At 38.7% G+C, this 57671-nt stretch carries 60 protein-coding genes and 2 pseudogenes (2 of these 62 cut by a window edge); 17 read left to right on the forward strand and 45 right to left on the reverse strand.

Annotation, left to right across the window (positions count from 1 at the left end):
* Positions 1–168, reverse strand: partial view of a GNAT family N-acetyltransferase gene (locus tag A3GQ_RS0110550; protein ID WP_051271590.1) — the beginning only. 342 nt of this gene lie to the left of the window's left edge; 168 of the gene's 510 nt are visible here — the first part of the coding sequence; the start codon lies at positions 166–168; its stop codon lies beyond the left edge, outside the window.
* 327 nt (positions 169–495) lie between these two features.
* Here A3GQ_RS0110550 and A3GQ_RS0110555 point away from each other — a divergent pair, with 327 nt between their 5' ends.
* Positions 496–1110, forward strand: a complete 615-nt coding sequence (locus A3GQ_RS0110555) for an SMODS-associated NUDIX domain-containing protein (protein ID WP_028777022.1) — start codon at positions 496–498, stop codon at positions 1108–1110.
* 774 nt (positions 1111–1884) lie between these two features.
* Here the strand turns inward: A3GQ_RS0110555 and A3GQ_RS0110565 are convergent.
* From A3GQ_RS0110565 to remA, 9 genes are all read right to left on the reverse strand, one after another.
* Positions 1885–2940 carry a DNA polymerase IV gene (locus tag A3GQ_RS0110565; protein ID WP_028777023.1) on the reverse strand — a complete coding sequence of 352 codons (1056 nt, stop codon included), beginning with the start codon at positions 2938–2940 and terminating at the stop codon, positions 1885–1887.
* A 109-nt stretch (positions 2941–3049) separates the two neighbouring features.
* Positions 3050–3571, reverse strand: coding sequence for a dihydrofolate reductase family protein (locus A3GQ_RS0110570; protein WP_028777024.1), 522 nt, complete (start codon positions 3569–3571; stop codon positions 3050–3052).
* Positions 3572–3609: 38 nt separating this feature from the next.
* Entirely contained in the window at positions 3610–4560 is a 951-nt protein-coding gene (gene fmt, locus A3GQ_RS0110575; protein ID WP_028777025.1) for a methionyl-tRNA formyltransferase, read from the reverse strand.
* The gene (gene def, locus A3GQ_RS0110580) at positions 4557–5030 is read right to left on the reverse strand and encodes a peptide deformylase (protein ID WP_028777026.1); all 474 of its coding nucleotides are present in this window, start codon (positions 5028–5030) and stop codon (positions 4557–4559) included. The genes fmt and def overlap by 4 nt, the downstream gene beginning before the upstream one ends.
* Positions 4987–7431 carry a primosomal protein N' gene (gene priA / locus A3GQ_RS24080; RefSeq protein ID WP_051271592.1) on the reverse strand — a complete coding sequence of 815 codons (2445 nt, stop codon included), beginning with the start codon at positions 7429–7431 and terminating at the stop codon, positions 4987–4989. Before priA ends, def begins: the two co-directional genes overlap by 44 nt.
* Positions 7428–8618, reverse strand: coding sequence for a bifunctional phosphopantothenoylcysteine decarboxylase/phosphopantothenate--cysteine ligase CoaBC (gene coaBC / locus A3GQ_RS0110590; RefSeq protein WP_028777027.1), 1191 nt, complete (start codon positions 8616–8618; stop codon positions 7428–7430). The genes priA and coaBC overlap by 4 nt, the downstream gene beginning before the upstream one ends.
* A gap of 105 nt (positions 8619–8723) precedes the next feature.
* Positions 8724–8939 (reverse strand): DNA-directed RNA polymerase subunit omega, encoded by a 216-nt coding sequence (gene rpoZ / locus A3GQ_RS0110595; protein ID WP_028777028.1) that lies wholly within the window; start codon positions 8937–8939, stop codon positions 8724–8726.
* Between the two features lie 25 nt (positions 8940–8964).
* A complete protein-coding gene (gene gmk / locus A3GQ_RS0110600) occupies positions 8965–9570 on the reverse strand; it encodes a guanylate kinase (RefSeq protein WP_028777029.1) in 606 nt (201 codons plus the stop codon).
* Between the two features lie 62 nt (positions 9571–9632).
* The gene (remA, locus tag A3GQ_RS0110605) at positions 9633–9905 is read right to left on the reverse strand and encodes an extracellular matrix/biofilm regulator RemA (RefSeq protein WP_028777030.1); all 273 of its coding nucleotides are present in this window, start codon (positions 9903–9905) and stop codon (positions 9633–9635) included.
* A gap of 319 nt (positions 9906–10224) precedes the next feature.
* On the opposite strand from remA, the gene A3GQ_RS0110610 reads away from it, so the two are divergent.
* From A3GQ_RS0110610 to A3GQ_RS0110620, 3 genes are all read left to right on the forward strand, one after another.
* On the forward strand, positions 10225–11841 hold the full coding sequence (locus A3GQ_RS0110610) for a putative polysaccharide biosynthesis protein (RefSeq protein ID WP_028777031.1): 1617 nt from the start codon (positions 10225–10227) through the stop codon (positions 11839–11841).
* Positions 11842–12035: 194 nt separating this feature from the next.
* Entirely contained in the window at positions 12036–13151 is a 1116-nt protein-coding gene (locus tag A3GQ_RS0110615; RefSeq protein ID WP_028777032.1) for a mandelate racemase/muconate lactonizing enzyme family protein, read from the forward strand.
* Positions 13152–13485: 334 nt separating this feature from the next.
* Complete coding sequence (locus tag A3GQ_RS0110620; protein ID WP_028777033.1) at positions 13486–13737, forward strand: hypothetical protein; 252 nt, start codon at positions 13486–13488, stop codon at positions 13735–13737.
* Between the two features lie 111 nt (positions 13738–13848).
* Here the strand turns inward: A3GQ_RS0110620 and A3GQ_RS0110625 are convergent, their stop codons facing one another.
* The 5 genes from A3GQ_RS0110625 to A3GQ_RS24085 form a co-directional block, all read right to left on the reverse strand.
* Positions 13849–14529 (reverse strand): hypothetical protein, encoded by a 681-nt coding sequence (locus A3GQ_RS0110625; RefSeq protein ID WP_028777034.1) that lies wholly within the window; start codon positions 14527–14529, stop codon positions 13849–13851.
* Positions 14530–14777: 248 nt separating this feature from the next.
* Positions 14778–15491, reverse strand: coding sequence for a B3/B4 domain-containing protein (locus A3GQ_RS0110630; RefSeq protein WP_028777035.1), 714 nt, complete (start codon positions 15489–15491; stop codon positions 14778–14780).
* Positions 15492–16038: 547 nt separating this feature from the next.
* The gene (locus A3GQ_RS27820) at positions 16039–16272 is read right to left on the reverse strand and encodes an NAD(P)-binding domain-containing protein (protein WP_028777037.1); all 234 of its coding nucleotides are present in this window, start codon (positions 16270–16272) and stop codon (positions 16039–16041) included.
* Complete coding sequence (locus A3GQ_RS27825) at positions 16265–16618, reverse strand: NAD(P)-binding domain-containing protein (protein ID WP_028777038.1); 354 nt, start codon at positions 16616–16618, stop codon at positions 16265–16267. The genes A3GQ_RS27820 and A3GQ_RS27825 overlap by 8 nt, the downstream gene beginning before the upstream one ends.
* 118 nt (positions 16619–16736) lie before the next feature.
* Positions 16737–17087: a TetR family transcriptional regulator C-terminal domain-containing protein gene (locus A3GQ_RS24085; protein WP_342664999.1), complete on the reverse strand. Its 351-nt coding sequence runs from the start codon at positions 17085–17087 to the stop codon at positions 16737–16739.
* A gap of 535 nt (positions 17088–17622) precedes the next feature.
* On the opposite strand from A3GQ_RS24085, the gene A3GQ_RS27830 reads away from it, so the two are divergent.
* Positions 17623–18012 (forward strand): hypothetical protein, encoded by a 390-nt coding sequence (locus A3GQ_RS27830; protein WP_083964188.1) that lies wholly within the window; start codon positions 17623–17625, stop codon positions 18010–18012.
* Between the two features lie 296 nt (positions 18013–18308).
* Here the strand turns inward: A3GQ_RS27830 and A3GQ_RS24090 are convergent.
* Positions 18309–18659, reverse strand: a pseudogene (locus A3GQ_RS24090) (manganese catalase family protein); the annotation flags it as partial.
* A gap of 101 nt (positions 18660–18760) precedes the next feature.
* Here A3GQ_RS24090 and A3GQ_RS0110675 point away from each other — a divergent pair.
* The 3 genes from A3GQ_RS0110675 to A3GQ_RS0110685 all read left to right on the forward strand — a co-directional run bounded on the left by A3GQ_RS0110675 (position 18761) and on the right by A3GQ_RS0110685 (position 20795).
* Positions 18761–19975, forward strand: coding sequence for an MFS transporter (locus A3GQ_RS0110675; protein WP_028777040.1), 1215 nt, complete (start codon positions 18761–18763; stop codon positions 19973–19975).
* A complete protein-coding gene (locus A3GQ_RS0110680; RefSeq protein WP_028777041.1) occupies positions 19972–20511 on the forward strand; it encodes a hypothetical protein in 540 nt (179 codons plus the stop codon). The genes A3GQ_RS0110675 and A3GQ_RS0110680 overlap by 4 nt, the downstream gene beginning before the upstream one ends.
* Positions 20512–20615: 104 nt before the next feature.
* The gene (locus A3GQ_RS0110685; protein WP_028777042.1) at positions 20616–20795 is read left to right on the forward strand and encodes a hypothetical protein; all 180 of its coding nucleotides are present in this window, start codon (positions 20616–20618) and stop codon (positions 20793–20795) included.
* A gap of 321 nt (positions 20796–21116) precedes the next feature.
* On the opposite strand, the gene A3GQ_RS25675 is transcribed toward A3GQ_RS0110685, so the two are convergent.
* The 6 genes from A3GQ_RS25675 to A3GQ_RS0110715 form a co-directional block, all read right to left on the reverse strand.
* A complete protein-coding gene (locus tag A3GQ_RS25675; RefSeq protein ID WP_051271594.1) occupies positions 21117–21479 on the reverse strand; it encodes a lasso peptide biosynthesis B2 protein in 363 nt (120 codons plus the stop codon).
* Complete coding sequence (locus A3GQ_RS0110695) at positions 21476–21733, reverse strand: PqqD family protein (RefSeq protein WP_028777043.1); 258 nt, start codon at positions 21731–21733, stop codon at positions 21476–21478. Before A3GQ_RS0110695 ends, A3GQ_RS25675 begins: the two co-directional genes overlap by 4 nt.
* Positions 21734–21736: 3 nt before the next feature.
* On the reverse strand, positions 21737–23368 hold the full coding sequence (locus tag A3GQ_RS0110700; RefSeq protein ID WP_028777044.1) for an asparagine synthase-related protein: 1632 nt from the start codon (positions 23366–23368) through the stop codon (positions 21737–21739).
* A 44-nt stretch (positions 23369–23412) separates the two neighbouring features.
* Positions 23413–23517: a lasso RiPP family leader peptide-containing protein gene (locus tag A3GQ_RS26950; RefSeq protein ID WP_211227722.1), complete on the reverse strand. Its 105-nt coding sequence runs from the start codon at positions 23515–23517 to the stop codon at positions 23413–23415.
* A 1-nt stretch (position 23518) separates the two neighbouring features.
* Positions 23519–24499: a protein-L-isoaspartate O-methyltransferase family protein gene (locus A3GQ_RS25680; RefSeq protein WP_051271597.1), complete on the reverse strand. Its 981-nt coding sequence runs from the start codon at positions 24497–24499 to the stop codon at positions 23519–23521.
* 131 nt (positions 24500–24630) lie between these two features.
* Positions 24631–25032 carry a hypothetical protein gene (locus tag A3GQ_RS0110715; protein WP_028777045.1) on the reverse strand — a complete coding sequence of 134 codons (402 nt, stop codon included), beginning with the start codon at positions 25030–25032 and terminating at the stop codon, positions 24631–24633.
* Between the two features lie 471 nt (positions 25033–25503).
* On the opposite strand from A3GQ_RS0110715, the gene A3GQ_RS0110725 reads away from it, so the two are divergent.
* Positions 25504–27048 carry a recombinase family protein gene (locus tag A3GQ_RS0110725; RefSeq protein ID WP_028777047.1) on the forward strand — a complete coding sequence of 515 codons (1545 nt, stop codon included), beginning with the start codon at positions 25504–25506 and terminating at the stop codon, positions 27046–27048.
* Positions 27049–27149: 101 nt separating this feature from the next.
* Here A3GQ_RS0110725 and cotJC read toward each other — a convergent pair.
* The 8 genes and pseudogenes from cotJC to A3GQ_RS0110765 all read right to left on the reverse strand — a co-directional run.
* A pseudogene (cotJC, locus tag A3GQ_RS24105) lies at positions 27150–27380 on the reverse strand (spore coat protein CotJC); the annotation flags it as partial.
* Positions 27381–27650: 270 nt separating this feature from the next.
* Complete coding sequence (locus A3GQ_RS0110735; RefSeq protein WP_028777048.1) at positions 27651–28235, reverse strand: DUF4309 domain-containing protein; 585 nt, start codon at positions 28233–28235, stop codon at positions 27651–27653.
* 175 nt (positions 28236–28410) lie between these two features.
* Positions 28411–28665, reverse strand: coding sequence for a spore coat protein CotJB (locus A3GQ_RS0110740; protein WP_028777049.1), 255 nt, complete (start codon positions 28663–28665; stop codon positions 28411–28413).
* On the reverse strand, positions 28655–28900 hold the full coding sequence (locus A3GQ_RS0110745; protein WP_028777050.1) for a spore coat associated protein CotJA: 246 nt from the start codon (positions 28898–28900) through the stop codon (positions 28655–28657). The genes A3GQ_RS0110740 and A3GQ_RS0110745 overlap by 11 nt, the downstream gene beginning before the upstream one ends.
* A 145-nt stretch (positions 28901–29045) precedes the next feature.
* Positions 29046–30248: an MFS transporter gene (locus A3GQ_RS24110; RefSeq protein WP_051271600.1), complete on the reverse strand. Its 1203-nt coding sequence runs from the start codon at positions 30246–30248 to the stop codon at positions 29046–29048.
* Positions 30249–30344: 96 nt separating this feature from the next.
* A complete protein-coding gene (locus A3GQ_RS0110755) occupies positions 30345–31553 on the reverse strand; it encodes an MFS transporter (protein WP_028777051.1) in 1209 nt (402 codons plus the stop codon).
* Positions 31554–31741: 188 nt separating this feature from the next.
* Positions 31742–32374 carry a nitroreductase family protein gene (locus A3GQ_RS0110760; protein ID WP_028777052.1) on the reverse strand — a complete coding sequence of 211 codons (633 nt, stop codon included), beginning with the start codon at positions 32372–32374 and terminating at the stop codon, positions 31742–31744.
* Between the two features lie 48 nt (positions 32375–32422).
* A complete protein-coding gene (locus A3GQ_RS0110765; RefSeq protein WP_028777053.1) occupies positions 32423–32893 on the reverse strand; it encodes a nucleoside deaminase in 471 nt (156 codons plus the stop codon).
* 44 nt (positions 32894–32937) lie between these two features.
* Between A3GQ_RS0110765 and A3GQ_RS0110770 the strand changes: the two genes are divergently transcribed.
* A complete protein-coding gene (locus A3GQ_RS0110770; protein WP_037464643.1) occupies positions 32938–34530 on the forward strand; it encodes a phospho-sugar mutase in 1593 nt (530 codons plus the stop codon).
* Between the two features lie 14 nt (positions 34531–34544).
* Here A3GQ_RS0110770 and A3GQ_RS0110775 read toward each other — a convergent pair whose 3' ends face one another.
* The 3 genes from A3GQ_RS0110775 to A3GQ_RS0110790 all read right to left on the reverse strand — a co-directional run bounded on the left by A3GQ_RS0110775 (position 34545) and on the right by A3GQ_RS0110790 (position 36724).
* Positions 34545–35276, reverse strand: coding sequence for a MerR family DNA-binding transcriptional regulator (locus tag A3GQ_RS0110775; protein WP_037464646.1), 732 nt, complete (start codon positions 35274–35276; stop codon positions 34545–34547).
* Between the two features lie 89 nt (positions 35277–35365).
* The gene (locus A3GQ_RS0110780; protein WP_028777056.1) at positions 35366–35851 is read right to left on the reverse strand and encodes a hypothetical protein; all 486 of its coding nucleotides are present in this window, start codon (positions 35849–35851) and stop codon (positions 35366–35368) included.
* Positions 35852–36070: 219 nt separating this feature from the next.
* Positions 36071–36724: a hypothetical protein gene (locus tag A3GQ_RS0110790; RefSeq protein ID WP_028777057.1), complete on the reverse strand. Its 654-nt coding sequence runs from the start codon at positions 36722–36724 to the stop codon at positions 36071–36073.
* 189 nt (positions 36725–36913) lie between these two features.
* On the opposite strand from A3GQ_RS0110790, the gene A3GQ_RS0110795 reads away from it, so the two are divergent.
* Entirely contained in the window at positions 36914–37729 is an 816-nt protein-coding gene (locus tag A3GQ_RS0110795; protein ID WP_028777058.1) for a hypothetical protein, read from the forward strand.
* A 9-nt stretch (positions 37730–37738) separates the two neighbouring features.
* Here the strand turns inward: A3GQ_RS0110795 and A3GQ_RS0110800 are convergent, their stop codons facing one another.
* Positions 37739–38509: a putative protein N(5)-glutamine methyltransferase gene (locus A3GQ_RS0110800; RefSeq protein ID WP_211227724.1), complete on the reverse strand. Its 771-nt coding sequence runs from the start codon at positions 38507–38509 to the stop codon at positions 37739–37741.
* 158 nt (positions 38510–38667) lie between these two features.
* On the opposite strand from A3GQ_RS0110800, the gene A3GQ_RS0110805 reads away from it, so the two are divergent.
* The gene (locus tag A3GQ_RS0110805) at positions 38668–39489 is read left to right on the forward strand and encodes a hypothetical protein (RefSeq protein ID WP_028777060.1); all 822 of its coding nucleotides are present in this window, start codon (positions 38668–38670) and stop codon (positions 39487–39489) included.
* Positions 39490–39676: 187 nt separating this feature from the next.
* Here A3GQ_RS0110805 and A3GQ_RS0110810 read toward each other — a convergent pair whose 3' ends face one another.
* Positions 39677–40330 (reverse strand): cation efflux transmembrane domain-containing protein, encoded by a 654-nt coding sequence (locus tag A3GQ_RS0110810; RefSeq protein WP_342664997.1) that lies wholly within the window; start codon positions 40328–40330, stop codon positions 39677–39679.
* A 1058-nt stretch (positions 40331–41388) separates the two neighbouring features.
* Here A3GQ_RS0110810 and A3GQ_RS24115 point away from each other — a divergent pair.
* Positions 41389–41790, forward strand: a complete 402-nt coding sequence (locus A3GQ_RS24115; RefSeq protein WP_051271604.1) for a Gmad2 immunoglobulin-like domain-containing protein — start codon at positions 41389–41391, stop codon at positions 41788–41790.
* A 126-nt stretch (positions 41791–41916) separates the two neighbouring features.
* On the opposite strand, the gene A3GQ_RS0110825 is transcribed toward A3GQ_RS24115, so the two are convergent.
* Positions 41917–42432, reverse strand: coding sequence for a hypothetical protein (locus A3GQ_RS0110825; protein WP_028777062.1), 516 nt, complete (start codon positions 42430–42432; stop codon positions 41917–41919).
* A gap of 408 nt (positions 42433–42840) precedes the next feature.
* On the opposite strand from A3GQ_RS0110825, the gene murA reads away from it, so the two are divergent.
* Positions 42841–44142, forward strand: a complete 1302-nt coding sequence (gene murA, locus A3GQ_RS0110830; protein WP_028777063.1) for a UDP-N-acetylglucosamine 1-carboxyvinyltransferase — start codon at positions 42841–42843, stop codon at positions 44140–44142.
* A gap of 67 nt (positions 44143–44209) precedes the next feature.
* Here the strand turns inward: murA and A3GQ_RS0110835 are convergent, their stop codons facing one another.
* Both A3GQ_RS0110835 and A3GQ_RS0110840 read right to left on the reverse strand, forming a co-directional pair.
* On the reverse strand, positions 44210–44563 hold the full coding sequence (locus tag A3GQ_RS0110835) for a hypothetical protein (RefSeq protein WP_156877662.1): 354 nt from the start codon (positions 44561–44563) through the stop codon (positions 44210–44212).
* Between the two features lie 10 nt (positions 44564–44573).
* Positions 44574–44858 (reverse strand): hypothetical protein, encoded by a 285-nt coding sequence (locus A3GQ_RS0110840; protein WP_156877663.1) that lies wholly within the window; start codon positions 44856–44858, stop codon positions 44574–44576.
* 173 nt (positions 44859–45031) lie between these two features.
* Here A3GQ_RS0110840 and A3GQ_RS0110845 point away from each other — a divergent pair, with 173 nt between their 5' ends.
* Positions 45032–46381, forward strand: a complete 1350-nt coding sequence (locus tag A3GQ_RS0110845) for a tetratricopeptide repeat protein (protein WP_028777066.1) — start codon at positions 45032–45034, stop codon at positions 46379–46381.
* Positions 46382–46510: 129 nt separating this feature from the next.
* Here A3GQ_RS0110845 and A3GQ_RS0110850 read toward each other — a convergent pair whose 3' ends face one another.
* From A3GQ_RS0110850 to A3GQ_RS0110860, 3 genes are all read right to left on the reverse strand, one after another.
* Positions 46511–46993 carry a DinB family protein gene (locus tag A3GQ_RS0110850; RefSeq protein ID WP_028777067.1) on the reverse strand — a complete coding sequence of 161 codons (483 nt, stop codon included), beginning with the start codon at positions 46991–46993 and terminating at the stop codon, positions 46511–46513.
* Positions 46994–47081: 88 nt separating this feature from the next.
* A complete protein-coding gene (locus A3GQ_RS0110855) occupies positions 47082–47657 on the reverse strand; it encodes a TetR/AcrR family transcriptional regulator (protein WP_028777068.1) in 576 nt (191 codons plus the stop codon).
* A 24-nt stretch (positions 47658–47681) separates the two neighbouring features.
* Positions 47682–48587: an SDR family NAD(P)-dependent oxidoreductase gene (locus A3GQ_RS0110860; protein WP_028777069.1), complete on the reverse strand. Its 906-nt coding sequence runs from the start codon at positions 48585–48587 to the stop codon at positions 47682–47684.
* 375 nt (positions 48588–48962) lie between these two features.
* Here A3GQ_RS0110860 and A3GQ_RS0110865 point away from each other — a divergent pair, with 375 nt between their 5' ends.
* Positions 48963–50402, forward strand: coding sequence for an MATE family efflux transporter (locus A3GQ_RS0110865; protein ID WP_028777070.1), 1440 nt, complete (start codon positions 48963–48965; stop codon positions 50400–50402).
* A 530-nt stretch (positions 50403–50932) separates the two neighbouring features.
* Here the strand turns inward: A3GQ_RS0110865 and dapF are convergent.
* Complete coding sequence (gene dapF / locus A3GQ_RS0110875) at positions 50933–51766, reverse strand: diaminopimelate epimerase (protein ID WP_028777071.1); 834 nt, start codon at positions 51764–51766, stop codon at positions 50933–50935.
* A 17-nt stretch (positions 51767–51783) separates the two neighbouring features.
* On the reverse strand, positions 51784–54456 hold the full coding sequence (locus A3GQ_RS0110880) for a calcium-translocating P-type ATPase, SERCA-type (RefSeq protein WP_037464649.1): 2673 nt from the start codon (positions 54454–54456) through the stop codon (positions 51784–51786).
* A gap of 124 nt (positions 54457–54580) precedes the next feature.
* Between A3GQ_RS0110880 and A3GQ_RS0110885 the strand changes: the two genes are divergently transcribed.
* Positions 54581–56296, forward strand: coding sequence for an Rqc2 family fibronectin-binding protein (locus A3GQ_RS0110885; protein WP_028777073.1), 1716 nt, complete (start codon positions 54581–54583; stop codon positions 56294–56296).
* Between the two features lie 57 nt (positions 56297–56353).
* Here the strand turns inward: A3GQ_RS0110885 and A3GQ_RS0110890 are convergent, their stop codons facing one another.
* The gene (locus A3GQ_RS0110890; RefSeq protein WP_028777074.1) at positions 56354–57568 is read right to left on the reverse strand and encodes an MFS transporter; all 1215 of its coding nucleotides are present in this window, start codon (positions 57566–57568) and stop codon (positions 56354–56356) included.
* A gap of 36 nt (positions 57569–57604) precedes the next feature.
* A protein-coding gene (locus tag A3GQ_RS0110895; RefSeq protein ID WP_028777075.1) for an ATP-grasp domain-containing protein crosses the window boundary here: on the reverse strand, positions 57605–57671 show its 3' portion. The gene runs 1172 nt beyond the window's last position; 67 of the gene's 1239 nt are visible here — the last part of the coding sequence; its start codon lies off the right edge, out of view; the stop codon is at positions 57605–57607.

Raw genomic sequence — 57671 nt, forward strand, 5'->3', positions numbered from 1 at the left:
TATGATCAAATGCTCCATATCTATACTTTCCATCGTGTGAATGTGTTGATCCCTTGTCCAAGAATCGATGAATGGAGTGTTTTCGTTTTCTACACGAAGAACAAACGCTAAGTCATTACGCTGGGTTTTCTTTAAAATTAATTGATCAGATTGAATAATCGGATTCATTTGCATTCACCTCTATATCGTTTCTATCAACCATCAAAATATCGCCTAAGTACAAGATAGGATCGCATGATTTGTTTTATCTTCAGATATATAAATTTATTGGTTTTTCTGGGTACATGAACACAAAAATATATACATGATACATACGACTATAGTCGTTCTAATCCTTTTCTGAACTCGTTGATTATAAAAAGGAATAGACATGATGGGACTCCTTTATAGGGAACTACCTTTCTTTAAATCTAAAATTACTATACTCATTTCTCTCAAAAGAGATGGTATAATCGAAATGTTTGTACCTATTCCATACTCCAGAAGAAGCGGATCATGAAATACATTCCTGTCAGCGTACGTCTTAGCTGTCCCGCTCTCGTCTCCCTCCAAGATGAGGAAGGTAAGTACGCTCTCTTGATCAACCGTGCATGTCTGCAAAAAGGGGAGCGAGTCTTTACACCGATCGGGGGTGGACTTCAAGTATTTCCTGAAGGTTTGCAATTCCTCGAGCGCTTGGGGGCTCATGGTTTCAGGAAGAAGCATCCATTTGATATGGTCTTCTACCTTCCTGAGCAAAACCTTCAGGATGTGATTGATTGGTTTAACCAACGAACACAGCGTGAATGCACTCCGATTGCGGAGATCTACCAAGAACTCACAATGGAAGAAGAAACGAAGCTTCTGCAACAAGAAGATCTCGAAAAATCGAAGGTGAAGTTCCTTGGGTCTAGCTTCCAAGTAGAGCTTCCAACCATTCGAATGGCGGAAATTCATCACGTTACTTTTCCACAAGCAACAATGGAAAAGCTGAGGCGGGCGAGTGAAGCTCCTGATCCAGTAATTCGCTTCTTCTCGGAAGCAGAGATTCTGGCTGGTGAGAGCAATGGGGAAACAATCGGTTCTGTTTCCAAGTTGATCCTCCCTCGCTTCATTCACGATTCTCTCTAACTCTAAGAAGGTAGGTACCGAGAAGCTCCCCCAGTAACTAGCACATGCTCGTTGCTGGGGGAGTGCTGCTTCTTACTTTTCTCATCCTTCACTGAAGCGAAAGTTGTTGGTACTTTTGATCACTTATTCCCCTTTTAAAATTAAAAAACCGAACAACTACTAACTGCATCCCGTCGCTATAATCAAACGAATCCAATAATTCTTCATGCTTTGAGATACATAAAACCTGTATTCATTTAAAAAAGCTCCTGATCAGGAGCTTTATAGTTATTTTTCCTCGTATAACGGGCGACGGATTTTCCGTTTCACTGGGAAGGAAAGCAAATCCGTCACTACGCTACCTGCTGAAGGTATCGCTAGTTGTCCGATGTATTTGTTGGCCTCTCACCCGGATCGAGTCCGAGATTCTCCATAAAATCCTCATACTGCTTATGCTGATCATCACTCCATTGTTTTGGATCCGCCCAGCTGGGATCGCCAGGAGGAGGGGCAGAAGTGTCTGCCATGGTGAGAACCTTTCTATTAGACAAGAACCCTTTTTTAGGGTTACTAAACTTTATTTTACTAAATTTTCTTTTATATTAAAAGCCCAAAATGGGTTGTAACTTTAGAACCAGCGAACATGGCAAACCCGCAAAGTAACTTTGGTGCCAACGTGAGGAATAATGTAGATTTTTTAGAACCATGAATTCTTTGATTGTTCTTCAAATCTTAGGGGGATTCTTCCTATTTTAAACTTCACAGTATAAAGCATTTTACTAGGAAAGTCCTATTTTAGCCATTTTTATCATCCCAATGAAGAGAGAGTTGTTGATAAATCTGATCAATAGATTTGGTACTGAAATTTGAAAATCGCACAGACACAAGTCGAACCCCGCCTGCATAATCAAAAGAGTCTAGCAGTTCATCTAGTACAGAATACCAATCAACGTTAGTGATCACTGTACGTTGTTTAGAATGAGTCGTAAAGTCTGCATAACGTATTTTTAATGTTAATGTTTGTGGGTGCAGCTTTTTACCTTCCACACTATGTATTACTTCTTCTAAAAGATCTTTCGCGATAGAAGCTATCTCTTCTCTGTCATGCAGATCAGAGGACATCGTAGTTTCCCTGCTGACAGACCTGACAGTTCGATTCATGACAATCTCTCTATCATCATTTCCCCTCGCTCGATCATAAAGATCATACCCAAACTTCCCAAACATCTCGATTACTTCGTCGCGAGATAGTTGCCAAAAATCCTTTATGGTATAAATCTCTTTTTGTGCTAACCGTTCTTTTGATCTTTTTCCGATACCATGGAGGGTTCCAACTGGGAGGTTTTCCAGTATCCCTAATGCTTCTTCTGGACGAATAATAACCAATGCATCTGGTTTCTTTAAATCACTAGCTATTTTGGCAAGTGATTTGTTATACGACAAACCAATACTACAAGTAAGCCCAGTTTCTGCTTTTATTCGCTGTTTCAGTTCTTTGGCAATTGGAACAGCATCATCATAATGAGACACATCCAGATAAGCCTCATCCAATCCGAGTGTTTCATATTGATCACTATATTGGGTATATATATGACGCACTTCTGCTGATTTCTCACGATAACGGTCATAACGAACAGGTACAAAGATTCCTTGCGGACACTTCCTTCTCGCCACAGACCCAGGCATAGCAGAATGAACACCAAATTCTCTTGCTTCATAGCTACAAGTAGAGACGACTCCTCTATTTTCCCTGCCACCTACGATTACTGGTTTTCCCCGCAGTGAAGGATTATCCAGTTGTTCTACACTTGCAAAGAAAGCATCCAAATCTAGATGTAGTATTTTCTTCACTGCGATCTCCCCTCTCATTCAAACATATATTCGTATAACTATTATAGAATAACTCTGTTTTGAAAACAAAACTACACCCCGTTTACACAAGGTGTAGTTTTCAAGAAAGTTATTTTTTTATATAGTGCAACTCTACAAATTGATTTATTTCCCTAACTTCTTGCAATTGATATCTTGTCTCGATGCTCTCTCCTTGAAATAACTTGATACCTTTGCCTAACGTTACTGGTGCAATCGTAAGAATCAATTCATCAATCAATTGGTGCTGTAAAAAATCTTCTATCAATCTTCCACCACCAACTAGCCAAATATCTTTTTTATCTGGCTCATCCAGACTCCTTAAAAAATCTATTACATTTTCATTTACATATTGTACATGCTCATTGGATCCTGTTTCTTGATTGGAAAAAACAAAGCATTCCTTATCGGCATATGGAAAAGGAACATCAAAATTTAAGATTTCCTTATACGTTTTGTTCCCCATCACAACAGTATCAATTCGTTTGATGAATTCGCTGTACCCGTTATCTTCTTCTCCTGCTGAAGTATGTAACCAATCTAAACTTCCTTCATCGTCGGCAATATGTCCATCGATCGACATGGCAATATAAAGGATTACTTTTCGTTTCATGGTCACTACGTCCTTTTCCCTAAGTTTATGAATGTTTGCTATAGATCAGATGCATTCTTACCTAGCATTTCCCCTACATTCATTTGGCGACCTCGAACAAAATCACCTGCTGCTAATCGTTTTTTTCCTGCTGGCTGAATATCCGCCAAGCGTAGAGAGCCAGAAGCTGTAGCGACAAAAATACCTCCGGGTGTAAGATCCCATATTTGTCCTGGTATCTTCCCTTCAGGAGTCTCTTCAACCAGCTCAGCCCACCAAACTTTAAATGCTTGTCCTTTCCAATAGGTAAAAGCGCCAGGCCACGGATGCATACCACGAATTTGATTACGAATCTCTATCGCTGAGCGATGCCAATTGATCTCTTCTTTTTCCCTCTTAATATTTGGAGCAAAAGTAGCCTGGTCTTCATTTTGAGGAACAGGAGTAATCTTTCCCTGAATTAATGCAGGTAATGTCTCTTTCACTAATTCTGCACCTACTAGGGACAGTTTCTCAAATAAACTTCCTACATGATCTTCTTCTGTGATCGGGATGCTCCTACTATTGATCATATCCCCAGCGTCCAATGCCTCTACCATATACATGATGGTGACACCTGTTTCTTTTTCTCCATCGATCAGAGCTTGATGAATAGGAGCTCCTCCTCGGTATTTAGGTAAAAGAGAGGCATGTACATTAATACAACCAAACTTAGGAATTTCAAGTATTTCTCTAGGTAATATTTGCCCGAATGCAGCTGTCACAATTAAGTCCGGTTTCATTTCCTTCACATAATCAATACCTTCAGGCAGTCTGATTTTTTCTGGTTGAAAAACAGGAATATGATGTTGGATTGCTACCTCCTTGACAGGTGGCGGAGTTAAGATTTTTTTCCTACCTACAGGTCGATCAGGCTGTGTAACGACAGATACAATCTCATATCCTTCTTCGATCAATGTTAACAAAGAAGGCACCGCAAAGGTTGGGGTGCCCATAAAAATTACTCTCATTGCTCTTCTTCCTCCTCTGGACGAAACACTTTCTGTGCAATATCAATGAACAATACACCGTTTAAATGATCAATTTCGTGCTGAAAAGCACGGGCTAAAAAACCTTCTGCTTCGATTTCAATTGGTTTTCCACTGCGATCCTGCCCTTTTACACGAATCACATTTGCTCGATTGACATAGCCTAGTAAACCAGGAATACTGAGGCATCCTTCTGGTGGTTCTAATTGTTCTCCCGATTTCTCCACAATCTCAGGATTTACCATCTCCATCAATTCGTCACCGATATCAACCACTAATACACGTTTTCCTATACCAACTTGAGGTGCTGCTAATCCTACTCCGTTTGCATCATACATGGTCTCAGCCATATCATCGAGTAATTTAGCCAATCGATCGTTAAATTTGGTTACTTCTTTTGCCCGTTCCCTAAGTATGGGATCGGGATACTTCACGATGTTGCGTATGGACATTTGTGATCACTCCTATCTCACCATCTCGATCTATTTGTATGCGTAATTCTTTATCTTTGGGCCATTTTTCAATGGTTTTCCATTTGGATTGAATATCTTTAATGATCTCTGTATCTTGTGGATACTTTACCATCACCTGAATACGGTGACGATCTTTTATTTTCGATACGGAAGGTGCTACTGGTCCTAAAACCTCATAAGCAGCATTTTCTTTTAAAAGATTAGCGATATCCACAGCATGTTTCATTGCCAAAACTCGGTCCACATGACTCACCGTTATGGTAAACAAACCGCAAAAGGGAGGATAATGATGCTGTTTTCGTAACAATAATTCTTTTCGATAAAACGACTCCGACTCATGATTTGCAACCATTTGAATGCTATAGTGGTCTTCTTGATACGTTTGGATGATTACTTTTCCTGGTTGTTCATGTCTACCAGCACGTCCACTTACTTGTGTAAGCAATTGGTATGTTCTTTCTACAGCCCGAAAGTCTGGCAGATTTAGCATGGTATCTGCAGCAATCACTCCGACCAATGTAACCTTGGGAAAATCCAGTCCTTTGGCAATCATCTGTGTTCCTAAAAGAACATCTGCCTCTCCTTCCCCAAATGAACGGAGCAATCGTTCATGGGAACCCTTTTTGCTTGTTGTATCCATATCCATTCGAATAACACGAATACCAGGAAAATGTTTACTTAACTCCTCTTCTACTTTTTGGGTACCCGTACCAAAATGACGAATATGTTCACTTTGGCATTTTGGACAAGTAGTGGGAACTCGGTCAGTATAACCACAATAATGGCAGCGGACTGTTCGATTCGTATGATGATAGGTCAATGCGATATCACAGTGATCACAATTTGCCACTTCTCCACACGAACGACATAACACAAACGTAGCATATCCGCGACGATTTAAAAACAATACAACCTGTTCCCCACGAGCAACAGTCTCTTGAATGGAGGTAGTAAGGGATTTACTAAACATGGTCCGGTTTCCCTGTTTTAGTTCTTCTCTCATATCTACCGTCTCTACTTTTGGAAACGGGCGACCTTTCACTCTCTCTTTTAATGTTACCCATTCGTATGCATTGGTGCGAGCATGAAAATAACTTTCTAGAGAAGGTGTAGCTGATCCTAAAATTACGGTTGCTTGATGAAATCGGGCACGCCATCTCGCAATTTCTCTTGCATGATAACGTGGGCTTTCTTCTTGTTTATAAGATGATTCGTGCTCTTCATCAATAATAATCAAACCTAACTCTGTAAATGGAGCAAAAATAGCAGATCGTGCCCCAATCGCTACTTGAACTTCTCCTCGGCGAATTTTCCGCCATTCGTCGTATCGTTCGCCTGCTGAAAGCCTACTATGAAGAACTGCCACTTTATCTCCAAATCTACCTTTAAATCGATCGACCATCTGAGGAGTCAGAGCTATTTCGGGAACCAACACGATTGCTTCTTTGTTTTGTTGCAGAACTTTTTCAATGGATTGTAAATATATTTCTGTCTTCCCGCTACCTGTCACTCCATGCAACAGAACTGTCTGATATTGCTCTTCTTGCATCGGTTTTGAAATAATATCTAGAGCTTGTTGTTGCTCTGCTGTCAACTCCAAAGGAACAGTCGGAACAAAAGAAGCATTTCGATAGGGATCACGATACTGCTCTCTGACTTCCAATTGAATCAAACCACGTTCTTCTAATGCTTTGGCAGTCTGTCTATTTGCACCAGTTTCTGCTAATAATGTCGCCAATGGAATGTCTTTCGGATCTTGGAGTAAATACTGCATTACTTCGATCTGCTTTTTTGCACGTTTTGGGATATCTTGCACATTGTTGTTTTGTAGTCGAACCCAAGTTATTTGTTCTTTTGTTACACGGTCACCCACATGCTCTTCCACTAAGACTACTTTGTTTTGAATAGCTTTACGTAACGCAGGTCTCCCCACCATCTCTTCTGCTTCTTCAAAAGTACATGATGTTTTTTTCTCTAAAAGTTGAACGAGTGGCTCCATTTCCAAATCGGCCAATGTATCCACAGAACCCAGATAAATTTTTTTCTGATACTTTCCTTTTAAAACAGCTGGAATCATCGACTGAAAAGCAGTTATCGTATGACAAAAATATTCTTCCGCCATCGCTTGACCAAGCTGCAAAAGTTCTTGCGTTAAAGGAGGCAAAATATCTTTTACATCTAAGATGTTTTTTAGCTTTTGAGAAGGTGGTGCTAGGATTAACCCAACTACATAACCGAGTATTTTCCGTGGTCCAAAAGGCACTTCTACCCGGCTACCTAACTTCACTTCTCCAATCAAATTTTCAGGTACCAAGTAATCAAAAGGTCGATCTGTTCCTTTACTTGGAACATCCACCACTACTTTTGCTAACTGAATCATAACTGTGCTCCGAGCCAAGTTATGAGCTGCTCTGACAAATCTCGTTTAGACATCACTGGATAGGTAGCAATTAACCCTTGTTTGCCATAAACACTTACAGCATTGGTATCAACAGAAAATCCTGCTCCCTCTTGGAGCACATTGTTAGCAATAATAAAATCCATATTTTTCTTCTCCAACTTCTCCTTTGCATACATTTCTACATTTTCTGTTTCAGCGGCAAAACCGATCAACAATTGATTTTCTCTTTTTCGTTTTCCCACTTCATATGCAATATCGGGATTTTTTATCAATTCAATCTCCCAGTTGTCTGTATGTTTTTTTCGTTTGTGTGTTAATACTTCTTTTGGACGATAATCTGATACTGCTGCTGCTTTGATCACCATATCCACATCATCCAAATGTGAGAGAACAGCATCATGCATTTCCTGTGCCCCTCTCACCGAAATTACTTTTGCACCTTGAGGTGGTGTTAAAGCTACTGGACCACTGACTAAAATAACATTTGCCCCAGCAAACAAAGCAGCTGTAGCCAATGCATAACCCATTTTACCAGAGGAATGGTTAGACAAATACCGGACTGGATCTATTGCTTCTATGGTGGGACCTGCTGTAATAAGAACCGTCTTCCCTTGTAATGAATGTTTCTTATCAAAAAAGGATTGCACCCACGCAACTATCTCTTCAGGCTCTGCAAGTCTACCTTTCCCAACATATCCACAAGCCAACTGTCCTTCTCCAGGTTCAATATACTTTACACCATGATCTGCTAATTTTTTCATATTGGCCTGTACAAATTTATTTTGATACATATGTACATTCATAGCAGGAGCGAGTACAATCGGCGCTTCTGTTGCTAATATTGTCGTCGATAACATATCATCTGCTAAACCGTTTGCCAATTTACCAATAATATTTGCTGTCGCAGGTGCTACTAATACAAGATCTGCATGATCAGCTAAATCAATATGCATGACACGAGATGGATCTCGCTCATCAAAGGTGTCTATCGCTACAGGGTTTCGTGTTAATGTTTGTAAGGTAAGAGGGGTGATGAATTCGGTAGCAGACTTTGTCATAATCGTACGGACATCCATCCCTAGCTGAGTCAGTTTACTCGCAATCGAAGCGGCTTTAAATGCTGCAATTCCTCCAGTAATCCCCAATACGATGCGTTTTTTCTCCATCTCTATCCCTCTTTTGTCCTGTTGATAGATATCATATCTTTCCTATCTTATTTACGAAAAAAATAACAACCTCACTATCAGGTTGTTTATTTTATCAAACTTTCCTTACTTTTCTTCTGTATTTCTTCTTGCTCGCATAGGTGTCACAACAATATTGGATGAGATTTCTTCTAAAGCTACCCCAACATGCTTGCTCGATTGCGCTTTGATATGAGCGTTTTGACCTTCCAATAGTCCTCTTGCCCGTTTTGCTGCAAGTACAACTAAGGAATATTTACTATCTACTTTTGCCATTAATTTATCTATAGATGGATATAACACAATCCATTCCTCCTATCCAACACGGTTAATCTTCCATAATCACTCTTGAAGTATGACAATGCTCCGCAAGCAAGATCGCTTCGATCTTTTCGCAAGCACGTTCCAATCGATCATTAATCACTGCATAATCATACATAGTCAGTTCTCTGCATTCACTTGAAGCCACATGGAGACGACGCTGTATCGTAGATACTGTTTCAGTTCCTCGTCCCATGATTCTACGTTTTAATTCATCCATTGATGGTGGTAGTAGAAAAATAAAAATCCCTTCAGGGAATTGTTCTTTGACTTGCTTGGCACCTTGAACTTCAATCTCCAAGATAACATCTTCACCTGCATTCAATTTATCTTCTACAAACTGGCGAGGAGTCCCATAGTAATTTCCAACATACTCTGCCCATTCAATTAATTTACCATTTTCCATCATGGTAAAAAACTCATCTCTTGTATGGAAGAAATAGTTCACTCCATGTTGCTCTCCTTGTCTTGGAGAACGGGTCGTAGCGGATACAGAGTAGATCAGATTGGGATTGCGTTTACGCAGCATCCCGCACACCGTTCCTTTACCTACACCAGAAGGCCCCGATACAACAATAAGAAGACCGCGGTCTTGATAACTGGGATTTGTCATGACTTATCGTATACCTTTCTACTCTAACATCTTTTAGTAGTTATTACCAATTTATTCTTCGACTAATCTACTAATTCCTCTGACTGTTCTTTCGTAACATTCGCTAAACGTTGTGCGACTGTTTCCGGTTGGACAGCAGATAAAATAACATGATCACTATCTGTTATGATGACCGCACGGGTTCGTCGTCCATATGTAGCATCAATGAGTACACCTCGATCACGCGCTTCCTGTATAATTCTTTTGATTGGTGCGGAATCAGGACTCACAATCGACACAATTCGATTTGCCGAAACGATGTTACCAAAACCTATATTAATTAATTTAATGCCCAAAATGTTGCTCCTCCTCACCCATGCTGGGAATATCGCTTATAAAACTCTCTATGCTATTGTAGTTGGTTTTACTGGAAGACGCAACAAACGAAGTTAAGAATTTATGATAATGCAGCGTTCAAATGAGCCAAAATACAAAAGATTAACTCTATTATTCAGCAATAAAAAGTTCTTGAAATAAACAGCCTCCATCATTCTACATAAAACGGGAATCCCACTATCAGTGTCATCATTTCATCACTGACCTATCTCGTTTTTTCCACCCATTCCTGTTAGAATAGAGACGATATTGTAAAAATGGTAAAAGGAAGCTTGATTCATGTCAAACAAAATCGTAAAAGGAACCTTGATACTCAGTGTTGCTACTCTTCTTACAAAAATACTGGGTAGTCTCTTTTGGGCTCCCTTACAAAACATCGCAGGCGATCATATCGTGGGGTTGTATCGGATTTCATTTCCTTTTTATTCTATCCTACTCATGATCGCATCTGCAGGAATACCTATCACTGTTTCCAAATTTGTAGCAGAAAGGCTTGCAAAAGAAGATTATGAAGGTGCACAAAGAGTAAAAAAAGCTGCTGCTATCATCCTCTCAGTAACAGGGATTTTCTTTGGAATTATTCTGTTTTTTGGTGCTCCTTTCATCGCAAATGTCATGCTAAAAAGCCCCCAAAATACGCTACCTATTCAAGTGCTTGCAGCTGCTATTATCATTGTTCCTGTTATGGGAGCATATCGAGGCTATTTCCAAGGACATCAACAAATGATGCCTACTGGAATATCGCAAGTAATAGAACAAGTAGTACGAGTCGTAACAGTCATAGGACTTGTCTACTGGTTAAAAGTATCTGGTTTTGGAGCTGAAATATTAGCGGCTGGCGCCACAGCTGGTGCAGTCTTTGGTGCTATTGCAGGTCTATTGGTTGTACTTTGGTACAACGCTAGAGAAAAAAAACCAGTTATCCAAGTAACCCATTCTTCTTCTAAAGAATCACTGTGGGGTTTATCCAAATCAATCATCGCATATGCTATTCCCATTTCCCTTGCTACGCTTGTACTTCCGTTAATTGGATTAGTAGATTCACTAACTATCCCAAGAATTTTAGTAAGCATGGGAAATACGGCCTCCATGACAGGTACACTCTTTGGGATTTATGCACGCGGAGAACCTTTTGTAAATATTATTTCGACCTTTTCGTCTTCATTGACGCTTGCTTTGATCCCTGCAATCGGAGCTTATGTGGCGAAGAATAATATGGAAGCTGTCAAAAATAAAATCTCCCAAGCATGGATGATGACTCTCGTCATCAGTCTTCCTGCAAGTGTGGGACTCAGTATTTTAGCTGAACCTTTTAATATCGCAATGTATACGGATGCAAAAGGTACTCCAACCTTAGCGATACTCTCCTTCTCTGCTATCTTTAGCACCTTGGCTGTTACTAGCTCTGGTATTTTACAGGGATTGGGATATAACAAACTACCTGTTCGTCATTTATTAATTGGTGCAGCGGTCAAATTCATTAGTAATTTTATCTTCGTTCCACTATATGGAATAGCCGGTTCTGCTATTGCTATGGTGATTGCTTATCTTGTCGTTTGTTTATTAAATTTATGGATGGTGTTTCGTAAGACCAATATCAAAATCTCGATTAAAAATGTATTTATAAAACCAGTCCTTGCTTCAGCGATTATGGGGGGTATTCTCTATCTCTCTTATCACGTCTTGCGTGGTTGGTTTGTAGTAGCGGGTTTCAATCGTTGGGAATATATGGGCATCAGTTTTGTTTATATCCTCTTTGCGATTATCCTTTACTTTATCCTACTTTTGGTGACCAAAACCGTCACACAAACGGAGCTTCGCATGTTACCAATGGGTAACCGATTGGTTCGTATTTTTCAAAAATTAAAGTTGATCAAGCAAGTAGAGAGTATGTAAAAGACCTTGACAAAGGTCTTTTTTTTATTCTATAAAATCAAAAGAATGCTTCCAATCGTACATCCCTTTTATCCCACCAAAACAAAGATAACGCTTAAATATATATATTGACTTTTGACACTACAAAAACATTATAATTATTTACAAATAGATTAATATTATATATTTTACTCTAAGCAAAGAAGGGGAATACATTGAAAATTGTAAAAGCAGATCTTTTTGGCATCCAATTACCACTCAAAGAACCCTTTATCATATCTTATTCCCGTTATGATTATATGCCATCTATCATTGTCCGTTTAGAAACAGACGAAGGATTAATTGGTTATGGAGAAGCAGTACCAGACGAACATGTCACTGGTGAAACTTTTTCTAGTGTGATTCAAGTGTTAAAGCAACATCTTCTACCAGTAGTACTGGGGATGAATCCTTTCTCCATCGAACAGATTCATCATTCGCTTAATCAAACGATTTATGCAAACCCTTCCGCAAAAGCTGCTATTGATATTGCTTGCTATGATCTAATGGGAAAATATGCAGGACAACCCATCTATAACTTGATTGGTGGAGAATTTCACAAAAACCTTACCTTCCCAGCGGTATTAAGTATTGATGAACCAACTGTTATGGCTGCAAATGCAAAGAAAGCGCTATCAGAAGGGTATTCGTATCTAAAATTAAAACTAGGACATGACCCATACGATGACATCCAACGTGTCAAAGCAATACGTCACGCAGTAGGACCAGAAGTTATTATCTGTGTAGATATCAATCAAGGTTGGCATAATTATTCGCAAGCGATTCGATCGATTCGCGAACTAGAATCATATGATATCGCTTGGGTGGAACAACCGATCATGATACACGACATAGATGGTTTAGCAGAACTAAAAAAACATACAACATTGCCTATCATGGCAGATGAAAGTATCCAAAACGGATATCATTTAATAGAAATAATCAAAAAACAGGCTGCTGATCGAATCAATATTAAATTGATGAAATGTGGGGGAATATTTCCAGCTATTCAATTAACAAAGATGGCGGAATACGCAGGTCTTTCTTGTCAAATTGGTTCAATGGTGGAGTCTTCCATCGCTTCTGCAGCTGGATATCATGTTGCCAAATCCCATAAAAATATTACCCATACAGAGTTAACAGGACCTTTGCTATTTAGTGAAGATATTGGAGACTTAGCTTATGACCTTCCCTTTGCAGCATTAACCAGTAAACCAGGATTGGGTATAGAAGTGAATATGGATAAGATTCAAAAATTAACAATCACGAAGGAAACTGTCAGACTACCATAACGCTGATTCCATAATGGAATCAAATAGAGCCCAATTCCTGTTAAGAATGCGGGCTCTTGATTTATATAATCATGCTCTATTATTTACTCCAAGTATTTCTTTCCTCAGTAATTGTATCTGCTACTCTTCTTTCAGACAGTGCAAGCACCATATAAGCCATGACTATTCAGACCCAGTTCCCTGCTAAATACAATCCGATTGTACTGGGAGTCGCCAATTCATGAAGGATTAGACTGTTTATTAATCAATATTATTATTTATGTTATTCTAAACAAAGAAATTTCTATAAAAGTAAATGCAGAATATACAACCAACAAATGAAGGAGCATTTTTATTGGAAGACTTTCTACACTCCAAACTTTTCTATATTTTACTCGCTGTATACCTTTTGATCATGGCTAGAATTCAACTTCGCAAAGTTTGGGTATTAGGATTCATAGCGGAGCAACTATTAAAATTCACCCTTTTCATAGGCGGGATATTAAGTTATGTAACAGGTGATTACATGATCGGATTGATGATGCATGGACTTTTTGTCATACAATGGGTTGTATTCAAAAATTTCAAGAACCCATTTCGAAAATAATTTAAATATAAAATTTTTAGTTTACGCCTACTTAGACCCCAGTTTAAAAATAAATAAAAACCAGCTTTTCATCAAAGCTGGTTTTTCAATTCAAATCCTATATGTTCCTTTTTATTTCACTTCAATTACAAATGGGTAGGCATGAACTTGTTCCCCAAATTTAAATTCTCCCCAAAGTTTATATATTCCAGGCTTCATAAAATGGGTCTCAAAAACCGTTTCATTTTCAGATTTTGGATGAACATGGATAAAGGTCTCCGCTGATTCATCCAAAATCACAACATGTCCCAATGCCCCTAGATAAGGATCAGGTTTTCCGTTTTTACTATCAAAACGGAATGTTGTATTCTGGTGCACACCAAGAGAATCAATGGTAAGTTCGACTGTTTTATTATCAATAGATTTTACAAACGTTGTATCTACTTCTAAAGGATGAATATGATGTACAGAATGGGATTGTCCCACTTCCAATTCAATTGCTTTATTATGATAGGCTATGTTTTTAGGTTGAATATCTACAAAAACTTTATATGCATTATCTTTCAATTTAAATGCTTGCTCAAAAATTCCATTTCCTTTATCGATTGGATGCAAATGATAATATTCCTTTAAATCCGCACTTACGACAATAAGATGCAAACGTTTCTCATGATTTATTTCTAGTTCAGGGGGATTATTTTCATTATCTTTTAGATCAATCGTGATAATCTCATTTTGATAATCAACCTTTACGTTTAAGGTGTTATTGGTATTGTTTGCTGTTGTATGATGATGATGATGATGGTTTTCCATTTTTGTTTGTCTCCTTTTGCTTTTCCTTGTTAGTTGTTTTATTCATTTCCTTCTTGATATAAATATACTATACCCCCCTATACTAAGTCAACAATTAAAAATAATTTATTATTAAAAGCTTCATCACCTCCCTATACCTAAAAGAGAAACATGTGCTTAAACAGATCTTGATCACTCACTTTCAAGATTTGTTTAAGCTTTTCCTAATTTGCTTCCTTCAGATGAACAAACTTTTTGTTCCTATCCCATTATATGTTTTTAAGCATAATTTCTTTTTTATTCCTGTCTAACACATGAATTTCAGCCTTACCTCCAAGATGATGCGATCCTAATTCAGCCAATTCTTTAAGTGCCATACGAAACTCATCGATTCTTGTCTCATCTACTAACTCCAAGCATAGGAAAGCATTTTTTGTGTTTTCTGTCAGCATTGTTCTCAAAGCTTCTCGCCAATTCCAACATCTACATATCGCACCTGCATCATCTTTGTAAATAATCTCTCCTTCATATGGAGGAATATTTTCATCACTCCCTAAAGGAATAAATGATTCATTTCCATTTGCCTTCGTTAATCGTATGTTACCCACAAAAGAATCTATATCTTCTCCCCCACATGGGAGTCCATAACGCAGTGAAATGGAATTATAAATATCAACAAGTGGATTTATTGGTCGAATCGAATTGCCATTCTTCACTCTTTTCAATAATGCTTCAATCGAAGACCTCGCTCCTTTCTTTGTTTTAAATTTCTGAAAAGCTTCCCTCCAAACAAAGATAGCTGAATTTTTACTAAAATCATCCATTTCGATATGTCTAAGAGCCTCTTTCCCTGCTTCTTCTAACATTTTTTCATAAACTTCAACATCTCTTATTGAGTTATTTATTCCTCTACTTAATACCACTCCAACCTTTGCATTGGGAAATAAGGACCAAAAATCATCTTCAATGATAAATTTTTGCACGAAATTCTCTCCATTCATTCTAATGATCTGTACCAGTTAACAGAGGAAATAATAGTGGAAATAACCCATAAAATTGATTCGCTATCATCTCTGATAATCTAAATATGATACTCCCATCACTTTGTAAACTGGAAAACACCAACGATGATAAGATTTTAACGTAAATTTTGGGATTATGTTATCGCCTTATCCTTCGTTTGGCTTAAATACTATTTTTAATTAAAAAAGGACTTATTGTAAATAAATTGCACAAGTCCTTTTTCCTATAAAGGAGAATTGTAGTATAATACAACGAATTACTACCACATTTTTTTCAAGAAATGGATGAACAAGCATATCCAAATGATTCCCAGCTCCAACGTATGAATAAAACTGGGTAGTCTTTTTTTGCCAATCATTTACGGATGATACTGCATCATCAGCTTTGATCATATGGATAATGCATTTATTCTACCTTCGTATGCTAGTAAGTGCCCTATAGGAAGTTTTTCTTCCTTAGAAATTACCTGAGTAGAAATAATCGATTGATTATTTTCTTGTAAACTCATTACTCTATTTCCCCTAAACCAGAAGCAGCCATATCTTTATCCCCATAACCAGCATGAAGTGCTCGCTCAAATCTCTTCAAACCTGCGACAGCAGTATCTACGAGAACACCCGACTTCTCTGCAGCCTCCACAACTAACTCCGCATCTTTCACTGCGTTTGCAATCGAAAAGCTAGCTGTATAATCATTTGCTAGAATAGATGCTGCTTTTAACTGGAAAAATCCACTATCCATTGTCAAACGAAGCTAGATCATCGATTGCTGTGACTCTAACTGTACTCATCTGGATCCAAATCGCTCCTTTTTGCAGACCTAGAACAGCAGATTTCATTGTTTCTAGTACATTCGGTCCATCCTTGAGCAGTGTAATGATAACATCTGCACCTTTAACGGCTTCCTGAGGTGAATCAGCCACATCAATACCATGGGAAGCAAGCGGCTCAGCCTTTGATCGTGTCCGATTCCAAACTCGTACATGGAACAAATTGTTCTGTAAATTGCGAGCAACAGGTGAACCAATGATACCTGTTCCTAAAACAGCAATAGTTTTTACTTGTTCTGCATTTTTCTTATTCGACATGTCGACTCCTCCTAGGGATATAGAAAATGATAGGTTTTAGTTTTAGAATGATCGTACCAAAACAGGATAAAAAAATCCCTGCGATGAATGCAGGTAGTTTGAGTTTAGTAAGGATGAATCAAATAGCTTCGATCGTTACATCAACCACGTCAATCAAAATCTGTCTTCGATTCTTACCAAGACATCCTTTACTTAGTACTCGTAGCCCTTGAACCGTGTTCAATACAAATCGTGCAAGTGCACGGGCATTTTTATGTGATGGAATTTCATCATTCTCTTGTGCACTACGAAATACCCCGTATAATGCCACCTCTAAATAATTTAAATTTTGGGATACAATCTCAGCCACTTTTTCATCCTGACTTGCATGCTCCAGTGCCGCGTTCGCGGTCATACATCCGCGTCCTTTTTCGTCATTAAGCTCTTCCTCTACAATATCCATCAAAAAATTACGAATGCGCTTCTTGATCGTGCATCACCGCAGGAACCATCATTGCAGCTGCTAGCTTTGCTAGTACACTTGTCCGTCAGAATGAGAAGAACAGACAATCGGACAGCACAGACAGTAGTGTCCAGACAGAAGCGATAAACAGTTTCCATGACTCGGACAGTTCGGACAATATTACAAAACGGATGATGCGATCCACGACTGGACCATCGATTGGAAACTTCCTAAGCATCAAATGGAGAGGGCCAAAGCAGCTGGAAAGATAGTAAGAATTAGTTATGATAAAGAGCTAGAAGACCGAACGAAGAAAGTGAAAAATAAGATACTACGATACGATGAACCTACTATTTCCCACTACCAATATAGTGATATCGATTTAGACAGGACTTTTTCCGATAAGAAGTACAAAAGAGGGATGCATCCCAATTCCCAGACAAGTCTAAAACAGAATCAGAAAACAAGTTCACTCTACCTCTCACTTAAATAGATGTTTGAATCAATCCATTCTCATCCTTTCTACATAGAATATATCAATCTAATGAAAGGAGGTAATGAATTGAACATTATATTAGATGATTGTGAACATGAACATCACGATGAACATGAACATCACGATGAACATGAACATCACCATGAACACCATCATAAACATCATCACAAGCACCATCGCAAGCACCATCGCAAGCATCGTCACCATAAACATCACCACCGTTTTAGAACGGAAGTCATCACTTTACGTCCTGGACAAATCGTTTCCCGTACTTGCGGTACTTTCTCTGGAAGAACCATCACTCGTCGACTCCGCAGAGGAGAAGTATTAGTGGCTATTTGCCAAAGTTCTCGTAGAAGATTTATTTTTGTATGTGGTAGACCTATATTTACTAGAACTATTTTCTTACAAAGAGGAACGAGAATCATAGTAAGTTGTCGCCGACGATTTACCTAATCTACTGGCTCCTTGCATGGAGCCAGTTTATACATATCCACAATAAACAAGTTAATCTCCTCTCCCCACTCTTGGAGGTACCGATTTACGAATCATTTCGAGAGAGGAGGGGGGAGTTCACTATCAGTTGTCCGTTTGTTTATTTCGCTTGCAACAATTGGGAAACTGTCACAAATCGATACCCTTTTTTGGTTAATTTTAGTTACTGTAATAAAAGTAGTCGTCTTGAACCTTCTTATCTGATAGATATTACACCTGCCTTCTCGGTAGCTCATAATAAAGTCATCCAATCAGATCTAAAAAAACTTCTTCTGCCCCTGATACTCCTGCACTATCTCCACTGCCTCACGGAAACGCTGTGCATGTACAATTTCCCTCTCTCGTAGAAATTTCAAAGAATCATTGATATCTGGATCATCCGACATATCAATGATCCATTGGTATGTAGCTCTCGCTTTTTCTTCTGCTGCGATGTCTTCGTATAAATCTGCTATAGGGTCACCTTTAGATGCTATGTATGTAGCCGTAAATGGATTTGCCGCAGCACTTGTATAAAACAAGGAAACATTGTGGTTGACATAGTGTTCTTCAAGCCCTGCTTCTTTGATCTGTTCTTTAGTCGCATCTTTTAGAAGTTTATTAACCATTACATTATAGGTACATTTTTCAAGCCTTTACATACAAGTTATTTGAATCCTTTTAACTATATGTTGGGCATTTACAACAATGTAATGGAGGATTTTAAAAAATGAATAATGCATTATCAAAACTAGGAGAATGGATCGGAGCTTTCCTCCTCCGTTCTCTTTTACTGATTGGGGCAGTAGTTGTTTTTAGTAATGGTATATACATGAGTTGGAACCACACACATGAATTCGCCACCATTTCAGGGATGACTGGATCATTAGCTACATCCTATACAATGTTTGTAGAAGTGATCCTCGGAGTATCTGAGATAGTAATTATCTTCTACAGTTTCTTGAAAACAAGAATACCAACGGCTGTTATTTGGGGATTTGGATTCGGACTGATCATTAATCTCATTGGTAATGTTTCATCATTAGTAAACTATGGTGGTTGGGGAATATTCACAGGGGTATCCATCACAGCAGGAACCATCATCGCATCTGCCATCTTTGCAAGTGCTCTTGTCCAGCAAAATGAGAAAAACGGACAGACGGACAAAACTGTTCGGACATTTTTTCAGACAGTTACTTCTTTTTTCAGACGGACACCATTAGACAGTCCAGACACTCGAACACTTTCGGACACGGACAGCGAAACGGATACTCAGACAGCGGACACTTTCGGACACCCAGACAGACAAATCAGAATCATTCGGACAAATAGAAAGAAAGTGTCCAGACAGACAGCAAAGCGATATTTCTTTAACGGACAGTACTTAGGACAGATTAAAACAGACACCTCGGACCGTAGAGAAAATATGGACGGACACTTCGAAAACATAGACACTGCCTCTAACCAGACAGACGCTCAGACAGTAGAAAATATAAGCAGTCGGACACTCGGACAGATTGAAACGGACAGTGCAAACAGTAGTGTCCAGACAAAAGAAACGGACACTCTCCATAACTCGGACAGTTCGGACAAAATTACATTACGGACAATTTCGGACACCTTAGACAATCAAACACATGAGCAAACAGACACTCAGACAGACAGTTTAAAAATCTCGGGCACTCCGGACACAATCAGCAGACAGACACCCTTATCAGAAAACGGACAACGGACAGCTCGGACAAAAATAGCAAATCGCATTAATCATTTATTAGATGAAGCAGACACTTTTGATGATGATGAACATGTTTATCATATGGCCCTCGAATATATAAAAGAAAACGGAAAGCGTCCGAGCATTCGAGGTCTAGCAGATCTTGCTGGAGTGAAAAAAAATAAAGCAGAAAAAGCTATGAAAAGAGTAAAGGCTGAGCAAATTGCATGAGATACTACAAAGACCAGTACACAGTAGTGGATGAGGAAGACATCGAGCTAGGAACCGCATACGGAAACTACATAGTAACTGTATCTGTGGAAACGATGGTCTTCCCAGGTCGCATATCACGCAAGAAATATATAACCATATTTGAGTTGGAAGATGAGGATGAGGAGAAAAGTTTCTGGGGGAAATTGAGGGATCTGTTTGGGACCAATCATCCCATTCTCCCTCGGACACTTGTTCCAGATGAGATCCAGATGGATGATGCCATCCACGATTGGATCATTAACTGGGAGCTTCCCAAACATCAAATTGAGAAGGCAAGAGTAGCTGGAAAGAAATTAAGGATCAATTATGATAAAGAACTGGAAGACCGCACGAGGAAAGCCAAAAATAAGATACTACGATATGATGAACCTACTATTACTCACTACCAATATAGAGATATCGATTTAGACAGGACTTTTTCCAAAAACAAATACAAAAGAGGAATGCATCCCCACTCCCAAGCACAGTTAAAACAAAATCAGAAAACAAGTTAACTTCCTCACCCACCCTTGGGATATTCTTCATATAGACTGAAAAATGGATATTATGATACTATTTAAATAGGTTGACAAGTTGATCTCCTGGAGGTAAAGGTAAGATGCGTAAGGCAGCAGTAACCATCATCGGCTTCGTTCTCAGCTTCATCGCATACCGTGTTCTGAGGAAGAAGCTGACCGACGAAATCCCCCTTGGAAATGGAGAGTTCTTGGATGGAACTGAATCCGTAGAAGTAATGGCGATCTTGGACAAGGTCAATCGCCTCAAGGACAAGGGGTAGATCGGTACCGTGCATACGCTGCGCAACCTTTGGTGAGGATCCTGTCCGAAAGACGCTGATTCTTAACATCAGCGTAGGGACTGAGGGCTACAATAGGCTTCAGCTTTGCTCTCATCATCCCAGTCTAGATAAAGGTCACGCCCTGATCTAGACACCGTAAATTAATACTTTATCATAGATGCTTTGATAAGTTTGAATCAACAAAATCTAGAGTCAAAAAAACAGGTTACCCCCCCTCTCCCCCACTCTCGGAGGTACCGATTTACCGAAACGTTTCGGTGTTTCGGCTTTCGGTAGTGGTGGAATCGGGGATTTTTTTGGTCATACTACTAATATTTTTTTGTAAGACTTAATTGATAAGTCTTCTTGTACTGGCACTCCATTTACCTCTATCCAAGCATGAGAAACAAATGGAGCTACCCTCACACCTACACATAAATCTACTTTTTTACTTTTTGAAGTTGCATAAAGAAATAAAGCTAGAGATTGTTCTAAACAAGCAGTTCGAGACAAAAAAAGTTTTTTAGCCTTATTGATTTGAGTCCAAGCCACTTTAGTATCATCGTAAGACCACTCCTGTGGGCAACTCATCTTTCTTTTTTTTAATAGAGGGGATAGTTGCTCCATACTACGGTTCTTAATGAGAAAAGTAGCTAAGACAATGGAAATCCATGCACGCATCATCGTTTTAAAATCAACCCCTTCTCGCTGAGCTTCTCTAAAAAAGTAACCATATCTTCTTCTATCCTATCTAAGGAGATATTGTAGACATTGCTCAATCGTTTAATCGCTTTTTCCAAATCCCCATGACTTTTGATTTGTTCCAAAAACTCTCCACCAGACTTACTGATTCCATAAAAATAATTATCCCGACAATCTAAAAGGACATACTTTTCTTCAATTTCTGTTATTTGAATGTACTCAGGTACAATGTACATGCTTTACCCTCTCTCCTGTTTAAATTGACGAAGCCACATCTCTAATGCAAGTGTTTGATTAAACTCAGGTAATCTAACTGGAGCTCCAATTAATAAACGATGAAAACACTCTCGAAATTTATCTTTATCTACTAAGCCCATCTCGGATAAATGCATTTCTCGAAATGATTTGTGAAACCATGAATAATTCTGCTCCATTCCATGATAAACGTCCGCAGTATAGTTTCCTTTAGTGTTTCGATTCAACAAACATGAAGGTAGATCACTATGGAATGATCTTTTCAATAGAGGTTTCAATTCATAAGGATCCATTCGATTCTCTGGAAGTGTTCGGATACAAGTGCGAAGAACATTATGGTCTAAATAAGGAAAACTCATGTTTACCTGTTCTTGTTTTGCTAAATTTCTCAGCCCACTCGAAATATATCCAAGATAGTGAATTCCATGAATGGTATTAGAAACCCCAAGACATTTCGAGTATCTAAATTTTTTAATAGAAGTTGAGAAGTTTAACCAATTTGCTGAGTTATGTGTAAGAGCGAGAGGATGCCTTTGTTTTGGTTTAAATGGTAAACCTAATCCAACACGGAATGAACCAATTAACCAAGTTAGAGGTGATTGCTTTTTCACGTCAGCCCAACCTCTTATATGTGAATAAAATGTCTTCCATTTCCCTTTGAAAATTAAATCAACAAGATAGGAATGATCAGCTTCTAAAACAATATCTCCACCTTCACCACTAAAGTGAATGTCTGATTTATTTTCTTTTGCCCATTGAATAATTTTATATGTTTTATTTGCGGACCAAAGAAATGAAATCGGACTATCCCCCCTGAATCTATCCATGTGGGAATAAATCGATGGAATATCCCCTTGACTCAATAAGGTTTGTTTAATATTTTTTTGTATTTTTGCAATCTCCTGAGCTATCTCTCCGTCTTCATTTTCTTCTTTACCGATGATTGTCACAGACTTAACTAGGTTTTCTTTAGAAGCAATACATGTGATGGTAGATGAATCCAATCCACCACTTAAGTCCGATGTAATCTTCTTGTTTTGACATCGTAAAGCTACCGAAGCTGTTAATTCCTCATTCAATTCATTCTGTGCCATCTCCCAAGAGAGATTCTCCTCCATATCAATGTTCCAAGCTTGGAAAAAGTCTACTCGATCCTGATCACTATTTATATAAAGTGCCATCCCTCCAGGAACCATCTGGATTTTTTGAAAAGGAGTCTCTGTTTCAATATGAAATCCGCTTGTTGATAAAGACCGACGAAACCAAGAGGTATTAAAAGGGGAATCAACTATATCATTTAGTCGTGTGAGGTGAGAGGAGATTAACCATTGTTTGTCTTTCTTTGTATAATAAATCGGTCTGACATTCCCTAAATCAGAGAAAAGCCATAATTCATTTGAGACCCTTATTATTGTTTGATAGTTTCCTCTTAAAAAGAGAATAGTATGAGGATGTAAGGTGCGTTGAAACTCCTGAAATGCGTGATAGGTAGCTTCTTGGTCAGATAATATCTCTCCAATAAAATAACACTCTGCATCCCCATCTTTGTGATAAACATAATGATCTAAAATCTCATCCATGACTAAATGATTTGTTTGATAGCTAGAAAAAAACACCAATATCTCTCCTTTAAAAAAAGAGACGCTAAGCGCCCCTTTTTTTAATTTTGATAAGCATTTGCATCAGCAGTATCAGAAAATTTAGGTCCAAGTGTCATCTCTTCAAAACTACCAATTTCAATCAATTCCGGAGCTTGATATTCCACGTCATTCACCCCCTCTCAATGTAACTGTGATCCGATCACCTACAACGATCGGTTTTAATTGGTCATAACTTGGCTTTCCATTTGACACCCAATCATTCCACCAACTACTAAGAACATCTTCATGTTTTTTATCAGATACCATCCATTTGTTTTCATAATGGTATGAGAGGAGTGCGAATCCTTCAGGACTGCTGTATCCGATCAAGTATCCATGATCAGGATGAAAAGCAAAGGTAAAACCATCTGGATATTTACCAAGTAAATAAGGACGAATATCCATACCACTTTCTTCAAATGAAGATGACTCAGGAGACGCCTGTACAAATTTTTTATTCCAATTTTCACTATGTAATTGTTTCATCCACTCAGAACTTGCCCAGAACGGATGATCACCTGTACCAGTCACATCTGCATGTATTTCATGCCCAAAAAAGTTAACAACAGGTTCAGAAGTCATCATGATATATCCTTCTTGACTTACTAAGCCACCCTGCAATTTCCCGTCGACGTTCTTCAATTGAACAGTAACCATGCATCCAGCAATGGGCAGTACACGAAAGGGAGCAACAATGATCCCATCCTCTTTTAGTTGGTCCTTCCATGAATTGGGGATGTATTCAGGAGTAGTCCAAGCAATAATGCGGTCATAAGGAGCATTTAGCTCATATCCAGTTCTTCCATCCCTTGTTACACATGTTACATGGGGATAATTAGATAGTCTTCCATTGGCTCTCTTCGTAAGTTCAGGATCTATATCAACTGAAACTACCTGACCAGACGTACCAACCAAATTCGCTAACAATGCTGTACTATAACCTGAACCTGTACCAATTTCTAAAACTCGTTGACCTTTTTGAACTTGTAACATACGGAGACCATTCTCAATTGCTTCTGTAGCAGTTGTCTGAGGAAGTAAATCCCCATCTTCTTTCCAAACATAATCATCTCGATTAACTTGATTTATTACTTGTTTAATATCCATATAAAACCTCCATGATAAATTATTTTCAAGCTGATCTCATTAGCTTTTAACTTTGAGGTAATTTATAGTCTAGCCTTTATAGGAATATCTATCAAACTAATTTGATATTTCCGAAAATTAATCCGGGATTATCAGCTGAGCAATTCTAATAAATAACGTTCATGATTGCGTATCTTTTCAAGTTCAAAAGCAGAAATAAAAGTAATGAGTGAAGAATGAAAGCGACAAACCTCTTCGTTTTTTGCTATTTTAATAAAATGAAATAAACTTTCCATTTTTCGCCGATTCATCTTTTCCATGCTTTGTTCTAAGTGAATATGACCATAACGAAGTAATACATAGATGGATGAAATGAGAGTTGATCGAGTATTCGACTCTCTCAGCTTATCAATCAAAGAAACATAATGATCACCTTCACCGCAATGATAAACAAAGTATTCAGCAAGTTCATTCGCTATTTCAATTACTTTTTCCAACTTCAATTCATTACGAATAGATGTCATAGTGAGTACCTGAAATTGTCGTTTTCCCATTCAAAAATTCAACACTACTAAGTTCCGTAAAAGGAATGGTAAGGATCTTTTTATTTGAAGTTTCAAGCTTTACAAACGTTTTCATTTTTCCTGGCTTATATCGGATGCAGCAAATTTCATTAGGTATTAATTCGATACGGCTAATGGAATCGATCCTACCCAAAAACATGATTTTTCGCAACCATTCTAATTTTGATCTGCTCTTGTTATACTATTCTTCACACCTGTATCCGGCAGATTTATTATTATACAATAAATTAAATAATATTCTTTTAACTTCCTCTAAACGATAGTTCCTTTCTTCTTCAGTTATAACTGGAGTAACAATAAATATGTTTGATCTGCCAATGTGATACATAATGCCGTCCGTGCAAACTTCTTTCTGCATCTCTTGCATATTACCACCTCACTATCTATACATATGCAAAAGATGCAGGAGGACTAGCCTTGAAATTTAGGAAGTGAAAAAGTATGGAAAGAGTTGCAATGTATTTGAGAAAGTCCCGTGCTGATCTGGAAGAAGAAATGAAAGGGGAGGGCGAAACCTTAGCCAAACACAAAAAGAACCTTCTCCAAGTAGCAAAAGATAAAAAACTAAATATTATTAAGATCTATCAAGAAATCGTTTCAGGAGAAAGCCTGATCCATAGACCTGAAATGCTCAAGCTCATGGAAGAAGTTAGTAACCAGCAATATAATGCAGTTCTTTGTATGGACATGGATCGCTTAGGTCGTGGTGATATGCAAGACCAAGGCTTCATTTTGAAAACGTTTAAAAAATCAAAAACAAAGATTATTACGCCACGTAAAATCTATGATTTAGATGATCAGTTTGATGAAGAGTACAGTGAATTTGAAGCGTTCATGGCAAGAAAAGAATTCAATATTATCAAACGCCGTCTGGAAAACGGTAGAATTCGTTCTGTACAGGAGGGTAATTATATTGGTGCTCGTGCCCCATATGGCTATCAAAAAACTGGCGATTTAACTCTTATTCCCGATCCTGAGACTGCTCCTATCGTTAAAATGATCTTTCAATGGTACACGAGTGATGATCCTAATGAGCGATTAGGTACTACAAATATTGCAAAAAAACTTAATCAACTAGGAATTCCATCATATACTGGCTCGAAATGGTCTAATAATGTTATCCTTCAAATCATCAAAAATCCAATTTATATTGGAAAAGTTAGATGGAAAACAGTTGAAAGGGTTAAATCCACTAATCCTTCAAAAAAAGTAGATGCTAGAAATAGACGAGAAGATGAAAAAATGTTAGTAGATGGAAAACATGAAGCCATTATTTCTGATGAAGCATTCCAAAAAGCACAAGATATTAGAATAAACAAAAGGAATCCAAGATGGAAGCCGGCAACTACCCTTAAAAATCCTTTGGCTGGATTAATTATATGTGGGGTCTGTGGTGGATCTATCACTTTAACGTACTCCAGATCCAAATATAAATGGCCACACTTAGTGTGTACCAATAAAGGACGTGGTGGTTACTGTAATAAAAGCAGTCGCCTCGAACATATTGAAAAGAAAATCTTACAATCGCTTTATGATTGGTTAGAATCTTATAAATTAAAGATCAATCCAGAGGACTACGTAATAAATGATAGTAATACCAACATCTACGAACAAACAATGAAGAGTCTAAAAATTGAAATAAACGATCTTCGGAAACAACAAGATCGATTACATGACCTTTTAGAACGTGGCATTTATGATGAAGACACATTCATTGCTCGATCACAAAAAATAGCAAGTAGATTAGATGAATTAAATCAGGCTCTTAATCAAACTTCAATTGATTTAGAGCTTGAAAATGAGAGATCGAAAGCCAAATTGGATATCATCCCTAAAATTGAAAACATCTTGGACATCTACACTTCACTGGAAAGCGTCAAAGAAAAGAATATGCTGTTAAAAACTATTATTGATCATTGTATTTATACTAAAGAAAAACATCAAAAGAACGATGAGTTTTCCATTGTCATCCATCCGAAAATATAAATTAAAAATACCTCCTACATTTGGGAGGTATTTGTTTCTTTCTTAGTTTCATTCTTAGCTTAATTCAGCTATAATAAATGTACCTATAATGATATGGTTTATTTATATACCATCGTAGCAATCATTTCTAAATGGGCAAATTCTTCTGTCCCAATATCCGTGAGCAATCCTTTCACTTTATCTGGTATGGTGTACCTCTGATTTAAATACCTCAGAGCAGCAGCTAATTCCCCATCTGCCCCACCATATTGTTCAATCAATAACTTTGCTAAATGTGGATTACATTGACTAACTTTCACTGGATATTGTAATTTCTTTTCATATATCCACAAATCATATCCCACCTTATATTCGATTGAATACAAAAATGTATGCATTGGTGTCTTATTTCATTCAGACCTTGCATTGATTCAGTGGGTTTTATCAGCCATGGAACAACCGTCCATCTAGTTAAAAGCTTGAATGAGGGATCCTTAAAATATAAAAACCCCATTCTCTTATCAGATAATGGGGATAACAAGTTACGTATATAATAAAATAAAGATAATCTTTCCATTTGTAATGTACGGAAGAAAGAAATGCATACACAAGCACTACCATTGCTATTTTACATAAACATAAGCTATATTATCTCCAGCGAAAGCGAAAGATAGTAGATAGTTTCCAACATTGTAATCGTAATACTCGCTACCGCCTTCAAATTCTTTATTACTAGGTTTTCCGATGGTACTAGTCACATCATCTTTTGTAATGGATTCCAACTTTGGATCTTTACTAATGATAGCCACAACCGTACCATTTTCCACATCAAAAGACATGTTTTTCGATGGGTAGTCCATATTCATCGCATCACCGCTTTCTGGATTCCCATATGCGTTTATTACACTTTGTGAGGTGTCTCCTAAAGCAACACTAGAATTTGGATACATATACCCTTGTTCCGAAGCCTTTGTGATATCATTGATCAATTTTTGTGCTGAACTCATATTTTGTTCTGCGTACTTATGCTGATCTGAGACCCACGAATCGTCACTTGATTGATTATTTGTGGTTTGATTGGTTTGATCAGAAAAATCAGTGTTAGAACTAGAATTAAAATCACTGTTTACGTTTGAATCATTTGATGAACAAGCTGTTAAAAAGAGGGTGAACATTGCAATTAAAATATAAATAAATCCCTTTTTCATGTATATTTCCTCCTATAGATAAATAAATATATCAAATATTAATAGTAAACGGAATATATGTTCACCATTTCATCATATATTCTTAACTTTTCACACTAAAAAACGATCAAATTATTAATTGATCGTTTTTTGTATTTGTTTAATTTTTTCAATTTAAATGATAATTCTTAAAACATTATATCTCCCAAGGCCAAGGACCTTCATTCCATCCACATGGGTATCGATTACTTGAATGACCAAAATGCATCAAAGGACCATATCTTTCTTCATACTCTGAACGAATTCCCTCTCGTTCCAATGCATATTGATTGAATTGGGCAAGTGCATCTGGGTCACTTGGATGTGTGTCCAAATAAAGATTTAACTCCACCAACACAAAATCAACTTCTTGTAACTTTCGCAATAATGCTTTTTGCTTTTCACGATCCATCTTTGTCTCTCCTCTTCTTAGGAGGGTAGGGACTAAAGAAAATTGGCCATAATGTACCTTTTATTAACGCTTCTTGTTTCGAAAATTGCGGCAAATTTGGAGGCTGAAAACCTAAGTATTGATTGGGCGGAACCACATATTTTTTGGCAAGAGGTGGACAAGGATCATCCGAACTATGGTATGGATACCATACTCGATACTGATCTTTAAAAGGGTTGTGTTTTTCCTTTTTCAACACATCTCCTCCTTTGACAAAATCTTATACCTATCTTATGTGTAGAAAACAAATTATACACATTTATTGATATGTCTCCCAAAGAAGCATGGATTGGACAAAAAAATGGCCTCTTGCATGGAAATCCAAGAGGCCCAACCTACACCTAACTTATTTGTGTTTCGATTACTCTTTCCCTCGCTACACCGTAAGACCGAAAGAGAAAGGTTAAAATAACAAATCCAACAAGGGTAGATCCTAAGAAATAGAATAATGTGTTAATCCCCATATATTGCATCAATGATCCTCCTAGGTATGGACCAATGATACTGCCTAGACTATAGTGGATCGAACAAAGTGCACTACCTTTTGGCAACAGGTGTGCAGGCAAAATATCATCCATATAAGCTAATCCTAGTGAAAACAAAGAACCAACTAATCCACCTGATAATCCTAGAATCAAAAACAAACCAATAAAATGATTTCCTACCAATGGAACAAGTATCATACCAAGTCCACCCAAAGAGCACAATATCCGCAGTAAATTTCTCCTCCCGATTTTATCGCCTAACATTCCCAAAGGCATTTGGAATATAAGACTTCCCCAAATGAATGTTGTAATGAGAAGAGAAATTTCCCCTTGTGTTAAACCCAATTTTAAACCGTATACAGGAAAGTTACCAGATAGAGCTACTTCTAAAATTCCATAAAGCAACATGGGGATCATCGCAAGAAAGCCCAGTTTATATGCAGTTTTATAAGAAGTCGGCAGTGATGTTTGGCCTTTATTCGATGCAGCAAAGTCCGCATGCCCTTTCGTTAGACGAAGTGAAATGATCAATCCGATAACAAGCAAGGAGATGATGATGACAAATGGAACAAAATAGCCAAATGATAAAATATTCATCCCCAACGGACCAAGTCCAAAGCCGAGCCCATACATCAATCCAAATTGAGAAAGTCGTTTACCTTTGTGTGCAGGATCAACTGTGGCAATCACCCATACTTGGCAAGATAAAAGGGCTATATTACTGCCTATACCAACAAAAAAACGAAGAATCGACCACCACCATATACCTTTTGTAAAAGAAAAAAGAATCATAGAAGCGAGGAGAATCACGATCCCAAGAATAATCGTGTTCCGATAACCCCATCGAGAAATCAACTTCGAATAAAACATCATCGAGAATAACATGCCTACATAAAGCATAGCGGCACTTATACCATTGACGCTTGGCGACAGGTGCATTTGTTCCAGCATGGTAGAAATCACCGGAACCAAAAATCCTTGTGTAATACCAAAAATAGTTACTAGAAATAGAAACGAATAAAAACGCGTTGACGACCATTCATTAATACGAATACTCACTTGGATTCACCTCTAATTGATAGACACACGAACTTCCCCCGTCAAATAGACGAGGGTTCTTTGTCTTCTATGGTAACAAGGAAACAGCGGCAAAAGCTAATGCATATTTATGTCATTTATTGCTTTTTTTCCCTTTTTTGATAATGTAGCTAAAACACTAAAAAAAACAAAACTGAAAAGCGATATCGACAGAAAGTAAAATAACGATGCAATCAAAGTGTGTTGCATCAAAAGTCCTCCTATATAAGGACCTATCATACTTCCAACTGCAAAGTTAGATGTAGCCAATAAATTTCCTCTCGCTAACATGGACACAGGCAGTAAATCACTCAAAAACGCAAAACTCATCGCTAGCATCGACCCCACAGCAGATCCTGTAAGTCCCAGTGTGAAAATTAATGCCACTAGATCATTTCCAATAATCGGGATAATCAACATCCCCAGAGCACCAATGAAACATAGAACTGTTAACAGTTTATGACGGCCTATCTTATCACCCAATATTCCCAAAGGAATTTGAAATAGTAAGCTCATCCAAATAAACACTGTTATCAATAATGATATTTCTACTTTCGACAGGCCAATTTTCAATCCATAGACTGGGAAATTACCCGCGATAGCTACTTCAATAAATCCATAGATAAAGGCTGACCACATCGCCAGAAAACCTACAACATAAACCGTTTTGTAGGATGGTGGGATCATTGGGAGATTTTGATTTTCGTCTTCTGATGAATTTGGAATATCTTTCTGAATTTGAAAAAAGCAAAAAAATAAAAAGAAAACGAGAAAAATAGTTAAGATCGCAAAAGGAATCCAAAATCCAATAAATTCTAAATTTAGTCCTAACGGCCCTAATCCCAATCCAAGACCATAAGATAATCCAAATTGAGAAAATCGCTTTCCATTCTCCTCTGCTTTTGCATATAACGCAACCCAAAGTTGAACTGCAAAAGTAGTAATATTATCTCCAATTCCCAACAAAAAACGAAGACCAGACCACCACCATGTTCCATGTGTAAACGGAAAAATCACAATAGCAGAAATCATGATTACAATCCCGGTTAAGATTGTTTTCCGAAATCCAATATATTTTAATAACTTGGAACAAAAAAACATCGAAAAAAACATGCCTGCATATAACATAGCGGCACTTATACCATTTACACTTGGCGAGACATGTTGTCGTTCCAGCACCGTGGATAGGAAAGGAGATACAAAGCCTTGTGTTGCTCCAACTATTATCATGAGCAAGACGAGGACGCGAAATTGATAGATGGACCACTGATTCGATGGTGACTGCATAGCATCCCTCCTGCAATGCATGTGCCTACGATCTATGTGACAAAAACCTTTTTCTATCATAAGCAAAAATATCCAATAATTCTATAAAAAAAGCAAGAATTTATCATAAAAAGTATATTTTTAATTTTTAATAATTAAAATAAAAATACCTCACTTGCATTGCAAGAAAAGGTATTTATTATGTATCCCTAAAATGTTTCCCTAATTACTAACTCATTTAAGGATAGACGATCGCTTGGTCTAGCAGGTTGAGCTGCTTTTCCAACAGACACCAGCATAACAGGAAAATAACGATCTGGCACCTCAAACTCTGTCACTAGTTTCTGTGGGTTAAACCCACCCATTGGGCAAGTATCATAACCCATAGATTTTGCTGCTAACATCAATTGCATCGCAGTTAGTCCACAATTTAACGTTGCATCCATTTGAGCTCTTGTTTTATCTGCATATGCACCTTCGATTTGAGATACAAGATTATCTCTCAACTCGCGGGTCATAAAGCCTCTCTCTACTGCTTCACCATAAATTTGATGAGCAGTCCGATATGCTTCCAAATCACCCAAAATTGCCACTACAATCGATGCTTCTACTACTTGTTGCTGTCCATATGCGATGGGAAGCATTTTTTGTTTTTGCTCTTGTTTGGATATGACCAGATAACGCCACTGCTGCAAATTCCAAGAGGAAGGAGCAGAAGAAGCTAAAGTCAATAATTCATTAATCTCTTCTTCCTTCATCACATGAGTAGCATCATATTTTTTCACACTTCCTCGGCTTAACATAATTTCTTTCAATACATCATACTGTGTGGAAGTCACCATTCATTCACACCCTATTTCTATATTTTTTTCTTCACAAATGAACTTCTTTTAATATTCTATACGTTCGATTGCATTCATCCAAGTATGAAAAGGAGCTAGTTTCTCATCATCATTCAGTTTTTCCATAAATATTTGTCTCTTATTATACGGAAGATCCAATTCATCATAAATAAATTGATCGTCAAATCCCGCTTCCGCAGCTTCGTATTTCGTACATGCAAAATAAACTTTCTTTGGTCTTGCCCAATATATTGCTCCAAAACACATGGGACATGGCTCGCAACTCGTATAAATAATACAATCGTCCAATTGAAAATGTTGAAGATAGTTACAAGCATCTCGAATCGCCTGAATTTCAGCATGTGCCGTGGGGTCATGGTGGTTGGTAACAGTATTTACTCCTCTTCCGATAACCTCTCCATCCTTTACTACAATAGCTCCAAATGGACCACCTTGGTTGTTCTTTACATTATCCACTGCCAACTGGATTGCTTGTTGTAAAAACTGATGATGTGTCAACGATATTCACCTACTTTAACGACAAATTTAAGGAGGAATACGAAGTGAGTTGTTATACACACTGGCTGCATTCTGCTGCTTTGAATGAAACAGAGAGAAATGAGGTGCAAAACTGCTCCTCTGAAGAACAACAAAAGTTTAACAATAAACTTACTTTTGGCACAGCAGGTATCCGAGGAACAATCGGGATAGGTCCTCATCAACTAAACAGGTTTACGATAAGACATGTAACAGAAGCATTTTATCGTTATCTATCCACTTTGTCTAAATCTTCTTTGAATCACTCTATTGTAATAGCATATGATAATCGTCATTTTTCAAGACTATTTGCAGAAGAAGCAGCTTCCTTATTGGCCTATCATCATGTTGATGTGTACCTCTACCACGATATTTGTCCAACCCCTATATTATCTTTTGCTATTCGAAAGCTTCAGGCTACTGGGGGAATCATGATCACTGCTAGTCATAATCCGCCAACAGACAATGGTTTTAAGGTATATGGAAAAGATGGTGCTCAGTTGCTTCCCATCCCTGCAAAAAGCATTGAACAACACATGGCATCTATCCCTGATATTCTTACCATTCCCACTCAATCTTTTGCACATGCAAAAAAATCCGGAAAAATAAAAGAAGTGCCAAAGGAAATAGATGAGGCGTATTTTTCAGCCGTACAATCACTTACACCATGTACTTCCACTTATGACTCTATTACTATTGTTTATACTCCTTTACATGGTACAGGACAAAAAGCACTACCTGTTTTACTCGAAAAGGAAGGATTTATCCATTATCATCTTGTAAAAGAACAATCTATCCCACATCCTGATTTTCCAACTGTTCGTTCTCCCAATCCAGAAGAAACAGATGCTTATATCCTTGCTAAAAAATTAGCCCATAACATACATGCTGATCTGATTGTGGCTACTGACCCTGATGCAGATCGAGTTGGTATCATGATCCCTTATCAGCATGATTATTTACACCTTACAGGTAATCAAATAGGGGTTCTATTACTTCATTATTTAATTGTCGAACAACAGAGAAAGGGCACTGTTTACTCCACGATTGTAAGTACAAGTTTGACGAAAAAAATCGCTGATTCCCATCAAATCCATACTGTGGAAACATTAACTGGATTTAAATACATAGCAGAGCAAATCGGACAAAACCAAGATCTATTACTTGGATTTGAAGAGAGTTATGGATACCTCATAGGGGATTTTGTTCGGGATAAAGATGGCATTCAAACATCTTTGTACCTGTGCCACCTCGTTGCACATTATAAAAAACAGGGAAAAACATTGCTTCATGTACTGGATAATATTTATCAAAGTTTTGGATATCATGAAAATAAAGTAGTTTCCTTGCCAGTAGGAACGAAAAAAAATGTGATTGATCATCTTTTTCACATTTTCAAAACGGTTGCAATAAAAAAAATAGATTATCGAACAGGACTTCATCCTCTTCCTATTGCAGATGTTGGTAAAGTATATTTGCAAGATGGTAGTTGGATAGCTGTTCGACCTTCCGGTACAGAATCAAAAATTAAAATATATATCGAGACCGTAGGGAAAGATAGTAACCAGACGAGTCAGAAGATAGCGGAAATTAAGAGATTAGTTGAATGCCAATTTTAAATCATGATTCTTATTCACATTGGATTGTAGTTATTATCTGTTATTAGGCCAGTTATCTGACAAAGACGATATAGTTCATATATGCCTTTCATGATAGCTCGGCTTTGATGATTTAGTTTATTCATTGCTTCTTCTGTAGCTTTTTTAGCATGCTTGAAGTTATGGTCGTCCAAAGAATGGACGATTTTTTTTATTGGTTCAAGCAAATATACATTATTTCGTAATGTACTAATTAATAATATTTGGCGAAGATGGGTTCGGGTATATAATCGATATCCATTTTCTTCGTCTCGCAAAGGCTCAATAAGTCCCCTCTTCTCCCAATGCCGTATTGCCGATGGTGCAACATGAGCCAACTCTGCAACTTGTCCAATCGTCAATTTTTGATTTTTCAGTCCATTTAAATCCATTTTCTGAAATAGGTCAGGAGTCTGTAAAATTGCAAATGTTTTCTCGGCTATTTGCTTTTCTTCATTCAATTTCGCTTGTATTTCATGGATCAGCCAAAACGCGCTATCTATGTCTTTCTGCTGAACACTATTCAATACTTTGGAAATCACATCCATACCTATTGCAGGAAACGTGGCGCGAATAAATCGAAAATAAGCGAAGTGAACTTCCGTATATTTACGATAACCATTTTCGGCTCTTTCCGGTTTTGGAATGATACCCCATGATTCGTAATGTCGAAGAGCACTCGTACTCACACCAAGCGCCTTAGCGATTTCTATTGGTTTATAGTACACATCTATCCCACCAAAATTAGATTTAATCAACATCTTAAAAAGGATGTTTTAAGGGTGAACCCATCTGAACACGCTTGTGGCTATACCTTTTATGTAAAAGCTAGAGGATTTACGATTGAAGTTAATTGGTACCATGAGCTTGTCTCTACCAACTCATAAAAAGGCAGCGGCGCACTTGCATCTGCAAGTGCGCCAGTCCACAACGAGGCGGCAAACGGCGCCGCCACCATCCCCATCGAAAGCGGCGAGACGTACGGCTGGGGACGCTCGATGGACTCTACAGCGTGAAATTCATAGAAGTCGAGATGATTCTCCCGCTTCTTATCCAGCGTACAGAACATTCCATCGAGATTGATTACCCACGATGCTTCGGAAGTTCGCTTCAGGGTGACCCTTGTGTCAAGCCACTTCTCCTGATGCACACCCATCTCGATGGTCTGGGAGTTGAACCTTGTTCCTGCGATGGTCAGTTCTACCGTAAATACCACGGTAGAGCCGAGCACAATGCTACCCGCAGTCACACGGCGTCCCTTACAATTGCCGATTCTTCCACCGGCAAAAATATCGCTGTACATCTTCAGCCTTTCCTATCTGAGTCCGTTGTGAAACAATCTCTCTTATCAATATAACATTTTGGATACGTCATCTCTATTGAATTCTGAGATAATAAAAGTGGTATGCAAACGATCAAAACGGCCAAATAAACGAAGATGAACACCTCCCTTTTCATAGGAGGTGTTCATCTTCGTTTGAACCAAGTAAAGATTCTTTCCCATTGTGTTATCAAAAATCTTTTAACTATCTGCCGCTTGGTAGAGTGATCTAAGACACTCCCCTGTCACTTGTTGATTTTCCACTTGTTTTTTCTTCTGTTCCAATCCAGAAACAATTTCTTGAAACGTATCAGCTAACCCTTCTAGTTCTTGTACATTTTTCACACTATTTTCTAAATCTATTTTTTTCTGTTCGGCTTCATAATCACACATTTCTACATGAAAATTCGGCGCAAAGGAAGTATATTTTTGATACTCCAACCTACCTTTATTTCCACGATTTTTGGATAGAAGTCCATAGTATTTTTTTTGCTTTCGATCGGCATCTTCTATCACTGCAATATAATGGGTAGTGAAATCACTCACGCTTTTGATAATCGAAATATAGGACCCAATGTCAACGGATTTCATTCCATCAAGGGCAAGTTCATCAAAATGTTCATCCTTGATCTCCCGTTTATGGGCATTTGTGAGCGTATCATGAAAAATAGGCACTTCTCTTTCTGGCACCAACTCCATGATTACACTTCCGTAAGTGGAACTATCTTCTATACACCTGCTAAACACAAATACATAACGATCCATCTCTGAGGGCTCATCCCTCTTTGCACGATTCACATTGAGTTTAACGATATATTTTTCATACGAGTCGGCTGGAAGTTCCAAAAACCTCACTATACCCCTCCTGAATGATAAATTCCCTTTCTACATAATTTTACTATTATTCTAAATAATGAACAATCATTGACATTTTCTTTTCTTTAAGGAATGCTTTTCTGCTTTCTTTTAAACAAACAAAGGACTAAATTCTCTACTTATTCCTATACTATATATAACTGTATCCTTAAAAGGAGCTGGCATAGCATGTTTCATATCAAATCAAAGTTGATCGTTATGTTTTTTAGCCTTCTCTGTATGATTTTAAGCGGTTGTGTCCAAGGTGATCTACATGTAACGATCCATAAAGATGGATCTGGGATCTACCAATGGAAGATTTTGACCACTGCAACGGCGAAACGATATGTACAATATATTGTTCCGATTTACTCCAAAAAAGGATACGAAGCAAAAATGATTCAAGAAAAAGGAAAAGTAGGCTTTGTTGCAACAAAGCCTGTCAAAAATATAGCGAAAGAACCATTAAACAAAGAAATAGAAACAGCTATTCCAGCTGAATGGATGGATAAAAACAAACCAAAAACAGTACTGTCTACCACAACACAGAAACGTATACCAAATGTAAAGGCCCTGAAAGAATTAACGATTCATCCTCATTTTTGGAAAACTTCATTACTCTTTCAAACGAACGTAAACATGCAAAAAAATATTAACAATTTAGCAGGTCCCTATGCACCCTATATTAGCAACTTTCTAGACCGTATAAAATTTCGTTTCATTTTAAGTCTACCAATTGCACCTTTAAAGCAAAATGCTTCTATTGTGAGCAACAACGGAAAAACATTAGTTTGGAACCTAAAACTAGGACAAAGCAACCCTATTTTCATTGGTACAGATGTGCCAACACCCATTGTCCTTTTATTAGCTGCTATATATGGACAAACCTCATATGTTCCTCAATTTTGGGAATTTCTTTGGGGATGGATTTTTCTTATGATCGTTATCATTGCAGCTATTTTATACACGCTCAAATTCATATTTGGTAGATTTAACAGATCATAACACTATTGTTCATTTCTTCTTACCAATAACAACATTAGCTTCGAACTCTTCTGATTGTATCACCTGTGCACTCAATCCATTTTGATAAAATATTTCTCTGGCATGAGGTGCTTGCTGCTCACTTGTCTCCATGATCAAATGACCACCACTATCGAGCCAATGACTTGCGTCTCTTGCTACTCTACGATGAATGTCTAAACCGTCCAATCCCCCATCAAGTGCTACTTGCGCCTCATGAATACGAGCTTCAGAAGGTAGTAGATCTATCTCGTTTGTTGGTACATACGGCGCATTGACAATCAATAGATCAACCTGTCCGAAAAGATATTCTGGTAAAGCATGATATAAATCACCTTCATATACTTGACCCCCAAGTGGCTGAACATTTCGCCGTGCACATATTATCGCATTACGATCAATATCAGCGGCATACAATTGAAACGATTCTAAAGTGGAACATACTGCGACACCTAAAGCTCCTGATCCACAGCATAAATCAACCACTGTTGCTCCTGATCGGACAAGCGTAATAGCTTTTTGAACAAGGAATTCGGTGCGTTTTCGTGGTACAAAAACTCCTTTATCTATTTGGATTTTCAACCCACAAAACTCTGCCCAGCCAACTACATATTCAAGAGGCATACCAGATACTCTCTGGTCAACCATAGTGATAAGATGAACATTATTTTTTGCAGTCGATAGAAGGATATCGGCTTCTTCTTCTGCAAATACACAACCCGCATCACGTAATTTCTCCACAATCATGTTTTTTTGTTCCATAGTCATTTAATCAAAATACTCTCCTTTTACCATAAAAGTGTACGAGTATACTTTTTTTGAAACTTATAAAAACCGCCCTTCCCTCCCCCTAGTCATGATATAGTGAAAACAGCTAGAATACTAGCTGTTCCCTTATCTACGTGGAAGTTAGGACAAAGATGAAATCATCTCTTCCATCTCCATACACAAAGGTATATCAATTGCCTGAAGGGATGGACTGCGATGCTGAGGTAGTAGGAAAGATACGTGATCTTCCTCGCCGGATGAAGATAATCGTACGGTTGTACTGGTGGTGGAAATGGGTGCATGCTCGAAGTCAAGGCATTCACCTATTCAACGGTGTGATTTATAGTGCAGAGCCCCAGTTTGACTGGGCCAAGAAAAAAATCAAGTTTCTGCTCTATGAGACCACTTTCGCTCACCTTGTCGCTCGATGGTTGAGTGTGGGCGATACCAGGGTAGTACCCGATTTTGAAAAGTTCGTTACTTGTCCGGTTCTACTCGTGACCAAACCTACAGAGACTGAAGAAAAATGTTTCATCTTCGGTCTGATCAATTCCAACCGATTGAATGGTTCGTCCATCAATTTTGTTGGTGGCACGATGGACAAGAAACACACTGCTCACTCTCATCCTCTTGAGGCAAACTTTATGGATGAGAGTGAAGAAGAAGTCGGCATTCTCCCTGAGCATGTAGAACACTGGACATTCAAGTATTTGGCAGAAACAGAAGTAGCCTACTTCTTGGTTCCAGAGGTTCACTTGAAGCTCACCAGTACACAAATGGATGAGCATTTCCAACGCTTTACGGAAAGGGATACAGAAAAAGAAATCACAAAGATAATCAAAGTACCTGCAACCCAAGAAGGGGTTTTGGATTTCATCCATAGGAACAAAAATAAACTCACTCGTCCTATGGTTGAGGTTCTTTTGGTAGCAGTTGGTCTAGAAAAGCCGAGCGTTATAACCAACGCTGCCTGACCTTCCCCCTCCACTGTAATTGGTGGAGGGGGACTACATTCAAAAAAACAACCTCCATATTACATAAAAATGCGGTGGAGCCCTAACCGATCACTGTTGTGATGATTAGGACTCCATTTTGAAACACTCATCGGATAGGAAACATGCTACCTATCGCAAATATTTACTTTTCGAACGAGAGAAGCTTCTAATTCCCATCCTCTCCATGTGAGCAGCAAGTCTGCTCAGCATGATGAGGCTCTTCTTTCTGCTCCCCATGATCATGGCCGGAACACCCCTTTTCCGCATGAACAGGAAATTGTACCAGTACGCCACCTACCTTCCACTGCTTCCCCTGCATCGACTTCTTCAACATTTTCCAGGACCAGAGCATCATCCAACACCCCAACCAAATACTAAGCAAGGGGTCGACAAATACGACGAATCCGACGAATGCGATTGTAAAGTTGCTTCCAACCCACCAGTCGAACAACTGCCCCAGAAGGATAATCATCGAATGATAGAGATCAGCCTTTACATGGAGCAAAACGCCTTTGAGGTCCTTCTGTGAACGACTACCCATGATGACCAGTAGGTTGACTAGATTGACTACTAGCCCTACTACTACGATCGGGATGGAAATTTCCAGATGCACTTCCTCGGGATAAGCCAAGCGCCCAATGGAAGTCCAAAGAGTGGAACTAGCTGCACCAAACAGGAGCAAAGCACAGACTCGATCGCCAAAGCTCCACAGCGTCGAAGCCTCTACCTTTTGCAAACACTGGATCAGTGACGGATGATTTTGGATTCGCTTAGGAGGCTTCATTCCCCATACGGCCAAGGTAAGTACCAACCAGTACACCAACTGGCTCGAACCATCCACCAGCATGTGAAAAGCGTCACTCCTCACACTGGAAGAATCAGCGAAGAGGCTTCCGACAAATTGGATGACAAACCCAAAGAGCAGAAGCAGCAGCAGGATACCGGTAATCTTTCGATTACGGCGAGGGTCTCGTGTTTCGACAAAATGCTTATGCATTTCCTTCTCCGACTAGGTGTTTCGATCAGAATGACGTTCGTTTGTTTTTGTGTCTAGGAGGCACTTTTTTCTCTCTCCTCTACCAGAAACCAAATGAGACTTTATCGCTCCAACTCCACAAAGCAGAGTTATTACGTTTTGTATTCTCGGTTAAGTTTAATTTTTCTCTACTATAATGTCAAAAAGAGTAAGATCACTTGACGTAAAACGTAATTATTCTTATTAAGAATACCTCTCTCTTTCTTGAAATGTCACCTTTTCTAGTAAAACGTGCGTCATCAAAAAACCAGTAGAAAGATACAATTTACAACTCTTCTATTTTTTCCTTGTTATTCTCTAAAAAAACAAAAAATATATTTATTTCCCCTTATTCACAATCGTTGTCATTTGCCGTATAATAAGTTTACGCAAGAACTAGTAAAACTAGTTGATCTGGGAGGATCAAAGTGAACGCTCAACCGAAGCAGGAAGCCGAACCCGAGCAGACGACCACGCGCCCTGAGCAGGTGCGGAATTCGCGCATTGCTCGTGCGCTGCTGAGTCCGGAGGCCGTGGGCCCGCGGGCGGCGCAGGAAGCTCGGGCCGTCATCTGCCGACGGTAATCCTCCTCGTGTTGACTGGGCTGCGAACGCAGCCCAGTCAACACCCACCGCCTATAATCTATTTTATTTATATAAAAGCACCTCAGGTCCATATGACCTTGAGGTGCTTCCTTTCTACCATCTTATTTTAGTTTAACTACTATCACATTCTGTTTTATCTTGTTCAAACAACCTAAAAGTAAGAAAAAATTCAAATTCTTTAATTATTCACACAAAAATATGGTCCATTTATATAAAATGGTAATTGCAATGACACTACAACATGATGGAGGAATAGTGATGAAACGTATTACATCTTTTGTGCTAGCTATGGTACTCAGCGCTGCCCTAGTATTTGTACCAAATCTAGTAGAAGCAAAACAAACAAAAGTGCAACAAACTTACCAAGTTACAGGACAGGCCCGAATTTGGGAAGCTACTTATCAATTTCGCGTAAAAGAAGGTAAAAAAGAACTAGTGAAAGGCTATGGCACAGCGTCTATGGGTGCACCTGAATGGGGAGACTTTAAAGAAACAATCAAAGTCACTCGTACAAAAGGAAGCAAATTGACACTAGAACTGTTTGAGGAAAGCATGGAAGATGGAAGTGAAATCAACAAATTAATAATTCCTTTGGATCAAATCAAAGGGAAAGTATATCAGAACAATGCATTTAGAAACGTAAAAGTAAGTTTGAAGTAGTTTTAAGATAATAAAGAAAAGCTGGTCGCTTTTTAAATAAGGCGATCAGCTTTTCTTTTTATCCATTCGAATAAATCAGGCGGCGCACGAAGACTCGGTCTCCGTGCGCCTGTACCCTTTGGAGGCTTACACCTCCTCTGCGAACTTCCGCAGCTTATCGCCGCACTTCTTGCGCTCGGGATGCCCCGGAAGCGGATCGTCCACGAGCGCATCGTTGAGTTCGATGAACGCTCGGAGAACTTCCCGAACCTGAGCATCCCCCTCGCGAGACCTCACCCGATAGGTTTCCGGGTTGTCGGGGCACCCGTACGAAAGGTTGTACGGATAGCGCTTGGCGTAGTAATGGGATTCAACCCACCGCCGCAACAGCCAGATCCGTCCATCCGTCACCGTGATGAAGTGATCGCCGTCGAGCATGTACCACTCCCCGACAGGCCACAAGAGCTCGAGGTGGACGTGGATCTGCTCTTCGGAACAGCCCTTCTCACGAAGCTTGCCGCCGGCTTCTTCGACTGTGCACTTCCTCAGGAGAGCTTGGCTGGCCTCTTCGTTGAGAGGGATGTGGGCATAACTCGCGTGAAACAGCGACATGAACTTCACGAAAAGTTCGGCTGAACGCTGCTCCAGTTCGGCTGAAGACATGCTTCCTCCAATGGGTGTGGTGGAACTTAATTTTTATTATACAAACTTCCTTTATATTTGAATAGTTCACTTAACTTTTTATCCAATTCTGGATAATAAAGAATTTTTCCTATTTGCTATCTATTAAATAATAGAAATCTCAGTTCAAATCCTCTGAATTTTTTCATGGTAAGATAGGAGTAGTCTTTATAAAATCCTCTTGATTTTACCTACATGAATTCATTACATAAGCAAGGATTTTATTAATATGATGGAAGCCCAACACAGAAGTTGGAGAGACAAGTTATCAGACTTATCCTACTCACACTCCCATTTACCATGACATATATCTAATAATGAACCTCACTCTTTCATTCATAAGACTCATAAAGAAATAGCATTTTTAATTTACTTATGGAGGTTATTGATATGGAAAAAATCATTGTAAAAAGTGGAGCGAAGCTTCAAGGAACCATCCGAGCACATGGTTCAAAAAATTCGGTACTTCCTTTAATTTCTGCTTCGATCTTAGCTTCTCGCAATCAAGTAGCCATTTCCAATGTGCCTACAGGATTAGAAGACGTCGCTACCATAACACAGTTATTACAGGCACTTGGCATCCGAGTAGCGGTCAAGGATGACGTCGTGACCATTCAAGCAGAAAAATTCGATTCGACTGAGGCTCCTTACGAATTGGTATGTAAAATGCGAGCTTCTGTTACCGTTCTTGGACCGCTGCTTGCACGAAAAAAATATGCGCGAGTGCCACTTCCTGGTGGATGTGCTATTGGAAGTCGTCCCATTGACCAACATCTAAAAGGACTAGAAGCACTTGGCGCAGAATTCACCATCGGTCATGGCTATGTCGAAGGATTTGTTCCTGATCAATTGAGAGGCAATAATGTTTATTTGGATATTCCCAGTGTAGGAGCTACCCAAAATATTCTCATGGCGGCGACGCTTGCAAAAGGGGTAACCAATATTGTAAACGCAGCATGCGAACCAGAAATTCAAGACTTAGCGCATTTCCTCAATCAGATGGGTGCAAGAATTGAAGGAGCTGGCACACCTTTTATTACCATCGAAGGAGTCGATTTTTTACGAGGAACCGAATATGCGGTGATACCAGACCGGATTGAAGTAGGCACCTATATGATTGCCGCTGCCATTACCAAAGGTGATGTATTTATTGAACATGCAAAATCCAAACACCTCACTTCTTTAATCGTCAAAATGCGTGAAATGGGTGTCACCGTGTTGGAATGCGAAAATGGAATCCATGTCAGCGGGACAGAGGAACTCAAGCCGGTAGATATTAAAACTCTGCCTTACCCTGGCTTTCCTACTGACCTGCAATCTCCTATGATGGTCTTACAACTGGCAGCAAATGGCACAAGTATGGCTACCGAGACGGTTTTTGAAGATCGGTTTATGCATGTAGAAGAATTCCGTCGAATGGGAGCAAACATCAAAATCAATGGGCAAACAGCTATGATTGAAGGTGGTCATTCGTTATCTGGTACACAAGTAATGGCTACCGATTTACGGGCAGGTGCTGCACTAGTCTTAGCTGGATTGATCGCAGATGGTGTGACCGAAGTAAGCGAATTGAGACATATTGATCGAGGTTATATTGATCTAGTAGGCCAATTAAAATCTTTGGGTGCAAAAATTGATAGATCCAATAAAGAAACCAATCCATTTTTCCAAAAAGAATCCCTTCCACAATAAGGAAAAAGCGTTCTAGACTAGTTATCTAGAACGCTTTTTTCATCATCAATTATGGAGTTCCGTATTGTCACTGATCCTTTTTCTTGCATTCGCTCTTTCCAACCGAAAAAGGATCATAATTTTTCCCATGAACATAAGTGATTCCATTGCCCATTTGTATAACTTCAGCATCTAGCAGAACAATCTCCATTGTTACCCCTTTTTCACTTGTGATCATAAGTTTACTGATCGACCTTTCTGTTAATTTTGATTCGCTCTCTCTTTCTGGTTTTTTATCAAAGTAACAATCAAACCGCATCTCTTCCCTACCTAATGTCATTCGGGAGACATTATAGAAACGCCATTGTGGAATCGATTGTACGGAATCCACAAATTCCTTCACTTTCTCTCGACACCCTTCTACCATTAAGCGTAAAGCCACCTATTTCACCTCACCTGAACTTAGAAAATTTATACATTTTTCTGATTTCCATACAAATCACCGCATAAAGCCATCTTTCATCATTATCTGATCCTTCCGGAAATAAAAAACGCACCATGTATCCTTTTTTTCTTTGAATTAATTCTTCTACGATTTGTAGTTTATGCAGATGCATCTGATCCGCAGCATACTGATATTCGTCTGCTATTTCTTGTAGTGCCTCCGTTACTTCCAATGGAGTAGATCGAATTTGCATAATCCAGTCTAAAGTCATCGCATCAAACCTAAAGTGCATTTACAGAATACCAAAAGAGGTAACTTCTACATAAAATATTAAATAATATTTTAAATTTTATCAATAATTATATTTATTTTATATATTCTTGGATTTCCGGCTATTACAGGAAGGATATGGTAACTTCGTCTCGAATTCTAAGATTATCCCTTTTCAATCTAAGAGGTGAGAAAATGACACTACCATTGGAGAAAATCGGTACTATCCTACGAAACAAACGGCGCGATTTGGGGCATCGGATCGAGGATATGGTAGACGAAAATATCTCTCGTTCCACCATTAGCAATGCAGAGCGGGGTTTACCCAATGTGACGGAATCGATGTATATTTATTACGCCGAAAAACTCAGTTTAGGAAGTTCGTTATTTGGCATCGTAGCTGAAAAAGAGCAAATGGAACAAGAAGCAGAGGAAGAATTAAAAGAGATCGAAAACGTCATCGCTGTTGATGCCGATGACTCCCTACAAAAATTAGATGAAATAAAAGAAAAGTATCAGATCAGCAAACGCGATAACCTCAATCCTCTCTACATATACTTATTAGGACGATGCGCTTATGAAAAGAAGAAATGGAAGAAATCCAAAGCATATTTCCATGAGGCAATCATGCTCTTTGAGCAAAAACAAAACTTAGCTAAAACCAACCTTAAAGCCGCTAGTTTTAATGAGCTAAGTAGGGTCGCATTTTTTGAAAATCAACTAGAAGATGCCCTACAATATAACATAGACGGATTCAACGTTTTTCACCCTGATGGCGAACGACCTAGGTATCAATTTCACTTTTTATTAAACAAAAGTATTTATTTGAGAAGATTGAACAAACCAGAAAAGGCACTAGAGGCAATCGAAGCATTACATGCAGCAGTTGAAAATGTGCCGAGTACCAAAATCTTTCTTTCTACTGTCCACCCATACACAATTGTTCAAATGTATAACATGTTTGCAGTTATTTTAATCGATCTGCAACTGTATGAAAAAGCACTTGATTATGCTTATCAAGGATGGGAAATCGCACAAAACAACAAATTTTTTGACTATGTATTGAGTTTACGTACTACAATTGGTACTATCTACTTCAAGCTTAACAATCTTACAAAAGCAGAGAAATATTTTCTATCAGCACTTAAATTACGAAAAAGCATTAAAGATGAATTTCCACTTGTTACTGCATTTATTCACCTGGGTCAACTTTATACGCAACAAAAAGAGTGGAAGAAAGCTGAAAAAGCACTAAAAGAAGCTATCTTCATAAGCGAGAAAAATCATGATATGATCAATTTGATTGATGGTTTTGTTTCGTTAGGAGATTGCTTGGTACAACAAGGAAATTTTTCTAAAGCGATTTATCCTTATCAAAAAGCTGAAGAATTACTTCAAACAAGTAATACAAGTGAAAAAAAATGTGAGATCGCCATTAACCTAGGCTTTTGTTATCAAAAACTTAGCAATCAAAAATTATTTGAAGAATATAGAAATAAAGTATTTCAAGTGAAAGCCGAAATGAGATGGGGTGAATTAGGATGACTGATCAGCCAGGAGGTAGCTGATATCTCTTATTCTATAACTTCACTAAAAACCAAGTAAATCGAAAAAGGATGAAAAGCATTAGCTCCCATCCTTTTTCTTATACTGCAAATTCCATACATCCCCAACTTACCCCTTCACACCCTGCTCCGCACTCCATGCCTCTTGCTGTTTCCGTATATGTACGATCTGCCCAATATGATAAGCATGGTGAATTGTCATATTGGATAATGCCAAAACCCATTCGTAATCCAAGTTTTCTTTGCTATTTAACTTTTCAGGATCTGCTTTTTCTAACTCCACACGCCAGTCGGATAAAATCTGCAAGCACTTTTCTGCGGTTTCTTGCCATCCTAATCCTTCCACCGTTTCAAAAGTGTTGTAGTCATGTGAGATATCCTCTATCTTTTTGCCTTGAAAACGATAGTAATAACGTTCGTTGTAAAAATTCAAATGGTTGACTAGTTCCCAAATAGAGTTGGTCATCTCACCTGATTTCCATGATGCTTGTTCTTCTGTTAATCCTTCTAGTGCATGTTTAAGGGAAACAAACCAATTATTTTGATCAAAGCAAGCAGTCCATTGTTCCAGTAACATATTTTTGTTGTTCATCGTGATTCCTCCATTTGACATCATAATCATTTGCATTGATCGATATTCTTTTAAATGACATAGAGTAATCTGAGCAAAACAAAATTTATCACTTCGTTACTATCTTCATCAACAAATCGATATCTGGTTCTACCCCTTCTTGTAACATAAGCCCAGTGATTACAGTAAAAAAGAAGTACAACAATTTTTCAGGATCGCCTTTACAAAAATCACCTGCTTGCTGTCCTCGAATAATAATTGGAACGAATTGCTCCATCCATTTGTGAGACGAATTTTGCTGGATGATTGCTTTGGCTTCTTCTGGAACTTCATCCGATGTTTGCACTTGTTGGATGAGCAGAAAAGATTGTTTGTTGCTCTCTTCTAACATTTGTTCTGTAATACTTCGCAAAAGTTCTACAGGCGTGCCAGTTTTCCATTCCATATTGTGAAAAGATTGGTTAGCTTCTTCCATTGCGTCTCGAACTAACTCCACATAGAGTTCATCTTTCGAAGTAAAATAACTATACGAAAGTCCTAAGCTAATTTTTGCTTCTTTGGCTATTAGTCTCATCGTTGTTCCAATGATTCCACGCCTTGCAAATACATGTAAAGCTGCTTTTTTAATTCGATCTCTTTTTTCATCTCTTATTTTACTTAGCTTTTCCTTATTTAATGGTGACAATTTGAAATCCTCCTATATATCATTTTATGTTATTCTAATTTGCTTTTCACTCGTTTCCCAAAGTCTCTGTGCTAAGTTTTGATCTTGTCCAATCAGAGCAGGTTCAATCGCTTTTTTATCCAAATAATAAAGTCCGCTTTGATCACTAACTTCATCAGAATCTGCTAACCAAACCATCGTCTCTGCTCCCTTCTCAGGAGTACGTGAAAACAATTTCATTACCGCCATTGTTGCTCTTGCTAATGCTCCGTTTTCTTGATTGAAGTTCGTTGCAACTAAACCAGGATCATAACAGTATGTGTGGATATTTGTATCTGCTACTATTTTAGCTAATTGAGAAGTAAATAATATATTTGCTAACTTACTTTGTCCATAACGAAGATTAGCACCGCCTAGCAAACTATTCCATCCTTTATATAGCTTATCTGCTCGTACATCATCTAGATCCATACCTTTTTTCGCCATTTTATGACCATGCGAAGCAGTCGTAATGATCCTTGCATGTTCGCTTTCTTTTAAACGGTCTAACAGCAATTCTGTCAGAAGAAATGGAGCTAGGTGATTGACTGCCCAAGTCTTCTCTATGCCATCTTCTGTAATTTGTTGTGTGACAAACATCGCACCAGCATTATGAATCAATATATCTATTTTTGGACAGGTATCTAATATTTTATTAGCAACTTGTTGAATAGATAGTTGACTAGACATATCGCCTACAAAAATCTGTGGAATCCGTTTTCCATTCGTTAATTGTTTGATTTCATCGACTACTGCTTGCGCCTTTTTCTCGTTTCGGACAATAAGACCAAGTTGTGCTCCTTGTAATGCCATTTCTTTTGCTGCTGCTAAACCGATGCCACTCGTAGCACCTGTAATAAGGATATATTTATTTTCCACAGTCCACTTTTTCGTCGTTGTATTTGTTTTCATGAAAATCTCTCCTCTGATTTTTTGAACGAACAGTTCGTTCAAAAAAATAATAACGCACTCCCCTTCTACTGTCAATAACTTTAATGAAAAAAATTATCGTACGATAGATGTGCTTCCTCACGACAAGGTATTTACCATTTTTTCTTATTTTCTGCTTCAAAGAAAAGATCTTTCATTCACTAGAAAAACTTCTCCATTGATCAAGGAATGTTGACCGTTTATAGAACTCCTAAAAATACCTACATTAAAAAACGTTCTGTACTTCACCAATTGGATACTCGTCACAATAATCTATATATTAATTCTTCTAGGTTATTTATTGTATTATAATAAATAGAAAGAAATATCTGCAAACATCACCTAGAGAGAAACGAAATGAACTGGCATCTACTGAAAGACATTCGACATAAACTGTGGAAAACGTTCGTAGAAAAGAGCCTTGGTAAGGCAGCACTCATTTCCAATGGCTTGCTTGTTTCGAACAAACTGGGTCTCACGGCCGTCGCCGCAGTCGGTGTGTCGGGCATGATCCTCCTTACCTTCAGCTTCCTGATCGATTCCTTGACCAATGTCACCAATACAAAGGTGGGCAAGACAATCGGTGAGGAAAAGGAAAAAGGCATTACCCAATCGCAAAAAGGGATAGTCGTTGTCCAAGGGTTTTACCAAGTCGCTCTGTTGAGCATCCTCCTCTCTGCCATTGCGATCGTATTTGCACCACAGCTCCTCTCAGCAATAGGAGCTGATCAAGCAACAGTAGAACAGGGAACTCCTTATCTGAGGATCTTTGGAGGATTCTACCTCATCGAGGGATTGAGGGATCTAGCAGCAACAGCATTGCAGGGGATGGAGGACTTCAAGTCCCCTTTGAAGGCGGGTTCTTGGATGAATGGCTTGCACATTGCCTTGGCAATTCTGGCCATTCAATTCCTCGAACTAGGTCTGGTTGGAGTCGCATGGGCAACTGTAATCAGTAAACTGGCTGGTCTTATGCTCCTGATCCGCCCCCTCAAGAGGCAAGCTTTCCAAAAGAGGATCCCTTGGAAACCGGAGTGGACGCTCCTAAAGAGCATGTTCTTCCTCTCCAAAGATACGATGATTCAATCGATCTTGACCCGCGTATCTTTGGTGTCCTATGGATCTGTGACCCTTTACATCAGCAACGAGGCATACGCAGCTCAGAAAATCCATACTGATGTAGTTCAGATCACTTATGTGTTGATGAATGCATTCATCGCAGTCATGTCTCCTAAGATTAGCACACTCTATGGAGAACGCACATCGATGCATCGTGAACTGCACGATATCCTCGAATTTCAAGAAAGAGACGGGATGGAGGATCAGGTACGAATTCACGAGCTAGTAGAAAAGAGAAAAAAGAAAGATCAGGAGCTCGTGAGCATGGTCAACAGCTTCCTAGGACTGACATGTCTGTTCATGGGGATATTGGCTGTTCTCCAGTATGTGACTTGGGAATGGATCGCGGATCTGTACACTGACGATCCAACCACCATCCAATTGTCGCATAAGGTTGCTCTATTGGCTCTCTTCTGGCTCGTCCCTTTCACCTGTTATTGTGTCATGTACAGGGGTGGACTTGGTCCAGTCGAAGACCGTAAGGGTAGCAGGAACAGCATGATCATCGCAACGGTACTCTGGATCGCTTCGTTGTGGGTAGTGAAAGACTGGGGATTGGATGCCATTCTGATCTCAAGGGTTCTCTTTGAAATTCTCAGGGGATCGCTTGTAGCTGGAAGGTTCTACTCCAAAAAATGGACTCGATGTCCATCATCTATCTGTGCTTCGCACAGTTAAACAAAACACCTCTTCGTCGGTAGATGGAGAGGTGTTGCCCATTTATTTGATTTAATCGACAAAAATAATACCAAGTAAGTTTCACCCTTATTTAAGAAATGAAACTCATTTCCATCCGCAACTTTTCATGTATTCTGCCTGCTTATAAATCAAAATAGATTTGATGGGCTGGGAATATCCTTTTTTCTCTTGTTTTTTTGATACGATCCCATCTTTGTTCCATCCTCTCACCTGTTTCTAATCCACCTTTATCTGGCGTAATCTCTCAAACTTAATATTTGTATAAAGTCTTACCCACTCAAGTATCCCAATATGATCAAAGCAACAAAGGCGCATGCATACCTAACACTGTATCGAGGACTTCCTTCATTTTGTAATACATCCTATCTTCTTCATTTCCAGCCTAAAGGTTGACGTAGCGGTATAGTCAATAGTAAAAATGTATACAATCGTCCCACCTATAAAAATAAAAGAGAGGTAAAGAAAAAAGCTCTCCTGTTTAAAAAATTGGAGAGCTTAATTTCAATTGTCTATGCTTTGTTTTGTACATATTCCCCTGTAAACACAAATGCCGCAGGCCCTGTCATATAGACATGGTTATCTTCTTCATTCCAATCAATCAGCAGATCCCCACCAAGCAGATGGATCATCGCTTTTCGCTCTGCTTTGCCATTCAGATGACTTGCAACTAATACTGCGCAAGCACCTGATCCACAAGCCATTGTCTCCCCTACTCCTCGCTCCCATACACGCATGGTAATCTCTTGTGGAGAGTGGATGTTAACAAATTCGATATTCGCCTTCTCTGGGAAGGCTTTATCTAATTCAATTTTTGGTCCAACACCCTTAACTAGTTCATCAGATAACGTTTCTACCTCTATCACAGCATGAGGATTGCCCATGGAAACAGCGGTAAAGGCATAAGATTGATCTTCTATCACAACATGATCATGAATCGACTTTGACGCAACAGGTATTTGGGATGGTACAAGAATGGGTTCACCCATATCAACTTGTACCAATTCCACTATTCCTGCTTTTACTTGCATTACGATCTGCTGGATTCCTCTTATTGTTTCTACCAATATTTCGGTTTTGCTGTTGTCCATTCTCTCATAGTAGTATTTAGAAACACAACGAACAGCATTTCCACATTGCTGTGCTTCTGTACCATCTGCATTGAAAATGCGCATTTGAACATCCGCTTGCTCTGATGGTGTAATAAAAACGAGCCCATCAGCACCTATTCCTGTATGACGATCACAAACTTGTTTTGCTAATTCGGATACATCAGAAGGAAACTCGTCTTCTATTTGGACGACAACAAAATCATTGCCTAAGCCATGCATTTTATGAAATCTCATGGTGGTGTGTTTCCTTTCTATTGAGCCACTGTTTTTTTAATCGGTTTTCTTAATTGATCCATCAATCCAGCTAAGATTACAGGCAAAGTAGAGGTGACGATAATCAATACCCACTCATGCATTTGCAGTGGTACCGTATGGAAAATTGGTTGAAGTGGTGGATAGTAAATGACAACAACAAGTAAGAACATCGAGATTAGAACTGCCAAACACAAAGTCCAGTTTGTAAATGGGTTTCTCTCAAATATCGTACCCATCGATCTACAGTCAAACACATAAATAAGTTGTGAAAAGACAAGGGTGGCAAATGCTACCGTTTGAGCTAACTCTAGTTGTCCACCTTCATGGTAGGTAACCCAAAATGCCATCAAGGAACATGAACCAATCAATAGTCCACGAGTGAGGATTTTCCACCCTACACGCCTTGCAAAGATACTTTCTTTCCCATTTCGCGGTGCTCGAGACATCGTATCTTCTTCTGCAGGGTCCACTCCAAGTGCCATCGCTGGCAGTCCATCTGTCACCAAGTTCACCCATAAAATTTGAATTGGGATAAGCGGTAAGGGAAGTCCCATTAACATGGCAAAAAACATAACCAATATTTCCCCTACATTACTTGCAAGCAAATAACTGATGAACTTTTGTATATTATCATAAATGTGTCGTCCTTCTTCAATAGCAGAGACAATTGTAGCAAAGTTATCATTGGCTAAAATGAGAGAAGAAGCTTCTTTGGATACATCTGTACCTGTTTTCCCCATGGCAATCCCAATATCTGCTGCTTTGATTGCTGGAGCATCGTTTACTCCATCGCCTGTCATCGCAACTACATGTCCTTTTTGTTGTAATGCCGAAACAATTTTTAACTTATGTTCTGGGGATACACGAGCGTACACATCTATCTTTTCTACCTCTTGCAGAAAGGTACGATCATCCATATTGTAGATATCTCGTCCTGTTACTGTCAAACCATTTGGTCGTTTGATCCCTAGTTGGATAGCAATCGCTTCGGCTGTTGCTTGATGATCTCCTGTGATCATCACAGTCCGAATTCCCGCTCGACGGCATAGCTTTATCGCATGCTTCACTTCTTTACGAGGTGGATCAATTATTCCGACAAGCCCAACAAATACGAGATTTTTCTCCAATTGTTTTTCTGATTGCTGCTGAATGTTCCCAGATAGTTCTCGAAAAGCAAAAGCAAGATTTCGCAGTGCATTGGAAGCCAGATGTTCATTTTGATCTAATAACTGTTGCCGCACTTTCGCCGTTATCGGCTCCACATGTCCATTTAGATAGATATGGGTACAATCTCGAATCAAAACATCTGGAGCACCTTTCACAAATAATTTGCGGTTCTTTTTGGAATCTTCTACTGCGATGGACATCATCTTTCTCTCTGAATCAAAAGGATGTTCTTTGATTTTGTCCCAATTACTTTCCAAACCTCCTCTCGTGACTCCACCCTGTGCACCCATGACCAATAAAGCACCTTCCGTTGGATCACCTTCGTATGTAATATTATTACCTTTTTGAATCAGGCTGGCATTATTACATAATACAGCTATCTGTAAAAGCCTTTGTAACATTGGATTTTGATGTTTTTTAAGTAATTCACTTTCATCCTCGAGCGAAATCAATTGAGAATTAGTATAGATGTGAGTAACCGTCATCTTGTTTTCTGTTAAGGTACCTGTTTTATCGGAACAAATCACAGAAGCACAGCCTAATGTCTCAACAGAAGGCAATTTTCGTACGATCGCTTGACGTTTGATCATTCGTTGTACACCTAGAGCTAGAGCAATCGTCACAATTGCAGGTAGACCTTCAGGAATAGCCGCTACCGCCAAACTCACTCCCGCCAAAAACATATTGTACAAATCATGACCATGCATCACACCAGTTACTACAACCAATGCAGTTAAAAAAAGAGCTACAACAATCAAGATTTTCCCCAATTGCTCCAATCGTCTTTGCAAAGGGGTTACATTTTGTTCCGTACTTTGGATCAAATGGGCAATACGTCCCATTTCGGTATCCATACCTGTATGAACGACAATACCAATGCCAGAACCTTTGACAACCATCGTCCCCATAAAACTCATATTGTGGTAATCTGCTAAGGTTAGGTCACTTTGGTTTAAGGGTTCGATTATTTTTTCTACAGGTAAGGATTCACCTGTCAGAGCTGATTCTTCCACCATTAATCCAGTCAACTCCACCCAACGAATATCCGCAGGGATACGATCTCCACTCGAAAGCGAAACAACATCACCAGGTACGATTAAAGCTGCATCGATTCGAACCCACTCACCACCACGAAAAACCTTTGCCATTGGAGCAGATAATTTTTTCAACGCTGATAAAGAACGCTCTGCCTTTACTTCTTGGACAAAACCTAATATGGAATTCAACACGATAATACTAAGAATCGCAATCGCATCCACATACTCTCCTAACAAGCCAGAGATCAGTGTGGCTACAAGTAAGATCAGCACCATAAAATCTTGAAACTGATTAAAAAACAGCGCCAATAAGGAAGCTTTTTTTCCTTCAGACAGCTGATTATTGCCGACTTTTGCCAGCCGTTTTTTGGCTTCTTTCTCTTGCAAGCCTGTTGCCTTGTTCACTTGAAAATACTCTGCTACTTCCTCCGTTGTCCATCCCACAAATCGTGATGAATCAGACATGTTCTTCCTCCTTGTCCCACAACCTTCTCTTTTCATCCTATGCAGGATAAACAAGCTTAGAAGTAAAGAATGGTGTTAAAATCGGCGATCATGTACAATGGGTTAGATAAGGAGTGGAGCCTCAATGTCTTTTGACGGAACCGTTACTCGTGCTGTCACGCACGAATTACATAATGAACTAGCAACTGGTCGTATCACGAAAATCTATCAACCTAGCTCATTGGAAATCGTATTTACTATCCGTGCCAAAGGAAAAAACCATCGGTTGATGTTATCTTGTCATCCTATTTATGCAAGATGCCATCTCACCACAGCAACTTATGAAAATCCGACAGAACCTCCTATGTTTTGCATGGTATTGCGCAAGCAATTAGAAGGCGGCATTATTGAGCGTATTGAACAAGTAGAACTGGAAAGAGTCATCCATATTTGGCTAAAAGGAAAAAACGAACTCGGGGATATTGTCGAACGGCAACTTATCATCGAAATCATGGGTCGGCATAGTAATCTTATCTTAGTAGATCCAACATCGAATAAAGTAATCGATGCAATGCGTCGAGTTGGTTTCCAAACTAGCCAATACCGCCAAGTACTGCCAGGAGTAACGTACATCGCTCCACCTGATCAAGGAAAAATGAATCCATTGACCGTTGAACATGATGCATTCATTTCCAGCTTGGATTACAATGCAGGCCAGTTATCCAAACAATTAACCAATCATTTTATGGGATTAGGGCCATTAACGACAGAAGAAATATTGCATCGAGCTGAGCTCGGAAATCGCGAATCTCTTTGGGAATCCTTTCATACATGGCAACAAAATATGTTGCAGCATCGTTATCAACCTGAAATGGTGACCGTTCAAAATCGTACGCTTTTTTCCTGTCTTCCCTTAACGAATAAACAAGGGAAACACCGCATTTTCGAATCGATAAGCCAATGTTTAGACGCCTTTTATGCGGATAAAGCAGAACGCGACCGTGTTGGCCAACAAACTCAAGCATTGGTACAAAAACTTACACGAGATGTAGAAAAAAACAAACGAAAAATCAAGATTCTGCAAAAAGAAATAGCGAATTCTGCCAAAGCAGAAACAGCAAAGCTTTATGGGGAGCTGCTTACTACCTATTTACACCAGATCAATCGAGGGGACAAAGCAGTAACAGTCATAAATTATTATGAAGAGTCCGAAAACGAAGTAACCATACCACTCAATCCGACCCTTTCTCCAAATGAAAATGCACAGCGATACTATAAAAAATATCAAAAATTAAAAGCGGGAAAAAAATACAACGAAGAGCAAATTCAAATTGCCGAAGAAGAAATTTATTATCTCGAATCCGTCCTAGCACAGCTTGCCCTAGCAAATCTAGCAGAAGTAGAACAAATAAGAGAAGAATTGACAGAAGAAGGCTGGATCAAAAAACAAATCAAAAAAGGACGCCAAAAACTTTCTCAACCTACTCCCACTTCTTATATTGCAACAGATGGAACAACCATATTAGTAGGAAAAAACAACAAACAAAATGACAGATTGACACATCAAATTGCTAGAAAATCAGATACTTGGCTTCATACCAAAGATATACCTGGTTCTCATGTTGTTATTCGATCAGATCAAATTTCCGAAAATACACTACTGGAAGCCGCTATGCTAGCAGCCTATTTTAGTAAAGCAAGAGAATCGAGTCAGGTTCCTGTAGATTACACCTCAGTCAAACATGTAAAAAAACCATCAGGGGCAAGACCTGGTTATGTCATATATGTGGATCAAAAAACGCTCTATGTTACACCTGAACAACAAAAACTAGAATCCATCCTTAAAAATAGAAAAAACTGACGCTATCAAGTAGTGTCAGTTTTATTTTATAGCTTCATTACTATATCTTATGATTTGTTAAGGAGTAGTTGTTTGTACAGGTACCGTGTTCGCTTCTCGATAATCCAATGTACGTTGTCCAATCCGAAACGCAACAAACGTAGCCATACTAATAATCGCAAAGAAAAGAAACGTATACCCGCTGCCCCACCATTGAAATAACTCTCCACCTAAAGCAGAACCAACAAAATAACCAATATAAGAGAAATTTGTTGTTCCTAGATAAGTTCCTTGCAAAGAACGATTTAAATTTGCAATCGATTCTCTCCAGAGGGGATAGAATAAAATTTCAGATAAAGAAATGAACAAAAACCCTAAGAAATACAAGGGAATCCAACTATTAATGAAGCAAAAGAAACCTAACATAACAAATACAACACTTAAAAGCATCATAGAAGATAAAGAACGTTTCTCAGCCCAATTCATCAGTGGTGTAGTTATAATTACTGCCACAAGTGCATTGAGCAAACTTAAGGGCGAATACCAACTAAACAACTGAGCTGCTTGTAGTGCAAGCGGAAGTGTCGAATCAATTTGTATATAGGCAACAGCAAAAATGGTCCCAGCTAAAATATACCATTTGAGCGTTTGATCTGCCCACAATACGCGTAATGTCGCTTTTAAAGTGATCGTTTGTTTTTCTACCTTTCTGATACTTTTGGATCGAAAAAAGGGATCCAGTAGTAAAAAAAGCGTAAATACACAGGCAGAACCAATAAATACTTCGCTCCCAAACGATTTTGATAGTTCTGTACCAATAAACGGTCCAATCATAATACCTGCATTAAATGCTATATAATTAAGTTTAGAAACATTGGTCTGTTTTGATACATCAACAGATCGATACATTCTAGTCAATAATAATGGATCAATCGAAGTTCGGCCTATTCCATTAATCAAACTAATAATGAGTAGTAAGTAAAAGTTATCCACATAAGCAAATCCGATAAAGGATAGCAACCAAACAATCATCACAGAGAAATAAACCGGTTTTGTACCGATCCGATCAGATAAGTAACCAATCAAAGGACCAGCTATTGACCCCAAAATCCATCCACTACCAATGATCCATCCTATTTCTGTAGCGTCCATTCCGATTTTCCCTAAGTAAATAATCATAAAGGGAAGCAAAACAAAAGTAATCATTCGAGTAGTAAAGGAAATCAAAACCAAAAACCAAACTTCCCGATTAAATCCCCGATAGGTAGTAAATATAGAAGAAATATTTGTCACCCTCTTTCCTAGCAAACCTGTGGGACTCCGACTCTATTAAACTCCGATCTCTACTGTTTCTAACCTATTTTCATGATCCCACTCTACTCGACTTGTAAACCAT

Source organism: Shimazuella kribbensis DSM 45090 (genome assembly GCF_000428065.1).
Taxonomy (GTDB): Bacteria; Bacillota; Bacilli; order Thermoactinomycetales; family Thermoactinomycetaceae; genus Shimazuella; species Shimazuella kribbensis.

Bases quoted from the DNA above. Each gene is read 5' to 3' on its own strand.
- A3GQ_RS0110555 (WP_028777022.1), top strand. From the start codon at position 496: ATGAAATACATTCCTGTCAGCGTACGTCTTAGCTGTCCCGCTCTCGTC.
- A3GQ_RS0110570 (WP_028777024.1), bottom strand. From the start codon at position 3,571: ATGAAACGAAAAGTAATCCTTTATATTGCCATGTCGATCGATGGACAT.
- fmt (WP_028777025.1), bottom strand. From the start codon at position 4,560: ATGAGAGTAATTTTTATGGGCACCCCAACCTTTGCGGTGCCTTCTTTG.
- def (WP_028777026.1), bottom strand. From the start codon at position 5,030: ATGTCCATACGCAACATCGTGAAGTATCCCGATCCCATACTTAGGGAA.
- priA (WP_051271592.1), bottom strand. From the start codon at position 7,431: ATGATTCAGTTAGCAAAAGTAGTGGTGGATGTTCCAAGTAAAGGAACA.
- coaBC (WP_028777027.1), bottom strand. From the start codon at position 8,618: ATGGAGAAAAAACGCATCGTATTGGGGATTACTGGAGGAATTGCAGCA.
- gmk (WP_028777029.1), bottom strand. From the start codon at position 9,570: ATGACAAATCCCAGTTATCAAGACCGCGGTCTTCTTATTGTTGTATCG.
- A3GQ_RS0110610 (WP_028777031.1), top strand. From the start codon at position 10,225: ATGTCAAACAAAATCGTAAAAGGAACCTTGATACTCAGTGTTGCTACT.
- A3GQ_RS0110625 (WP_028777034.1), bottom strand. From the start codon at position 14,529: ATGGAAAACCATCATCATCATCATCATACAACAGCAAACAATACCAAT.
- A3GQ_RS27820 (WP_028777037.1), bottom strand. From the start codon at position 16,272: ATGGATAGTGGATTTTTCCAGTTAAAAGCAGCATCTATTCTAGCAAAT.
- A3GQ_RS27825 (WP_028777038.1), bottom strand. From the start codon at position 16,618: ATGTCGAATAAGAAAAATGCAGAACAAGTAAAAACTATTGCTGTTTTA.
- A3GQ_RS0110675 (WP_028777040.1), top strand. From the start codon at position 18,761: ATGAATAATGCATTATCAAAACTAGGAGAATGGATCGGAGCTTTCCTC.
- A3GQ_RS0110680 (WP_028777041.1), top strand. From the start codon at position 19,972: ATGAGATACTACAAAGACCAGTACACAGTAGTGGATGAGGAAGACATC.
- A3GQ_RS0110685 (WP_028777042.1), top strand. From the start codon at position 20,616: ATGCGTAAGGCAGCAGTAACCATCATCGGCTTCGTTCTCAGCTTCATC.
- A3GQ_RS25675 (WP_051271594.1), bottom strand. From the start codon at position 21,479: ATGATGCGTGCATGGATTTCCATTGTCTTAGCTACTTTTCTCATTAAG.
- A3GQ_RS0110695 (WP_028777043.1), bottom strand. From the start codon at position 21,733: ATGTACATTGTACCTGAGTACATTCAAATAACAGAAATTGAAGAAAAG.
- A3GQ_RS25680 (WP_051271597.1), bottom strand. From the start codon at position 24,499: ATGGATATTAAACAAGTAATAAATCAAGTTAATCGAGATGATTATGTT.
- A3GQ_RS0110715 (WP_028777045.1), bottom strand. From the start codon at position 25,032: ATGGGAAAACGACAATTTCAGGTACTCACTATGACATCTATTCGTAAT.
- A3GQ_RS0110725 (WP_028777047.1), top strand. From the start codon at position 25,504: ATGGAAAGAGTTGCAATGTATTTGAGAAAGTCCCGTGCTGATCTGGAA.
- A3GQ_RS0110735 (WP_028777048.1), bottom strand. From the start codon at position 28,235: ATGAAAAAGGGATTTATTTATATTTTAATTGCAATGTTCACCCTCTTT.
- A3GQ_RS0110740 (WP_028777049.1), bottom strand. From the start codon at position 28,665: ATGGATCGTGAAAAGCAAAAAGCATTATTGCGAAAGTTACAAGAAGTT.
- A3GQ_RS0110755 (WP_028777051.1), bottom strand. From the start codon at position 31,553: ATGCAGTCACCATCGAATCAGTGGTCCATCTATCAATTTCGCGTCCTC.
- A3GQ_RS0110760 (WP_028777052.1), bottom strand. From the start codon at position 32,374: ATGGTGACTTCCACACAGTATGATGTATTGAAAGAAATTATGTTAAGC.
- A3GQ_RS0110780 (WP_028777056.1), bottom strand. From the start codon at position 35,851: ATGTACAGCGATATTTTTGCCGGTGGAAGAATCGGCAATTGTAAGGGA.
- A3GQ_RS0110795 (WP_028777058.1), top strand. From the start codon at position 36,914: ATGTTTCATATCAAATCAAAGTTGATCGTTATGTTTTTTAGCCTTCTC.
- A3GQ_RS0110800 (WP_211227724.1), bottom strand. From the start codon at position 38,509: ATGGAACAAAAAAACATGATTGTGGAGAAATTACGTGATGCGGGTTGT.
- A3GQ_RS0110805 (WP_028777060.1), top strand. From the start codon at position 38,668: ATGAAATCATCTCTTCCATCTCCATACACAAAGGTATATCAATTGCCT.
- A3GQ_RS24115 (WP_051271604.1), top strand. From the start codon at position 41,389: ATGAAACGTATTACATCTTTTGTGCTAGCTATGGTACTCAGCGCTGCC.
- A3GQ_RS0110825 (WP_028777062.1), bottom strand. From the start codon at position 42,432: ATGTCTTCAGCCGAACTGGAGCAGCGTTCAGCCGAACTTTTCGTGAAG.
- murA (WP_028777063.1), top strand. From the start codon at position 42,841: ATGGAAAAAATCATTGTAAAAAGTGGAGCGAAGCTTCAAGGAACCATC.
- A3GQ_RS0110840 (WP_156877663.1), bottom strand. From the start codon at position 44,858: ATGCACTTTAGGTTTGATGCGATGACTTTAGACTGGATTATGCAAATT.
- A3GQ_RS0110845 (WP_028777066.1), top strand. From the start codon at position 45,032: ATGACACTACCATTGGAGAAAATCGGTACTATCCTACGAAACAAACGG.
- A3GQ_RS0110850 (WP_028777067.1), bottom strand. From the start codon at position 46,993: ATGAACAACAAAAATATGTTACTGGAACAATGGACTGCTTGCTTTGAT.
- A3GQ_RS0110860 (WP_028777069.1), bottom strand. From the start codon at position 48,587: ATGAAAACAAATACAACGACGAAAAAGTGGACTGTGGAAAATAAATAT.
- A3GQ_RS0110865 (WP_028777070.1), top strand. From the start codon at position 48,963: ATGAACTGGCATCTACTGAAAGACATTCGACATAAACTGTGGAAAACG.
- dapF (WP_028777071.1), bottom strand. From the start codon at position 51,766: ATGAGATTTCATAAAATGCATGGCTTAGGCAATGATTTTGTTGTCGTC.
- A3GQ_RS0110880 (WP_037464649.1), bottom strand. From the start codon at position 54,456: ATGTCTGATTCATCACGATTTGTGGGATGGACAACGGAGGAAGTAGCA.
- A3GQ_RS0110885 (WP_028777073.1), top strand. From the start codon at position 54,581: ATGTCTTTTGACGGAACCGTTACTCGTGCTGTCACGCACGAATTACAT.